Origin of the sequence: Variovorax sp. ZS18.2.2 (assembly GCF_024701975.1) — a bacterium.
GTDB lineage: Bacteria > Pseudomonadota > Gammaproteobacteria > Burkholderiales > Burkholderiaceae_C > Variovorax.
Genome location: NZ_JANLNM010000008.1, coordinates 165,739 through 223,409 on the forward strand (window position 1 = coordinate 165,739; position 57,671 = coordinate 223,409).

Consider the following 57,671-nt stretch of genomic DNA (forward strand, 5'->3'; position numbering starts at 1 on the left):
TTGAGCGCGCCATACGCCTTGCTCACGGCATGCAGTGCCAGCAGCGCCATGGCGTCAGAGCAGCCGCAGCGTGCCGCCGGTCGGAATGCCCTTGGCCGCGTCGTTGTTCACGATGGTGAGCTCGACCTTGTACTTCTTGCCCTTGCCCCACTGACCGAGCACGAGCGGCGTCTTGCTCACGTTCTTGAACGGCCCCTGCCCACCCCACTTCACCGGGCCGACCACCGAGTTGATCGACGTCGACGCGACCGCATCGCGCACGTCGCCGGCCTTCAGCGACTTCGCACGCGACAGCGCATTCGCCGCCACTTCGAACAGCGCATGCGCAAAGCCGATGGGCTGCGTCCACTGCTTCTTCGCACCGGCTTCATAAGCCTCTGCCAAGGCCTTCGCGCTCTGCTGCGTGAGGCTCGAGGTGAACGGATGCGACGGGCTCCACCACACCTCGGTCGAGAGGCCGTCGCCCAGGTCGCCGAGCGCTTCGATCGCGCCGGGGAACAGGAGCGCCTTGCCCAGCGTGATGACCTTGGGCTTGAAGCCCTGCTGCCGCGCCTGCGTGAGGAAGGTCTTGGCATCGGGCGGAATCACCACGCCGGTGACGATCTCCACGCCCTCCTTCTTGAACGCGGCGATCTGCGCGCTGAAGTCCTGCGTGCCGTTCTGGAAGCGGCCGGGGTCGGTGAGCGTGAAGCCCATCTGCGCGAGCGGCTTGGGAAAGCCCAGCTCCTTGTCGCCCCAGGCATTGCCGTCGCCGTCGTTCGGGAACAGGCCGCCGACCTTCTTGTTGGTGGCGAGCGTCTTCCAGCCGTTGGTGTAGTTGGCGATGACGTCTTCCAGCCCCCAGAACACGTGGTACGTCCAGTTGAAGCCCTTGGCCGGGTCGCCCTTGCGGCCGAAGAACCACGGCTGCCACGGCACCACGCTGGAGATGCACGGTACCTCATTGAGCTCGCAGGCATCGCTCACCGGGTTGGCGGTTTCGGGCGTGCCTGCCGTGAGCACCAGCGCGACCTTGTCTTTCAGGATCAGGTCGTTCGCCACTTCGCCCGCGCGGTTGGGGTTCGACTGGCTGTCCTTCAGCACGATCTGCACCGCGTACTTCTTTCCGCCGACGCTGATGCCGTTCTTGAACGCGGTCTTCATCTGCTCGATGACCCACTTGTCGGCCTCGCCGAAGGGCGCGAGCGGGCCGGTCTGCGGCGAGACGTAGCCGATCTTGAGCGTGTCGGCCGCGAACACCAGCGGTGCCGCGCCCGAGGCCACGAGCGCGGCGGTGGCCTGCGTGAATTGCCTGCGATTGAATGTCATGGTTGTCTCCGTCTTTTGTATGTATGTCTGTCGTTGCTGCGGGGCCGGGGATCAGCGCGCGAAGTGCGGCGGTATCTGCGCGTCGACGTTCACCCACACGCTTTTCACCTGCGTGTATTCGCGCATCGCATCGAACCCCATCTCGCGGCCGTAGCCGCTCTGGCCGACGCCGCCGAAGGGCGAGCCGGGGTTCACGCGCTTGTAGCTGTTGATCCACACCATGCCGGCGTGCAGGTCGCGCGCCACCTTGTGGGCGCGTTGCAGGTTGTTGGTCCAGAGACCACTGCCCAGGCCGTAGTCGGTGCCGTTGGCGATCTGCATCGCCTCTTCGTCGTTCTTGAAGGTGAGCACGGTGACGAAGGGGCCGAAGACTTCTTCCTGCGCGACACGGTCCTTGTATGACTTCGCGCGCATCACGGTGGGCTCGACGTAGCAGCCCTTCGCGAGATCGCCGCCGGGCGACCTGCCGCCCGCGAGCAGTTCGCCGCCCTCGCCTTGCGCGACTTCGACGTAACTCAGCACGCGCTCGCGGTGCTGTGCGCTCGTGAGCGGCCCCATCTCGGTGTTCTCGTCGAGCGGGTTGCCAAGGCGTATGGATTTCGCGAGCGGAATGAACTGCTCGAGAAACGCATCGGCGATCTTCTCGTGCAGCATCAGCCGCGAGCCCGCGATGCAGGCCTGCCCCTGGTTGTGGAAGATGGCCCACGCGCTGCCGTTGACGGCGGCCTGCAGGTTCGCATCCTCGAACACGATGTTGGGGCCCTTGCCGCCGAGTTCGAGCTGCACCTTCTTCAGGTTGCCCGCGCTGGCCTGCACGATGCGCCGGCCCGTCGCAGTGCTGCCGGTGAAGGCGATCTTGGCGATCTCCGGATGCTCGGCGATGTACTGGCCCGCGACGCTGCCCAGGCCCGGCAACATGTTGACCACGCCGGGCGGCAGGCCCGCCTCGGCCATCAGTTCGGCGATGCGGAGCGAACTGAGCGGCGTGATCTCGGCCGGCTTCATCACGATGCAGTTGCCGGCCGCGAGCGCGGGCGCCATCTTCCAGCTGGTGAACATCAGCGGAAAATTCCACGGCACCACCTGGCCGACGATGCCGACGGGTTCACGCAGCGTGTAGTTGAGAAAGCCTTCTTCGACCGGAATGGTCTCGCCCTGGAACTTGTCGGCCATGCCGCCGAAGTACCGGAAGCACGCCGCGGTGCGCGGCACATCGAGACGGCGCGAGTCGCGGATGGGGTGGCCGGTGTCCAGCGATTCGAGGCGGGCGAGTTCTTCGCCGTTGGCTTCGATGAGGTCGGCGAGCTTCAGCAGGATGCGGCCGCGGTCGGCGGCGGCCATGCGGCTCCATTTGGGGAACGCGCGCTTGGCGGCGGCCACGGCCTTGTCGACGTCGGCCTTGCCGGCCAACGCAACATCGACGATGGGCGTGTTGTCGTGCGGGTTGAGCGTGGCGAGGGTCTCGCCGGATTCGGCGTCGACGAAGCGGCCGTCGATGAAGAGTTGGTGGCGGATGGGCGAAGCAGGCATGGGCGTTCCTCTCCCTCCCCCGCTGGGGGAGGGTTGGGGTGGGGGCATCTTCAAAGAGGGCGCGGACTTGGAGAGCCCCCACCCCGGCCCTCCCCCGGAAGGGGAGGGAGTAAGACAGTTCAGAACTGCACGGGAATCTCGGGCGACTCGCCCTTCTGGATCTCGAAGACCAGGCTAGGCGACCCGTTCTCCCACACCAGCAGCATCGAGCGCTTCGGGCTGAAGCCCTGGTGGCGGCAGTACGCAGGCATCGCGGCCATGTCGCCGGCCTTCATGATCACGCGGGCCATCGGCCGGCCGGTGTTCTTGTCGCCGCAGTCCCAATGGATCTCGTCGGTCATCTGGAAGAACCACTCGACGCGGTCGTTGCCGTGAATGATCGGCAGGATGTGCTCCTCGGTCGTCGGGCACATGTAGCTGTGCTTCACCACCGAGGTGAAGCTCGGGTTCCACGTGACCTGCGAACGGCTCAAGAAACCGAAGAGATTGAAGGCGTGCACCTCGTTCTCGAAGCCGGGCTCGGGGTGCAGTTCGGGCTCGCCTTGCGGCACGTCGGCGAAGGCGCGGTTGATGGGCGCGCCGCGCGCGTCGCTACGCAGATCGAGGTCGCCCTTCAGGCCCACGCAGCGCTTGGCGAGCTCGCGCGCCCGGGTGATCTTGGCGGTGTTGTTGCCATTCTTGCGGCCGTAGGGCGAGCCGGTTTCCTGCGGCGCGGAGAAGGGATCGAAGCTCTCGTTGGTCCAGTCGTCGAGCATCGCTTCGAAGGTCGCCCGGATCTGCGCGGTCGGGAAGTTCTCGAGCAGGTCGATGCCCGCGTCCTTCATCGTGCCGTTGAAGCTGCCGGCGTAGAGGTCGACCGAGTCGTAGTGGTTGACGGTGCCGAACACGTCGTCGAAATTCACCCAGCCGTAGAAGAAGCCCCAGGCCACGTCGCGCATCAGCGCGCGCAGGTAGTTGCCGGCGTCCAGCGTGTGGCTCATGGGGCGGCCATCGCGGGTCTTCCAGCCGATGTGAACGAAATATTCGTCGCGGCGGAAGCTGAAGCTGCCGAGCGAAAAGTCCTTGTAGCCGAGCGTGGCGTCGGGCTGCGATGCGATCACGCGGGCGAGTTCTGCGGGGGCGTTCATGGTGCGGTTCCTCTCAATGCGATTGGCAGATGTCGGCCCACTTCTCGACCGAGAGTTCGCCCTTGCAGCTCTGCAAGACGATCACGCCCGGGTCGCCGGCGGTGCGGAACTGGTAGGCGGCGTTCTTCGGCAGCAAGCCCTGGTGGCCGCGCGAGAGCTTCATCCAGCCCATCTTCTTGCCCTGGGGTTCGCCCTTCACGAGCACGGCGCCGTTCTTCTCGGTGTCGGCGACGGCTTGGCTCGCGTCGAGCTGCACGAGGTGCACTTCGACATCGCCATCCATCACGAGCGCGAACTCGTCGTGCGCACAGGTGAACCAGGGCGAGGTGCCTTCGGCGCGCAGCGTCTCGAGCACGTAGATCTGGTTCTGGCCGAACACGACCTTCTCGTACGGTTTGCTGATGCTCGCGATCTCGAAGCAGTTGGAGAACGCGTAGTGGCGCACATCGTCGTCGATCGGCTCGACGTGACCTTTCTCGAAATGCTTGAGCGATCCGAAGCGGGTCTTGTAGGCGGTGGAAGCGGTGGCTGGCATGGCTTGTCTCCTTGGATGAGCGAACTCTAGGAGCCATGCGGCCGCGCCGGTAGGGAGCAGTTTGGAAGAGGATTATTCGGAGTCTCCGAACAATCGGCCGGGTTTACCCGGGATCGCTATCCGCCTCTATCCGCTCGACCGACTGAATTCGATGAGTTCCGCCGGGATCATTCCGCGCTCGATCAGCGTGGCATCCCAGGGCGGCACGCGGGTGAATCGCGTGGCGATGTGCTCGATGAACAGGCGCAGCTTCAGCGCATTGCGCGAGGTGCCCGCGTACACCGCGCTCAGCGAAAACGACGACAGCTGGTGCTCCGCCAGCACGACACGCAGCTCGCCGCTCGCTATCGCATCGCCCGCCACCAGCGTCGGCAGGCAGACGATGCCCGCGTGCTCCAGCGCGTATTCGCGCAGCAGGTGCACGCTGTTGGTCAGGAGCGCCGCGGCGAGGTAGATGGTGGTCTGCTCGCCCTTGTGATGAAAGGTCCAGCGGTCGCGCGTGGGGTAGCCCGAGTACAGGCCCAGCTTGTGACGATGCAGTTCGCGCGGCGTGGCCGGCGTGCCGTGCGCCTCGAGGTAAGCGGGCGTGGCGCACAGCAGTCGCCGCACCGGGAAGAGCGGGCGCGACACCAGTTCCTGCGAGGCCGCGGGGAAGATCTGCAACGCGCAATCGACGCCGGCCTTGACCGGATCGACCACCGCATCGCTCACGATCAGCTCCAGGCGGATGTCGGGGTAGGTGGTGTGGAACTCGTGCAGCAGCGAGGCGAAGCGGCCGAGCACCATGCCGGTCAGCGCATGGACGCGCAGCGTGCCCGAGGGCGTGCCGCGCGCGTCGCGCATCTGGTCGACGATGTCGTTCGCGCGGCCGACCAGCTCGGTGCAGTCGCGCAAAAACGCCTGGCCCATGTCGCTGAGCCGGACCACCCGCGTGCTGCGGTGGAACAGCGGCGCGCCGAGGAACTCCTCGAGCTGCTTCACACGGGTGGTGACCACCGAATTGGCCACCCGCAACTGGCGCGCGGCCTCCGCAAAACTCTGGGTCTGCGCGACGCGAACGAAAGTTTCAATGCTTTGGAGGCGGTCCACGGCGGCACTGTACTGCGCAGGCCTGCTTTTTGCGTCCGGGAACGGGGCGCCTCGCCCCCCATGGGGGTAAGCCCGGAGCCGGGCGTTGCAGGCAAGACGAAAGACCGTCATCGCTGTTTCGGAAGGTTACCCGCCCCACTTACAATCCCTGCCGCCACTCCGCAGCGTTTTCCACCCCTACGAGGTCTTGTCCGCAATGCCCAAGAGCCCCCGGCCTCGCGCCCGCTTTCCTTTCTCTCCCACCGTGCGCGCACTGTTGCTGGCCATTGCCACCTGCGGCGCGGCGCTCCCGGCCCTGGCCGCCATCGAGCATGAAGACGTCGACCGCCTCATGCAGGCCGGCAAGCTCGACGAGGCGATGACAAAGGCCGATGCATTCCTCAAGGACAAGCCGCGCGATCCGCAGATGCGCTTTCTGAAGGGCGTGATCCAGCTGGACACCGGCAAGCGCGCCGAGGCCATCGCCGCCTTCACCCAGCTCACGCTGGATGCGCCCGAACTGCCCGAGCCGTACAACAACCTCGCGGTGATCTACGCGAGCCAGAACCAGTTCGACAAGGCCCGCAGCGCCCTGGAAAGCGCCATTCGCACCAACCCCAGCTACGCCACCGCCCAGGAGAACCTGGGCGACGTGTACGCGCGGCTCGCGAGCCAGGCCTACAGCAAGGCGCTGCAGCTGGACCAGACCAACACCGCGGTGCAGCCCAAGCTGGCCGTGATCCGCACGCTCTTCACGCCAACGCCGCCGGGCGCCAAGCCCACGACGCTGGTGGCTGCTGCGGCGCCCGAAGCCGCGCGGCCCGCGCCGGCCCCGGCGGCAAAACCGCCTGCACCGGCTCCCGCTCCTGCCAAGGTGGCTGCTGCGCCCGCCCCGGCTGCAGCACCGGCCAAGGCGCCCGAAGCGGCGCCCGCGCCCGCACCGGCACCTGCTGCGGCTGCTGCCGCACCGGCCTCCGCTGCCGAAGTCGAATCCGCCGTTCGCGGCTGGGCTTCCGCCTGGGCCGGCCAGGACATGGACCGCTACTTCGCCGCCTACGGCTCGGACTTCACTCCCGGCGGCGGCCAGAGCCGCAAGGGTTGGGAAGAAGATCGCCGCGCCCGCATCGTCGGCAAGTCGAGCATCAGCGTGAACATCGAGAACCTCGTGATCAAGGTCGACGGACAGAACGCCACGGCGAAGTTCCGCCAGATCTACCGCGCGGACAATCTCAACATCTCGAGCCGGAAGACGCTGGACATGCAGCGCTCGGGCAATCAATGGCACATTCGCAAGGAAAGCGTCGGCGGCTAGTGACAGACATCGTCCGGCACGGCCGGCTTCAGAATCCTCCGTTCCCGCGCCGCGGGAACCTGCTCGCAGCGCTGATGACCGCATCGGCGCTGATGCTGGCGGCACCCGGTGCCGCCTTCGCATCGAACAAGACGGGCAGCGCAAAAACCAGCAGCAGCGCCAAGGCGAGCAGCAAGAGCGCCGGTAGCCGCGGCGCTGCGCACGCATCGTCCGGCAGCCGTGCTTCCGCCAGGGAAGCCCGGGGCAGCGCCGGCAAGTCCGTCCAGGCCAAGGGCAAGAAAGCCGCACTGGCAGAGACCCGGACCGCTTCCGCAGCCAGACCCGCCCGCAGGTCCGCGGCCGCCGCCTCCATCCAGGAAGCCAGCAGCGCCGAAGCCCGCCTGATCTCCGTCTACGAAATGTTCGGCCGCGGCCAGGCCCGCCCTGCGCTGGCCAAGGCCCGCGACCTGGTGCGGGACTATCCGAACTTCCAGCTCGCGCAGCTCGTCTACGGCGACCTGCTGGCGGCGCAAGTGCCGCCCACGAACGCCCTTCCGGACACGGCCGGCATCGCACGCCTGCGCGGCAACCCGGCCATGTCCGAGCTGCATGAGGAATCGCGCCGCCGCCTGCAGGCCCTGCGCGAGCGGCCGCCGGCCGGCACCGTGCCCTCGCAGTTCCTGTCGCTCTCGACCAAGAGCCGCTACGCCATTGCGGTCGATGCCTCGCGCTCGCGCCTGTACCTGCTGGAGAACTCCGACAAGGGGCTCAAGCTGGTGGCCGACTACTACATCTCGGTCGGCAAGTCGGGCACCGACAAGCTCACCGAGGGCGATGCCCGCACCCCGCTGGGCGTGTACTACATCACCAGCAGCCTCGACCCGAAGTCGCTGAAGGACTTCTACGGCGCGGGCGCCCTGCCCATCAACTACCCGAACCCGTACGACATGCGGCGCGGCCGGACCGGCGGCGGCATCTGGCTGCACGGCACCCCGCCCCAGCAGTTCGCCCGGGCGCCGCTCGCAAGCGACGGCTGCGTGGTCATGGCCAACCCCGACCTGAAGCAGTTGCTGCGCAAGGTGCAGATCGGCGCCACGCCGGTGGTCACGGCCCGCAGCCTGCAATGGATTTCGCCGCCGCAGGCCGAAAAAGAAGCCCAGACATTTACCAGCGCAATTACCGCCTGGAAAGATACGCGGGCGAGCGGAAATGAAGCGCAATTGAAGAAATTCTATTTGCCGGATTTCCAGCGCAGCAATAAGAAAACAACCGAAGGTATTTCGGTCCACGACGAAGTGGAATATGCGCAAGGCAAGCGTGTCCAGTTCAAGGACATGTCGTATCTGCACTGGCGCGACAGCGACGACACCATGGTCGCCACCTTCGGCGAAGTCTTCGAAGGCGAAAAGAGCGGGCGCACCCGCCGCCAGTACTGGCTGCGCCAAGGCAGCGAGTGGAAGCTCTTTCACGAAGAAATCCTGGGCTGAACCCCGCCCGAAGCCCTGTCGGTGACGGGGTCACCCCCTCCAATCTGTGATTTTTTGCGCAGCCGTAGCACCTATTTTGGGTGTTACATCTCGGCCTTCGCGACCCCGTGCTACGTAACACGTAACGCCTTTGTTCCCGTAACACCGCCCTCCCGCGCGTTCCCGGCACGTAACGCGCCCTCCCATCTTCATGGGAGTTTCGATGCGGTTTACAGAGGGAAAAATACGTCTCTAGATTGTTAACGAACCTGACCAGGAGCTCCTGGGACCGGGTGGCAGGAGGCTGGCCGCCATCCTGCTATGTACTTCCCCAATATCACACGAAGGACCTCATCTCCTCGGGTTTGTCATGTTGATACACGGAGTTACGCTGTATAACATCCGCATCGTCAGTCGTTGTTCAACTCTCCTCAAGGGGTAAATCATGCTTAGTTCTATTACTCGTTTTCTGCGCGATGAAGAAGGTGCTACCGCAATTGAATATGGAATTATTGCGGGGATGATGGCCGTTATTCTGGTCGTCGTATTCAGCCCTACAGGGACTCTGGGTGGCGCAATCAACGGTGTTTTCGCCAGAATTTCCACCGCACTTGGCGGTGCCGCCGAATAAGCGCTATTCGGTTTGAAAGCCAACGTCGCCCTGCTGCTCTGGCTACTTTTCGTCAGCGTCTATGACTTCCGACAACGCCGCGTCCCGAATTGGCTGGTGCTCGCCGGAGCCGTTGTGGCTCTCGCGGCACTCGCCCTCGGGATGCAGCCGTTCGGAATCGACTGGACCCAGGCGCTCCTGGGCGCAGGCGTGGGCTTCGGCGCACTGCTGCTTTTCTATGCATTCGGTCTCATGGGAGCAGGCGACGTGAAATTCGCAGGCGCTCTCGGACTCTGGGTCGGCCTCACCGCCCTGGCCCCCATCTGGATCGTCGCCAGCCTCCTGGCCGGCGCACACGGCGCGTTGTGGTACGTCCTGCAACGCTGGCCCCTTTCTCCGCGGCTCGCACTCATCCTGTCGGGCCCGACCTCCGCAGCCAACGGCAGCGCCACGCCGCGCCGGGCTCGCTTCATTCCCTATGCGGCCTATCTGGCCATGGCCACGGTGGCATGGATGGTCTGGGGGCGACAGAGTTAGCAGCTTCCTGCCTCTGTCACCGCAGGCCTTTCATCCTCTCTTTCTCATGATTGCTTGCCCTCATTTCTCAGTCCGCCGCACATGATCAATCTCACCAAAATCCTTGCCGCCATCCTGGTGCTCCTGGCCATCGCACTGGGCGGCTATGCCTGGATGCTGAGTCGCAAGGCGCCCGTACCGCCTCCTGCGGCAACCGGTGCTGCGGCGGCGCCCGCCAAGGCGCAGCAGACACTCGCCTATCCGGTCGTGGTCGCGGCCAAACCCCTTCCCGCGGGCCAGGCGATTCCCGCCGATGCCTTGCGCGTGGAACGGCTGACGATCAATCCGGCCGGTGCTTTCCAGGACGTGACCGTCGCCGCCGGCCGCGTCCCCGTGCTGGATCTCGCCGAGGGCACGCCGGTGATGGAAAACCAGCTGGTCTCGGGCCTCGCCCTGCGCATTGCCGAAGGCGAGCGCGCCGTCGCCGTCAAGGCCGACGAGGTGATGGGCGTGGGCAACAAGCTGCAGCCTGGCGATTACGTCGACGTCTTCCTCACGCTCAAGTCCGACGGCAAGGATGTGGACCGCAGCCAGGCCCGCCTGCTGCTGTCGCGCAAGCGCGTGCTGGCATTCGGCAACGCCTCGGTCGACGGCCTGCCGTCCAAGTCGGCGGACAAGGCCGCGCAGCAAGCCCAGCGCGCCGAGCCGGCCCGCACCGCGGTGCTCGCTGTGCCGGTCGATGAAGTGAACCGCCTGACCATCGGCGACGCCAGCGGCAGGCTGCTGCTGGCCCTGCGCAACCCGACTGACCTGTCGGAGCCGGACCCCAAACTCTTCGCCGAACTGCCGACGGCCCTGCAGCCCCCGCCGCCCAAGGCGGGCGAGCCGCGCCGCGCGCCGCTCGAAGGTCTGGACCGCGCCCAGGCCGGCCTGACCGCCGCCGACCTGGTCACCGGCGGCAAGGGCCCTGCCCTCCGGCCGCAAGTCACCGAAGTGCGAGTCCCCAGCGGCGCCCCGCGCGCCGCCGGCCCCGCCCGCACAGGCCTGCAGGTCGAGGTGATTCGCGGCGAGCGCAGCGAAACCGTGAACTACTGATTGCCGACACCCGTCATCCAGGAAAAACAAATGCACAACACGTCCAGCGAGCAGTCGACCAGCGCCACTCGCAGCCCCGGGGAAGTTTCATCGCGGCTGCTGCAGCCGTCCCTGATCGCCCTGTGCGCGATGGCACAAGCCGTCTGGCCGCTGGCATCCACCGCCGCCGACGCGCAGTCGGGGCGTCCGCAGCAACCGCAACAGCCGCAGCAATTGCAAGCGCCGCGCACACTGACTCTCGGTGCCGGGACGCAGCAGGAGCTGGTCATCGAGAAGGGTATAGACCGGATGGCGATTGGCGACGAGGCGGTGGCCGCCGTCACCATCACGCGCAAGACGCCCAGTTCGCCGGCCGCCCGGCTGATCGTGACCGGCAAGGCCGCCGGACGTACCACACTCATGGTCTGGGAAAAGGGCAACAGCGCCGCCACGACCTACACGCTCGAAGTGCGCCGCCGGTCCTCCACGCTCGCCGGCACGATGGACAGCATGGTTACGCACCAGCAGGCGCGCGACGCCGCGCTGGCCGGCACGGCCGACAAGGCCGAGCTGATCGACCGCTCCGCGGTGAACGTGCGAAGCAACACGGTCCAGGTCGAAGTGAAGGTGGTGGAGTTCAACCGCAGCGTGCTCAAACAGGCGGGGCTGAACATCTTCAGCACCCGTGCCAACTCGAACGGTTTCAGCTTCGGCGTCTTCACGCCCTCCTCGCTCAAGTCTGCGACCTTTGCGTCCAACGGAAGCATCACCACCGAGCAAAACAACCCGCTGGCAGAAGCATTCAACCTCCTGTTCAACTTCAGCAAGGCCGGTATCGGACTGAACGTCGGCTTTCTCGAAGGCAACGGCATGGCACGCGTTCTCGCCGAGCCGACGCTCGTCGCCATGTCCGGGCAAAGCGCGAGCTTCCTCTCCGGCGGCGAGCTGCCGGTGCCGGTTCCACAGGGCCTGGGCACCACCAGCATCGAATACAAGCCCTTCGGCATCGGCCTCACGCTGACGCCCACCGTGCTGTCGAACGATCGCATCGTGCTCAAGGTGGCACCCGAGGCCAGTGATCTCGACTACACGAACTCGCTGAGCATCAACGGCATCGCCGTGCCGGCCATCAGCACGCGGCGCGCGGACACCACGGTGGAGCTGGGCGATGGGGAGAGTTTCATCATCGGCGGCCTGGTGAGCCGCACCACCACGTCCAATGCCGACAAGGTGCCGCTGCTGGGCGACCTGCCGATCCTCGGCGCGTTCTTCAAGCAGAACAAGTACCAGATGAACGAGAAGGAACTCGTGATTCTCGTGACGCCGCACCTGGTCAAGCCCATTGCCCGCGGCACCGACCTGACGCCCTATCTGCCCGGCACCGCCGAGCAGCGCGACGGCGCCGTGTGGCGTTCGTATTTCCTCGGCGGCGCGGCCGATACAGCGGTTCCTGGCTTCTCCCGTTGACAACGACGATCCCATCCTCGCCGAGCAGCACCATGAACGCTCCACGTGACAGCATTCCGGAAGTGGGCGCAGAAACCTATCTGTTCGCATCGAGCAACGGCGGCCACATCACGTGGCTGACCGATGCGCTCTCCCGCCTGGGTTCCGTGGTGGTGCTTGAGCCGGGCACCAAATCGATCGACGAGCGCATCGCGCTGCTCGGTCCGGTGGCCGTGTTCATCGACTTTTCGATCGACCAAAGCGAGGTCGCCGGCCCGCTCCATCAGCGACTGAAACGCGACTGGCCCGCGTTGCCCGTGCTCGCCACCGGCGTGTCGGCCGAGCCTGCCGCCATGCTCGCCGCACTGCGCGCGGGCGTGGACGACTTCATCGACATCTCTGCCACTCCCGCAGATGCCGTAAGCACGCTGCGAACGCTGATCGAGCGGCGCAGTTCCCTGCAGGTGGGCACGCGCGGGCGCACCCTGGCGCTGCTGGGCGCCCGTGCGGGCCTGGGCGTCACCACGCTGGCCACCAGCCTCGCGCTGACGCTGAACGACCTGCTCGCGCAAGCACAAGCACAGACACAAGCGGCCGTGCGCGTCCCGGCACGCGCCGCACGCCACGGCGTGGCGTTGCTCGACCTGGGTCTCCCGGCGCGCGACGGCCTGCTCTATCTCGACACGCAAAGCGGCTTCAGCTTTGTCGACGGCGTGCGCAACCTGCGCCGGCTCGACCAGACCCTGCTGCACACGGCGCTGGCGCATCACAGCAGCGGCGTCGCGGTGCTGCCGCTGCCGGCGAGCCTGTCGCAGGTGCGCGAGATCTCGCATGCCGACTCGGTGGCGCTCATCAAGCGACTGACCGATTTCTTCGATTTCCAGATCGCCGACCTGGGCGGCTTCTCCACCATCGACTTCGTGGCGCAGACCGTGCGCGAAGCACAGCGCACCTGGGTGGTCTGCGACCAGAGCATCGGCGCCATCGTGTCCACCGCCAACCTCCTCAAGGACCTGCGCACGCGCGAGGTCGACATGACGCATCTCTCGCTGGTGGTCAACAAGTTCGACAGCCACGTGGACCTGACCGCCAAGGACATCTCCGAGCGCCTGGAGCTGCCGCTGCATCACGTGATTCCCGCGCGCAGCGCGCCCTTGCTATCGGCCGCGAGCCGCGGCGAGATGCTGGTGCGCACCGCGCGCAACGACCCCTATTCGCAGGCCGTCGCGGGACTGACCCGAGGCCTGCATCAGGAATTCATGTCTCCCACGGGCCAACCGCCGGCCAAAGATCCTCGCTGGAGTGCGTTGATTTCGCGCTTCCGCAAGAGCCCAAGTGAAGGTTGAGCCCATGTCCACCGATATCGAATTCGCCGACGACGACCAGACGTTCATCAACTCGCAGCAGTTCCAGGACATCAAGAGCTGGACGCACGACCATCTGTTGAACCGCATCGAAGAGTTGGGTGCGGAGTTCGGCCGCTGGTCGCGCGCCTCGATCCAGCAGTTCGTCGAGCTCGAGGTCGATAGCTTCGTGCGCCTGCGCCGCGTGCCGATCAACGACCGCGAGATGCAGCTCATCTCGGACGCGCTGACGAAAGAGCTTGCGGGCTTCGGGCCGCTGGAAGACCTGCTCAACGACCCGGCTGTCGAAGACATCCTGATCAACGGCTACCAGAACGTGTACGTGTCGCGCCACGGCATGCTGGAGCGCGAGACGGTGCGCTTCGCCGACGCAGAGCACGTGATGCGCATCGTGCGCCGCATCCTCGCGCCGCTGGGACGCCGGCTGGACGAGTCCAATCCCATGGTCGATGCGCGCTTGCCGGACGGCGGCCGCATCAACGTGATCATCGAGCCGCTGGCCATCGACGGACTTTCGGTCTCGATCCGAAAGTTCCGAAAGGAACCTCTCACGCCGGCCGACCTGGTGAAGCTCGGCACCTTCGATGCGGGCATGGCGCAGTTGCTCGAAATTGCGGTGCGTGCGCGCTGCAACATCCTCGTGAGCGGCGGCACCAGCTCGGGCAAGACCTCCCTGCTCAATGCGCTCGCCAGCTTCATCCCCGGGCGCGAGCGCGTCATCACCATCGAAGACACGGCCGAACTGTCGCTGGGCACCAGCCACGTGGTGCGGCTCGAAAGCCGCCCAGGCGGCTTCGACGGCACTGGCGTGGTGTCGATCCGCGACCTGCTGCGCAACAGCCTGCGCATGCGGCCCGACCGGATCATCGTGGGTGAGGTGCGCGGCGCCGAAGTGATCGAGATGATGCAAGCCATGAACACCGGCCACGAAGGCTCGATGGGCACCATCCATGCGAGTTCGCCGCGCGAATGTCTCTATCGCCTGGAAATGCTGGCGGGCTTCGCCGGCTACCAGGGCAGTGAGGTGAGCCTGCGCCGGCAAATTGCCAACGCCATCGATTTCATCGTGCAGATCGGACGGCTCTCAGGCGGGCAGCGGCGCATCATTTCGCTGAGCGAAGTCACCGGCGTCAACGACAACATCGTCGCGATGCAGGAGCTGTACCGCTACGAGCCGATCGTCTCGCCCGACGGCGAGGAGCGCGACCGCTGGGTGTCGCTGGGCATTGCGCCGCATTCGCCGAAGATCACGCGCTTTCGCCAATCGATGACGCGTGCAGCGCAGGGAGATACCCGTGCGTGAAGGCCTGCTCGTCATTGCGGTCATCGCGCTGCTGGCGGCAGCCGCGGGATTGCTGCTGTGGCAGTGGGCGAAGAAGCGGCAGGTGCGGCAGGCCGCAGAGCGGCACCTGCACCAGCAGATCCTTGCCAGCAGTTCTCCGGCCACGCCGGTACCGATGCCCGTGCGGGACATACCCGTCAGCGAATTACCGTCGGGCCTCACCACGGACCCCTGGCTGGAAACCGAGGCAACGTCGAAGGCCACGGTACACACCGGCGTGCTCGACAAGGTCTTGCCCGGCTGGCTCGTGGGTGTCGTCGAGCCGCGCGCCGTCGTGCTGGGCTTGGCCGGCATCGTGGTGCTCAGCGTGGTGGCCGGGGTCATCGGCGGCTGGATCACCGCCTTGGGCGTGGCGCTTCTGCTGCTGCTCGTCGCGACCTTCGTGCTCTGGCTCCAGTTGCAGAAATTCCGCCGCAAGCTGGTGAGCCAGCTGCCAGCCTACATTGACTCGATGGTCCGCCTGATCACCATCGGCAACTCCACGCAGGCCGCGTTTCAGCTGGCAATTTCCACCACGGAAGCGCCGCTGCGCGGACACCTGGAACGCTCGGCCGCACTGGTGCGTGCAGGCGTGGACCTGGACCGCGCGCTGCACCAGACAGCCACCAACGTGCGCGTCGACGAGCTGTTCTTGCTGGCCTCCATCCTGGGCCTGGGCGTGCGCTACGGCGGCCGTGCCGACCTGCTTCTGGAGCGCGTGGCCAACTTCATGCGCGACCGGGAACAGGCGGAGCATGAACTCGTCGCGATGTCCGCGGAGACGAGGCTCTCGGCCTGGATTCTCGGCCTGCTGCCGGTGGGCGTCGGGGCCTTCCTCATCATGACCAACCCGAGCTACTTCATCGGCATGTGGAACGACGGCACGGGCCGCACCCTCATCTTTTCCGCGCTGGGCCTGCAGTTGGCGGGTGCCGCGCTTCTCTACCGCCTGGCGAGGCTGGCATGACGTTCACGCCCAATCAACTGGCCATCTTCGCCCTGGTGCTGTTGGCAGTCGGCCTGATGGTCGGCGCCGGCGCTCTTCTTGCGGCTGAATTGCGGCGCACGCGCAGCGGTCAGGTCATCGGCCGCGCCATCCGCCAGGCCGGCACCCCGCCGCCGACGGCGGAGTCGCGGTCCGGCCCCGAGACCGTGCCCGATGCCGACGCGCTGGCGCACGCCGATGTCGAGCTGCCCTTCCACTGGCTCGATTCACGGCTGGGCCGGGCACTGGTGGCCGACGAAGACAGGAACCTCATCGACCAGTGCGGCCTGCCCTCCAAGCGCACGCAACTGGTCTTCCTGGTCACGCGCATCCTGCTCGCGCTGGTGCTTCCGTTCCTGGCCTATGTAGTCTGGGGCGAAGGGCAAGCGCAGCAGCGCACGGTGGTCCTCGTGCTGACGGCCTCCTTCGTGATCGGCTTCATGGTGCCCAAGTGGGTGCTCGGTCGCATCGCCGCCGGGCGGCGCGAACGGGCGGCGCAGGAACTGCCGCTTTTCATCGACCTGCTGCGGCTTTTGCAGGGCGTGGGTCTCAGTCTGGACCAGAGCCTGCAGATCATGGCCACCGACTTCCAGCATGTGCTGCGGGTGCTCGGCCACGAACTGACGCTGGCCAACAACCAGTACAGCCGCGGCCGCACGCGCGAGCATTCACTGCAACGCCTGGCGACCCTGCACAAGAACGAAAACCTGCGCGGCCTCGTGTCGCTGTTGGTGCAGGTCGACCGGCACGGCGGCGCGGTGCAGGAACCCTTGCGCATCTTCAGCGACCGGCTGCGCGAGCACCGGCGCTCGGAGATGAAGGAGCGCATCGGCAAGATCACCGTGAAGATGACCGGCGTCATGGTGACCACGCTACTGCCGGCACTGGTCATCGTGACCGCGGGGCCGGGGTTCATCGCGATATTCCGTTCACTGGGAGTCGTCGTCAAATGAAAACCCTCGCTATTTCCATGCGGTCCTGGCACGCCGGCCGCCTGCCAGCCTGCACCGCCGCGGCGCTCGCGGCCCTTGTCACCGTTGTGGCCCTCGCGATCGGCGGGTGCGGCACCGTCAAGGACCAGTACGCGGCCAGCGCCGATGCGCAGCAGCGCGCGGCCTTCGAATCGGCCGCCGACGCGAAGGCCGGCGCCGCCATCGACACCAAGGCCACCTACCTCCGGCTGGTCGAGCAGATGCAGAACGAAGGCCTGTGGTTCGCATCGCTGGCCCACATCGATGCGCTGGAGCAGCGTTGGGGCGTGTCGCCCGAATCCACGCGCGCTCGCGCCGATGCGTTGCGCCAGACCGGCCAGGCCGCCTTGAGCGAAGCTGCCTACAAGCGCTTGATGGGCACGCCGCTGGAGGGTGCGGGCCACCGCGGCTTGGGCCTCCTGGCGGGTGCGCGCGGCAGCTACCCCGAAGCCGTGCAACTGCTCAAGCAGGCCCAGCGCCAGAGCCCGACCGATGCCCTGCTGCTCAGCGACCTGGGTTATGCGAGCCTGCGCGCGGGAGAGATCGCCGATGCCCGGATGCCGCTGATGCAGGCGCTGCAACTGAGCCCCAACAACACCCAGGCCCAGGCCAACCTCGCGCTCTACCTCGAAGCCACCGATCAGAGCGAGCAGGCGAACAAACTGATGGAAGCCAACCGCATGCCTGCGGCCACCCGCGCCGCCGTGCGAGCGGCCGCGCAGCAACTGCGCACCGGCGCGCCGCTTGCGGCAACCGACGCGGTGCCCTTGGCCGTTCGCCCGCTGTCGAGCGGCACGACGCTGGAGCGAGACGACGTGGCGCCCCCGCCCCTGGCACTCAAGGCATCGCGCTGGGCCGGCATGGGCGGCGTGCGCACCGCCAGCCAGCTGAACCCATCCACCGCGGATTCCGCGGCGTCCCCCAACCCGACCGCACGAGGTACCCCATGAAAAAAGAACACGCCCCCCGCCTCGCCGCACTGTCGTCCGCCTTCGGCATGGGCATCGCGCTGATGGTTGGCGCGCCCGCAGTGCTGGCGCAACAGGCGCAGCCTGCGCCGAACGCCGCGAGTGCGCAGGTGCCTGCGGCCGTGCCCCCGCCAGCACAGGGCGCGATACAAGACACCGCGCCGGACACGGCCGAAATGGTCGAGGCCGAAGAGCTTGTGTATGAACCCTTGCAGGTGGGCGATGCCACGCAGGGTCTGCTTGCATGGCAGCGCAGTGGCGAGATTGCCTCGCCCACGCCGCGCCCCATTGCCGGCAATGTCGCGAACCGCAGCTACGAGCGGTACCTCAAGAGCTTCGAGTTTCCGATTCCGGAGCGCATGAGTTCGTCGGTGAAGTCGTCTTCGGGTTCGGGCACTACCGCCGCCAAGTAGCTGGACGCCTGAGCCGACCCGAACGCACATTGCCATGAAAGCGTCAGGCACCCACCCTGCAGCACGCCTCCAGCGCGGCACGTACGCGATCGAGTTTGCGTTTGTGTTCCTGATCTTCTTTGCGGTGCTCTACGGGATCATTTGTTACGGGCTGCTGTTCGCGTTCAGGCTTGGGGTACAGAACGCGGCGGAGGATGGGGCACGTGCGGCGCTGCGGTATCAGCCTACGCTTGCGGCCCGGGAAGCCCATGCGGAAGCCGTCGCGGAACAGGCCATTGGATGGCTGCCGACAGTAGTGACGCGCAATGTGGATGCCACTGTGTGCGGCGTGGTCAGCAACGTTTGCGGATCGCCGCCCTGCGGCCCGGCTTGGGACGACCGCTGCCAGATGGTGATTACCGTCACCGCGTCGAACATGCACGGCCTGTTGCCGCCCTTGCCCGATTTCGCGCTGCCGAACAGCATCGTCGGCAAGGCCAGCATGCTGCTGGACGGAAAGTCGCCATGAACGCCGGCCGCATGAAAAGCAGGGAGCGCGGAGTGGCTGCAATCGAGTTCGCACTCGTCTTTGTCTTGCTTTTCAGCGTTCTGTACGCGGTCGCGACATTCGGTGCCGTCTTCTATATGCAGCAGGCGGTCACCCGCGCGGCGGAAGAGGGCGCACGGGCCGCGGGTCTGGTCACCGCCCCCGCCAACAACGACCAGCGAGTGAAGGATGCCGTGTACGCCGCGTTGGCCAACTCGCTCGTGGTTCCTGCTGCATCGAATGCCAGTGTGGCGACCCGGCGCAGCTGGATCGAATCCAAGGTGGTGGTGACGGCAATGCCGGCGGGCGCCGGCGCCACGGCGAGCTATGTGGTGACCGTGAGTTATCCGTACAGCGAGAACCGCCTGCTGCCGACGATGCCGTTGCTGGACCTGAGCACTTGGGTACCCAACCAACTACGAAGCCGATCGACCATCGCACTTCGGTCCTGAAGGAGGGTTCATCGCCATGGACACAGCACACCAAAATTCGCTTCACCGCTCTGCCGGACAAGCACCCGGGGCGCGTCGGCGCGCACGCGGCTCCATCGTCGTCAACACGGTCATTGCGCTGAGTCTGGTCGTCATTACGCTTCTCGGAACTCAGATCGGTTACCTGATGCTGATGAAGCGGGAACTTCAGAAAACCGCGGATCTGGCGGCACTTTCCGGAGCTCAGTCTTTGCTACCGCTCAGTTGCGTCGACGCCAGGACCGCCGCAGTCGCGAATGCCGCGCAGAACATGCCACCGATGCTGCCGCCTCTCGCGGCGGCGGATGTCGAATGCGGGAACTGGGATCCCCAGACCCGAGAAGCGCCCCAGCATTTCGGAGCACCTAACGCGGGCCAGTTCTTCAACGCCGTGCGCGTGAGGCTTTCAAGAACACCAGCCTTGCTCATCCCGAATCTTTCGGGCGGTCAGTCTTTCACGATCACGGTCCAGGCGCTGGCCGCACAACGACAGCCGCTCGCCTCCCTGAGCATTCGCAGCACGCTGCTGACCATCGACACCAAACAGTCGGACTTGCTGAATGCCGTCTTCGGCGGCTTGCTGGGCGGTTCGCTCACCGTTCGGGCCGGCGGATGGCAAGGTCTGCTCAACACCAATATCCAGTTGCTCAGCTTCCTCGATCAGCTCAAGCTGGACCTCAACATCAGCGCAGTCAACTACGATCAGGTGCTCAACACCGAGGTGGACGCCGGTGTCCTGTTGCAGGCCATGATCACAGTCATGGAGCGCGGTGGAAACACAGCCAATATCGCGTTGTTGGCTTTGCGCGATGTACTGGTGAGCGTTCAAGCCTCACCGTTCACTCTCAAGCTCGGCGATCTGCTGGGCGTTGCCACCGGAACGGACGCGGCGGGCCTGAGCACCGACCTCCAGCTCTTCCAACTCGTACAGGGCATGATCCAAGTTGCGAACGGCAAGAACGGACTCGCGGCCACCGTGCCGATCACCGTTCCAGGTGTCGCAAGCGTCACGACCAAGCTCCAGGTCATCGAGCCGCCGCAGGTTTCGGCGGTCGGAAATCCTTCGCTGATCAACGCGAACCTGGGCGTCAGCGACCCCAACAAGATCTATGTGCGCACGGCGCAGATTCGGTTGTTGATGACAGTGGACCTCGGGGGCGTCGCGAACCTGCTGACAGACGTGCTTTCCGCGGTGACAGGGGCGATCTCGCCGCTCATCAGCTTTCTCGACAGTGTTGTGACCTTGAATCTGGGAACGATCGTGACCGATCTGGTCGGTCTGGTCGGCTGCGGCGGACTGCTCCCCGCCTGTCAACCACAGAAGGTCATCTACGCGGCAACGCTTCCATCTCCTATCGACATCGGTATTAGTTCGGGCAACGGTTCAGCGATCGTTACGGGCCATGCTTGCAATGCCACCGAGAGCAAGTCGCTGAACGTTCAGGCCAACACCAGCGTGGCCCGGCTCAACATCGGCAAGGTTTCGAACATCTTCTCGTCCTCGTTGCCTGCAACAGCCGAACCGGTAGGAATCGTCGAGATCGGGTACCGTGAAGCCAAGTTCGACAGCTGTCTCCTTCTCTCTCTGTTTTGCAGCGGCAAGAAGTGGAGAGCTGCGAACGGCAGCTTCGTGCCCGACATGAACAACGCCAAGAAGACAGTCATCTCGGGTCTGGGGCTTGTCGTCAATTCGGACATCGGAGGCAGCGTGAATGGCACTCCGCTGACCTACGTTGCGCCGGGCGCGGCGAACCTGCCCGAGATCGATGCGGCGCCTTACGATGGCGTCGGAGCGGATCCGTCGTTCAAGGCGATCAGTGCCACATCGATTGTCCAGAGCCTGGGATCTACCTTGGGCGGGATCCAGATCAAGCCGTATTCGAGCGATACGAGTGGCATCCTCGGAGGGCTGCTCAACGGCACCTTCACTCTGGTCAGCAACCTCCTGAACACCCTGCAAACGATCGTTACGAACGCGCTGGGTCCCTTGCTCGACCCTACGGTCAATGCACTTCTCGATTTGCTGGGCATCGATCTCGCGCAAGCGGAAGTCGGCGCCCGCATGTCCTGCAATCGAGGTGCCGAGCTGGTCTATTGAAATGCGCATTTTTCCTACATGAGTTCCCCCTCCAACTTCGACGAACTCGACCTCTTTGTCTGGGAAGGCAAAGCCGACATCCTCGACCGCATCGCGCGGTGCATGGCGAGCTTCGACGTGGAAGTCACCCGGGCCGACGGACTGCCCCCGCCCCAACAGGAACGCGGCGTGGCGATGCGTCCTTCCGTCGCAATCATCAGCGTCACCGTCATCGACACCGGCGGTCTCGCGCACGCTACGGAGTTTCTTCAAGGCATGCCGGTGATCTGGGTCGCCGCAGGTTCGCGCGAGCGCGATTCGCGGACCTATCCGCCCGAGTACCTGCACGTCCTGCCCTACGACTTCACCTGCGCCGAGCTGCGCACGCTGGTCGCGAAGCTGGTGCGGCAGTTGCGCGCGCGCGAAATTGCGCCGCAGCCGCCGGACGTGCTGGTGGCGCATTCCGAAGCGATGAAGGCGCTGCTCGCCGAAGTGGGCGCCTTTGCCGACTGCAACCACCCGGTGCTGGTGCGCGGCGAAACCGGCGTGGGCAAGGAGCGCATCGCGCAGCAGTTGCACCTCGGGCACGGGTCGTACAGCAAGGGCGCGTTCGTGGCGGTGAACTGCGGCGCGATTCCCGACGGTCTTTTCGAGTCGCTGTTCTTCGGCCATACCAAGGGCTCGTTCACCGGCGCCGTGCATGCGCACCGCGGCTATTTCGAGCAGGCCACGGGCGGCACGCTGTTCCTCGACGAAATCGGCGACCTGCCGCGCTACCAGCAGGTCAAGCTGCTGCGCGTGCTCGAAGACAACGCGGTCACGCGGCTCGGGGCCACGTCGCCGATCCGTGTCGATTTCCGGCTCGTGGCGGCGACCAACCGCAACCTGCGCGAGATGGTGGCGAGCGGCGAGTTTCGCGCCGACCTGTTCTATCGGCTCGCGGTGATCGAGCTGCATGTGCCGAGCCTCGAAGAGCGCGGCGAGGTCGACAAGATCGCGATCTTCAAGGCGCTGCTGGGCAACGTGCTCGGCGCCGAACTCGAGACGCTCGGCGAAACGCCGCACTGGCTCAGCGATGCGGTGGCCGAAACCTATTTCCCCGGCAATGTGCGGCAGCTGCGCAACCTCGCGGAGCGCGTGGGCGTGATCGCGCGGCAGCTGCGGGGCTGGGACCAGAACCTGATCCAGCGCGCCATCGCGTTGACGCGCGGCACGCCGGCGCCGGCGATCTCCGCCGACAGGAACGGCGGGGGCGGCAGTGGCAGTGGCGGCGGTGTCGCGCTCGACAGCAATGGCGACCGCAAGGGCTGGAACAGCGGCGAGCGCAACCGCATCATCGCGGCGCTCGAAATCAACGACTGGAAGCGCCAGGACACCGCGCAGCACCTGGGCATCAGCCGCAAGGTGCTGTGGGAAAAGATGCGCAAGTACCAGATCCTGGACGGCGAGCCAGGCATCCCAGAGGACGCCTGACCGAGACCCCGCCCTGTTGCCCTCAGCGGGGCATCAGGCGCGGCGTGCGGCGCAGCGGCGTGTTGGCGGCCGCGGCGCCCGGCGAGCGATCGACGACCGGCTCGTTCGGGCAGGCCGCATTGCTCGAGATGCACAGCGCCGACAGCAAACCATCCTCGGTGATCACGGACCGGTTCGGCGGACCGAAGATGCGATCGAGCCAGTTGTTGGTGCCATCGGGCTCGATGCGCAGTTCGCCGGTGGTGCGCGCCAGGCGCAGTTCGGAAATGCGCAGGTCGAAGACGCCGTCGACGTAGTCGAACAGCAGCGTGTAGTAGTCCAGCTGCGCGTCGAGCACCTTGGGCAGGGTCTCGCGGCCGAACTCCATCAGGCGGCGGCGGCCGCGGAAGGCCTGGCCCGAGGTGCTGACGGCTTCCATGAGCTGCTTCTCGCGCTCGCGTCCCGACATGGTGCGAGCCCATGACGCCGAGGTGAGTTCGAACAGGTTGTTCTTCACGCCTTCGAGCTTGGCTTCCTGGTTGGCGACTTCGGCGAGCGCGCTCCTCAAGCGCAGTTGCCGGTCGAAGCCGTTGCCGAAGTTCCAGTTGAGTTCGAAGGCCGCGCGCGTCGGGTCTTGCGGCGACACGCCGCGCGGGTCCTTGCTCTTCACGACCACGGCGTCGAGCGTCGGGTAGAGGGCGGACTCCTGCTGGTCGACCAGCGCCCTCGCGCGCTCGATGCGGCCCTGGGCTTCGGCGATCTCGGTGCTGCGGCTCTCGGCGCGGCGCAGCGCCTCGTCCTGCGAGCCGATGCGCCACTGCGGCGGCGCCGCAAGCACGGGCAGCGACTCGGTGTTGGGCGAGAACTTGAAGTAGTTGCGGAACTTCGCGAGCGCCTCGTCGCGCTGGGCTTCGAAATCGGATTCGCGCGCGGCCACCAGGGCGCGGCGCGAGGCGGCCATGTTGAGGTCGTTGTCGCCCGACACGCCGAGCGCGACGCGGCGGGCTTCCGCCTTCGAGAGATCCGCCACCACCTCGGTGGCGCGGTGCGCGATCTGCTTCTTCAGGTCGAAGCGCTGCACCTGGAGGTAGGCGGTGAGCGCGTCCAGCACCACCTTCTGCGAGGTGGTGATGACCGCTTCGTCGTCCGCCTTGTTGCCGGCCTCGGCAGCGCGCTGCGCGGCGTTCATGGCACCGCCGTCGATCAGGCTCACGCGCGCTTCGGCGGTGAGCACGGTGTAGCTCTGGGTCTTGGCGTTGTCCGCGCCGCTGTTGTAGTTGCCCGACGAGGTGCCGATCTTGAAGCGCGGGTAGCGTGCCTGCCTGGCGGCATCGACGCTGTAGCTGCTGGTGTTGGCCGCCGCCTGGGCCGACTGCACCTCGGGGTATTCCTGCGACAGCGTGATCAGCGCCTGCTTCACGCGCTGGGCGTAGCTCGCGGCGCCGATGGAAGGCGTCGAGAGGCGGCGCGAGAGCGAGAGCGATGGCGGCGGGCCGTCTCCTTCTTCCTGCGCGAAGGCCGTTGCCGGCGGAAGCGCGAAGCTCGCGCACAGTGCTGCGCACAGCACCCCGGTGCCCGTGCGGCGCCGGCTTGTCGAAGTGCGCTCCTTCATGGTTCGCGGAAGGCTTCGCGCCGCAACTTGAGCACTGGACGAAGGATGTACCAGATGAACGGATCGGTGCCGACGCGCAGGTCGACTTCGGACTCCATGCCGGCAGTGACGCGGTTCTCTTCGCGGCCCACGTGCGACTGCGACATGCTGATCAGCAGGCGGTAGTAAGGCGCGCCCTGCGAGATGGCCGCGTCGCGGTCGGCATCGGCGGCCACCAGCATCACCTTGCCTTCGACGGCGCCGTAGCGCAGGTAGTCGTAGGCGGTGATCTTCACGCGTGCCGACTGGCCGATCTCCACGAAGCCGCGGTCGTTCGGGTTGAGCCGGGCCTCGACCATGATCTCGTCCTTGTCGGGCACGACTTCGAGGATGGCTTCGCCTGGCTTCACCACCCAGCCCGGGCTGGAGTTGCGCAGGCCCTTGACGATGCCGTCCGACGGCGCCTTCACCACGGTGCGCGAACGCTGCGTGCGGGCGCGCGCCAGGTCTTCGCTCAGGCTGGCGAACTGGCGCTCGACGGTGGCCAGTTCGTCCGAGGCGCGGCGGCGGTAACGGCCTTCGGCCTCGGCCATCTTGGCCTGCGATTCGGTGATGGCGGCGTTGGCGGAAATCACGCCCTGGCGCGCCACCGCGAGTTCGCTGCGCACGCCTTCGGCCTGCCGGCGCTTTTCCAGCACCTCGACCTGGCCGACCAGCTTCTCGCTGAGCAGCTGCTCGGAGATCTCTTGCTCCTTCTGCATCAATTCGAGCCGGTCGCTCAGGCCCTTCACCTTGGCCTGTTGCTCCAGCTGCTTGCTGCGCGCCTGCTCCAGGCCCGACACCGCGCCGGCCATCACGCCGCGCTGTTCGAGCGAGCGCGCCTGGTAGGCGCCCAGTTCGCCTTCGAACACGCTTTCGTCGATGTCGGTGGCGAAAGACTGGCGGCTGAGCGGCTGGCCGCGGCTCTCGGCCATGAGACGGATGCGGGTGGCCTGCGTGGCCGCGTAGCGGGCGGTGAGTTCCTCGAAGTTCAGGCCGCTGCCGCCCAGGTCGATCTCGACCAGCGACTGGCCCTGCTTGACCGTTTCGCCCTCTTTCACCAGCACGGCGCTGACGATGCCGCCTTCCAGATGCTGGATGGACTTGACGCGGTCCGAGGGGATCACGCGGCCCGGCGCGACGACCACGGTTTCCATCGGAAAGCCGAGGCCGATCACGGCCAGCACGGCGATCGCGCCGCCGATGATCCACTGGCGCCGCCGCCCTTGCGGCGAGGTCTGCGCCGCGCGCTTCTGGTCTTCATCCTGAAGTATCTGCGGCAGGTCTGATTTCAAGTTCACGGTCCCCAATCACTGGTCATGAGTCAAGCGGGCAGCATCACGTCAATCACGCCATGGAGCGGGAGGCCGGAGCCCCCGCGTTGTCTTCGTCGCCCACCGCCACCAGCGGCTTCTTCACGCCGAAGAGCTTGGGCACCATGACCGCGGCGGTGCCCACTTCGACATCGCCCTGGCCGGTGACGTGGTAGACCGTCGTGGCCGCCGAGACGATGCGCAGCGAGTGCGTGACCACCACCACGGTGCGCACCTTGGCCACCGCGAGCAGCGTGGCGAGCAGGTTGCGCTCGCTCTGGAAATCCAGGTCGTTGCTGGGCTCGTCGAGCACCAGCACCGAGGGTTTGCGCAGGAAGCTCATGGCCAGTGCGAGCTTGCGGCGTTCGCCCACCGAGACGCCGGTGCCGCCTTCGCCGACCATGGTGCGGTAGCCGTCGGGCAGCCGCGAGATGAAATCGTGCGCGCCCGAGAGCTTGCAGGCCGAGACGATCTGCTCGTCGCTCTGGCCCGGCGCCGCGCGGCGCATGGTGTCGATCAGCGTGCCGCCGAACCAGTAGACCTCCTGCGAGAGGTAGCTGATCCAGCGGGAGAGCTCTTCGCGGCCGAACTGCGACAGGTCGTACTCGCCGATGCTGATGATGCCGCGCGTGGGCGCGTAGAGGCCCGAGATGAGCTTGACCATCGTCGACTTGCCCGCGCCGTTGCGCCCGACGATCACGTGCAACCCGCCCGGGCCGATGTCCAGGTCGACGCCCTCCAGCACCGGCTGCTGCGCGGTCTCGGTGAAGCTGAAGCTCACGTCCTTGAGCGTGATGCGGCCCAGCGGCTGCGGCAGCGTCATGCCCGTGGGCGGCTTCTCGACCTGCTCGCCCAGCACGATTTCCAGGCGCTTGGCGGCTTCCTTGGCGGTGGCCAGCGAGCGCCAGTTCGACACCAGCCCGGCCACCGGCTGCAGCGCCTTGAGCGCCAGCATGTTGGAGGCGACGAGGCCGCCCACCGTCATCCACTGTTCCATCACCGAGATGGCGCCCACGGTCACCACCACGACCGAGAAGACGGTGAGCAGCACCGTGGTGCCGTCGCGCGCAGTTTCGATCTGGCCGTTCTTGCTGAAGCTCTCAGTGAGCCAGGCGTTGTAGGTCTGGCGCCACATGTCGCTGATGGGGCCGTCGTTGGCCTGCGTCTTGAGCGTTTCGCGCGCGTTGCAGATCTCGGAGGTCATGCGGTCCAGGCCGCGTCCGCGCTGCACTTCCTCGACGCGGCCGGCGCGCACTTCGTCGGCCCACCACCAGGCCAGGAACGACATGATCGCGAGGAACGCGGCCACCACCGGCAGCACCGGAAGGGCGACGATGCCGATCACCACGAGCGCGAAGACGGCCATCGGCAGGTCGAAGATCGATTGCGCAAGGCCGCCGGTGACGGTGCCGCGCACCGAGCCCACGTCGCGAAAGTACTGCTGCCACACCGAAGCCGGCCGCGCTTCGAGCGCGCGCAGCGGACGCGCCAGCATCGATTGCAGCAACGCACCCGAAACACCGTGGTCGATGATCGCGCCCGCGTTGCGCAGCATGCGCGAGCGCCGCGTGCGCAACCAGAACTCGATGCACAAAAAGAAGAGGATGCCGCTCACCAGCGCCGCGAGCGTCGAGGTGCCGCTGCGCGAGAGCACGCGGTCATACACCTGCAAGAGAAAGATGGAGGGCAACAGCCCGAACAGGCTGATGGGCAGCGAACGCCATGCCGCGCTCTTCACGAGCGGGTAGGCCGCACGGAACGCCGTGTTCAGGGCCTTCGCATAGGGACTGGCACCGGGCTCGTCCGGCGTTTCGGCAACCAGTTGGCTGGGCAAGAGGAACTTGATCATGAGAAAGGGCCGATCCGTCGTGCAATGACGCCTGCGTCATTATCGACTGTTACCCAACTGTTACAAGGCAAAAATTCGCGCTTTGTGCACCTCAGCATCGAGGCACGCTTGCCTTTGTCGAGTCGACCTGTTGCTCATGTCCCGTCTCATGTTCCGCCTTGCGTTGCGATGACGTTTGCACCGCCGTGCAGCCGGCCTGCCGGTCCACCGTTGCCTCCCCTCGCACTGCGGGCAAACCCTCGGCCAGCACCAGCGCAATGTTGGCGCACAACAGCATGCACAGCACCCATGCGAACAGCAGCTGCAGCCAGCCCAGCCACCAGCGTCGCGGCGCCTCCACGTCGCGTTCATAGGGCATGTGAATCAATGCATTCCATCTCATGGCAGTGCTTTCAAAACCCGGGCGAGCCGGGACAGACCGACACCCGCAGAACTCTTGGCCAGCACCCAGTCGCCCGGTTGCAGCAGACCGCCCAGTGCAGTCGACAGATCCGACACGTCCACGAACCAGTGCGAACGGACCTTGGTACGGATGCTCGCGTGCAGCGCCCGCATGAGCGGACCGCACAGCAGCACCCGGTCGGGCTGCGACGCCAGCAACTCTTCCTCCAGGTCGAGGTGATGGCGTTGCGCCGCGGGACCCAGCTCCTGCATGTCGCCGAGGATGGCGACACGTCGTGCAGGTTCGCAGGGGGCTTGTGACAGCAATTCGAGTGCCGCCCGCATCGAGCTCGGGTTGGCGTCGTAGGTCTCGTCGATCAGCTTGAAGCTTCCGCCGCCGATGTGGATGGTGTGCAGCGCGCCGCGTCCGCCCGGCGGCTCGAAGTGCGCGAAGGGCTCGACCGCCGCGGCCAGCGGCAGGCGCAGCGCCTGCAGCGCGCCGAGCGCGGCGACGGCGCTCGCGCCCATGTGGCGACCCGGCGCGTTGAGCCGCAGCTGGAAGGGCTCGCCCGCCACCTGCGCCTGCACCTCGCCGTGGTCGAAGGCCAGGAGGCGCACGTCGGCGTCCTTGTGCTCGCCGTAGGTCACGATCTGCAGCTGGTGCGCCATCGCGGCTTCGGCGAAGGTCGCGAAGTCGGGCATGTCGCGGTTGAGCACCACGCTGTCGCCGGCGGCCATGCCCTGGAAGATCCGGGCGTCCATGCGCGCGGCGGCTTCCGAGGGACCGCGGTGCTTCTGCGATGCGGCCGAGAGCCCCGTCACCACCACCAGCGAAGGCCGCACCAGTTGCGACGACGCGGGCATGTGCGAGGTGCCCATCTCCAGCACCCAGTAAGCCGCATGCCGCGGCATGCAGGTGAGGTTCCAGGCGATGCCCGAGGGCAGGCTGATGTTGCCTTCGGGCTGTCCGACTTCGCCCCACACGGTGAGCGCGCCGGCCATCATGGCGGCCACGGTGCTGCTGCCGGTGCCGTTGCCCAGCACGCCGCAGACGCGGCCGGTGAATTCGGTGCGCGCATGCTCGCCCAGCTGCAGCACGGCCTGCAGCACGTTGGGCACCTTGAGCACCGGCACGCGCTTGTCCAGGTGCGGCTTGGGGTCGGTGCACAGCACGGCCGCGGCCGGCTGCAGCACGCCCTTGAGCGTGACGGCCGCGAGCGGCGTCTTCGAGGGGCGCGTCTGGTTCTCGAACACCACGCGGCCCTTGCGCATGAAGGAGCGCTGCGTCACGCCGCTGGCGCGCCAGCCGTCTTCGGGGCGCACCACCCATTCGCCGCTGGTCACGCGCGCCATCTCGCTCGCGGTCCAGGTGGCGCCGTCGTCCCGGGGGCTGCCGACCGCGCTGCTCACGCCCAGCGACACGCGGCGCTCGAGCAGGAAGCGGTGGTACGACGCGAAGCCCGATACGTACTGCTCGACGTCGTCGATGCGCACGCGGAACGCGTGGTGCCGGATGAAGAAGGAGCCGACGACGGTGGACGGCCGCCGGAAGTACATCGCCACCTCCGGCCAGAAGAAACCGTTGAGCAGGTAGTGGGCGCGGTAGTCGAGCGCGCGGTAGAACTTCTCGGTGTCCAGCTCGTCGAGCAGGTGCCGCATCGCGGGCATGCCTTCGAGCCGCTGGAGCATCTGCTGCGCGGCGAGCATGAGTCCGAGCAGCGTCGGGAAGGTGGTCTTGCGGTCGAGCACGAAGTCGAGGTAACCCGCGACGTTCTGCAGCCCGAAGCGGAAGTACTTCTCTTGCGGGCTCCAGTGCGTGAGCTCGTTGACGCAGCAGCTCAACCAGTGGTCGTGCGCCTGCCAGTGCTGGCTCGCGATGAAATGGTCGAAGGCCTTCTCGACCGCCGCCAGCCAGCGCGCATCGCGCGTGAGGCCATAGAGGCGCATGAGTCCGTAGGCGGCCTCGCCGTCGTAGTAGATGACGCGCGACGCCTGCTTCACCGCCAGGTCGGTGGCGTGCAGCACATGGTTGAAGCGGCCGGTGGCCGGGTCCTGCAGCGACACGATGCCCAGCGCCAGCTTTTCCAGAAGCGGCAGCCAGCGGCGCGTGTCCACCAGCTCGCAGTACTTCACCAGCGCGAGCACGCAGGCCGCGTTGCCGCCGAGCTTGATCTCGCCGCCGGTGTCGACAAGAAAGGCCACCTCGCTGCCGTCGGCGAGCTGGTAGTCGCGGATCAGCCAGTTGGTGAGGTGGTCGAGCGCGCGGTCGATGGCCGAGCGCAGGGTTTCGTCGCGCGTGACCTCCCATGCTTCGAGCATGGCGTGGATCGCGCTCGCATGGCGCATTGCGTCGTAGGTCGGGATGCGGCGGTCGAAGCACGGGAAGTAGCCGTACACGAAGAGCCCGTCGCTCTGCACCTGGCGCGCGAGGTAGGCCGAGCCGCTGCGCACGAGGTCCATCGCCGACTGCGGATTCAGCGCCGGCAACTGGCGGCGGCCCGCATCGAGCCCTGTGCCGATGAGCTTGTGCACCACGCCGTCGGGCTGGCAGAACACGCCCACGGTCGCGAGCAGATAGACCGGGTGGTCCGTCGGCATGTCCAGCGCGAGCGTGCGCTGGAAGCGCGCCTGGCCGTAGGCCTCGAAGTTGCGCGGGTTCATCACCGCATGCGCAATGGTCGAGTCGCCGGCGAGCATCGCGTTGGCGTTGAGCTCCTGCTCGGTGAAGGCGATCTCGAAGTCTTTATCGAAAGCCAGGCCGAGGCGGAAGTAGTTGCGCTTGACGGCGGTGAGCTGGGTCTTGAACTGCGCCCAGTCCATCGGGCTCGCGCCCTCGACCCAGTCGATGCGCAGCCACGGCGACACCACGCCGTGGTCGCGCACCCAGCCTTCGACGAGGTCGGCGCCTTCGCGCCATGCGGTCTCGAACTCGGCGGCCCGCGCATGCACGACGTGCGCGCGCTGCGAACCGTCGCTCACCGAGAAGAACAGCGTGAACGCGGGGTAAGGGGCAGGCAGCGCCGCGCACACCGACGCAAGGCGTTCGTGGCAAGCGTGGAGCTGGTCTGAAAAGGACATCATTCGGCCCCGATCGAGTGCGGGAGACCGGCTGCGTCCGTCATCTATCTGCTCTCGCTAGGACGACGGAATCGCTGACCGGAGACTGTTGCCTTCGACGTCATCGCTTGGGCTCCGGTTTCAGCGGTAGCTGAATTCGGCGCGGCGATTGAGCTGGTAGCCCTCCTCGGTGGTTTCCAGGGACGCGGGCTTTTCGATGCCCCAGCTGATGGCTTCGACACGCTCGGCCGGCACGCCGAGCTGCGTGAGCGCCCGTTGCACCGACTCCGAACGGCGCTGCCCCAGCGCGAGGTTGTATTCGCGGCCGCCACGCGAGTCGGTGTGGCCTTCGATGACCACGCGGCTCGTCGAGCGGTTCTTCAGGAAGCTCGCATGCGCTTCCACGATCCGCTGGTCCTGCGTGCGGATGTTGTATTTGTCGAAGTCGAAATACACGATCTTCGGCACGCCGGCCGGGCCGTTCTGCAACGGCGCGGGGGGCGCCGGCTCCACCTTGGCCACCGCGGCCGCGCCCTTGTTCGAGTAGTAGTAGGTCGCATCGTCGCGACCGCTCCTGGGCCCCGTACCGCAGGCGACGAGGCTGGCCCCGAGCGCAACGATGGCCAGTATCCGGAAATTCTTTTTCATATCGATCCTTTCGCGGGACAGGCCGGTGGCCGGCCTGTCCCTGTGCTGCAGTTCCCCTCTCTCCTTCGCTCTCTCTTTTGTCTGTCCATCAACCCAGCAGGCCGTGCAGGATGTTCGTCACCGGCGACACCGCGTGTTCGACCAGGCTGGTGATCGGGGTCACGATGTCGGTCACCAGCGGGGTGACTGCATGGTCGACCGTGTTCACCACGGTGGCCACTGTGTCGACCACCGGTGCCACCGCACCCGTTGCACCGGCCAGGATGTCGGCCACCGGCTCGACCACGCTGGTAGCGGCACCCGCCACCGTGGCGACGATCGGAGCGACCGTGTCCGTCAGGCTGCCTGCCAGTTCGGAGACCGGCTGCAGGATGTTGGCGACCGGACCGTCGCTGCCCAGGAGGCCGCCGAGCAATCCACCCACCAGACCGTCCTGACCCAGCAGGCTGCCGACGAGGCCGTCGTTGCCGAGCAGGTTGCCCACGAGACCGTCGTCGCCCAGGAGGCCGCCGACCAGGCCGTCGTTGCCGAGCAGGCCGCCGACGATGCCGTCGTCACCCAGGACGCCGCCGAGCAGGCCGCCGTCACCACCGAGGACACCGCCCAGGAGGCCGTCGTCACCCAGGATGCCGCCGAGCAAGCCGCCGTCACCGCCGAGGACACCGCCCAGCAGGCCGTCGTCACCCAGGATGCCGCCGAGCAGGCCGCCGTCACCGCCGAGGACACCGCCCAGCAGGCCGTCGTCACCCAGGATGCCGCCGAGCAAGCCGCCGTCACCGCCGAGGACACCGCCCAGCAGGCCGTCGTCACCCAGGATGCCGCCGAGCAAGCCACCGTCACCGCCGAGGACGCCGCCCAGCAGGCCGTCGTCACCCAGGATGCCGCCGAGCAAGCCGCCGTCGCCGCCGAGGACACCGCCCAGGAGGCCGTCGTCACCGAGGAGGCCGCCAAGGAGACCACCGTCGCCGCCGAGCAAACCGCCCAGCAGACCGTCGTCACCCAACAGACCGCCTACGAGGCCGTCGTCGCCCAGGATGCCGCCGAGCAAGCCGCCGTCACCACCGAGGACGCCGCCCAGCAGGCCGTCGTCACCGAGGAGGCCGCCAAGGAGACCACCGTCGCCGCCGAGCAAACCGCCCAGCAGACCGTCGTCACCCAACAGACCGCCTACGAGGCCGTCGTCGCCGAGGATGCCGCCAAGCAGGCCACCGTCGCCACCGAGCAGGCCGCCCAGCAGACCGTCATCACCCAGGACGCCGCCAAGGAGCCCGCCGTCACCGCCGAGCAAGCCGCCCAGCAGGCCGTCGTCACCCAGGACACCGCCGAGGAGACCGCCGTCGCCGCCGAGCAAACCGCCCAGCAGACCGTCGTCACCCAGCACACCGCCGAGGAGACCACCGTCGCCACCGAGCAGGCCACCCAGCAGACCGTCGTCACCCAGCACACCGCCGAGGAGACCACCGTCGCCACCGAGCAGGCCACCCAGCAGACCGTCGTCACCCAGGACACCGCCGAGCAGACCGCCGTCGCCGCCGAGCAGGCCGCCCAGCAGACCGTCGTCACCCAGGACACCGCCGAGCAGACCACCGTCGCCGCCGAGCAAACCGCCCAGCAAGCCGTCGTCACCCAGCAGGCCGCCTACGAGGCCGTCGTCGCCGAGGATGCCGCCGAGAAGACCACCGTCACCACCGAGCAGACCGCCCAGCAGACCGTCATCGCCCAGGACACCGCCAAGGAGACCACCGTCGCCGCCGAGCAAGCCGCCCAGCAAGCCGTCGTCACCCAGCAGGCCGCCTACGAGGCCGTCGTCGCCGAGGATGCCGCCGAGGAGGCCACCGTCACCGCCGAGCAGGCCACCCAGCAGACCGTCTTCACCCAGGACACCGCCGAGGAGACCGCCATCACCACCGAGCAGGCCACCCAGCAGACCGTCTTCACCCAGGACACCGCCGAGGAGACCGCCGTCACCGCCAAGCAGGCCACCCAGCAGACCGTCTTCACCCAGCACGCCGCCGAGGAGGCCGCCGTCGCCGCCAAGCAGGCCGCCCAGCAGACCGTCTTCACCCAGGACACCGCCGAGGAGACCGCCGTCGCCGCCAAGCAGGCCACCCAGCAGACCGTCGTCACCCAGGACGCCGCCGAGGAGACCACCGTCGCCACCGAGCAAGCCGCCCAGCAGACCGTCGTCACCCAGTACGCCGCCGAGGAGACCGCCGTCGCCACCGAGCAAGCCGCCCAGCAGGCCGTCGTCACCCAGTACGCCGCCGAGGAGACCGCCGTCGCCACCGAGCAAGCCGCCCAGCAGGCCGTCGTCACCCAGCACACCGCCGAGCAGACCGTCGCCGTTCAGCAGGTTCGCCACGCCGTCGGTGAGGAAGTCCACTTGCGTGTCCACCGCATTCAGCAGCGCCGCCGTCGTTCCCGCGCCGAGCAGCTGGTCGGTCAGCGGGCTCAGCAGGCCGCTCACGCCATCCGTCACCTGACCCACCACGCCGTCGACCGGGTCGAGGACGTTGGGGTTGTTCGGGGTGAACACGTCGCCGAAGATCGGGGCCAGCAGGCCGTCGACCACGTCGGTGACGTTGTCGGTGAGGCCGACCACCGGGGTCAGCAGGTCGCCCAGGCCCAGGTCGCCGAGCACGCCGTTGTTCAGACCGTTGGCGATGCCGCCCACGATGCTGTCGACCGGATCGAGCAGGGCCGGGCCGCCAGGCGTGCCGGGGTTGCCGCCGCCGATGCCGTCCAGGATGCCGCCGAGCAGACCGCCCAGGAGGCCGTCTTCACCGATCAGGCCACCCACGATGCCGTCTTCGCCGAGCAGGCCGCCAGCCAGGCCGTCCGGTCCGAGCAGACCGCCGACAAGGCCGTCGCTGCCGAGGAGGCCGCCAACCAGACCGTCGTCACCCAGCAGGCCACCGAGGAGGCCGTCGTCGCCGAGCAGGCCACCCACCAGGCCGTCGCTGCCGAGCAGGCCGCCGACGAGACCGTCTTCACCGAGCACACCGCCCAGCAGACCGTCTTCACCGAGCAGGCCGCCGACGATGCCGTCGTCACCCAGCAAACCACCGAGGAGCCCGTCGTCGCCGAGCAGACCGCCGACCAGACCGTCGCTGCCCAGCAGGCCGCCCAGGAGGCCGTCGCTGCCGAGGAGTCCGTCTTCACCGAGCAGGCCGCCCACGATGCCGTCGTCGCCGAGCAGGCCGCCCAGGAGACCGTCCTCACCGAGGAGGCCACCCAGCAAGCCGTCTTCGCCGCCGAGCACGCCGCCCAGCAGACCGTCTTCACCCAGGAGACCGCCGATCAGGCCGTCTTCACCGAGCAGGCCGCCCAGCAGGCCGTCGGAACCCAGCAGGCCACCGGCCAGACCGCCCTCGCCCAGCAGGTTGCCGAGCACGCCGTCTTCACCGAGGAGACCGCCGACGAGGCCGTCGTCGCCAAGCAGGCCGCCGAGGGCGCTGTCTTCGCCGATCAGGCTGCCCAGCAGGCCGTCGGCACCGAGCACACCACCGAGGACACCGCCAAGCGCGCCGTCTTCACCGAGCAGGCCGCCCAGGAGGCCGTCGTCGCCCAGCACATTGCCGAGCAGGCCACCCAGGGCGCTGCCGTCGCCGATCAGGCCACCGACGAGACCGTCTTCGCCCAGCAGGCCGCCGACCAGACCGTCTTCGCCGAGCAGGCCACCGATCAGGCCGTCCTCGCCCAGCACGCCGTCGAGCAGGCCGCCGACGATGCCGTCTTCGCCCAGCAGGCCGTCCAGGCCGAGGCCGGCGGTCAGGCCGCCGAGCGGGCCGTCACCGGCGAGCAGGTTGTGCAGGCCGTCGGTCACGTAGTCGATCTGGCCCAGGAGTTGATCAAAGATCGCGTCGGTCACACCGGCACCGAGCAGGCCGTCCACGATCGGGCTCAGCGTTTCGCCGAGCGGGTCGGTGATGCTGCCCACGAGGTTGTCGACCGGGTCGAACTCGTTGGGGTCGTTCGGCGTGAATTCGGAACCGAGTAGCGGAGCCAGCACGCTGTCCACCACATCGGTCACACCGTCGACCACCGAGGACACCGGTGTCAGGACGCCGCCCAGGCCGAGGGTGTCGTCGATGGCACCGATCACGCCGTGGACGAGGCCGTCGCCTGGATCGAGCAGGTGGTCTGCGTCTGCATCAGCATCTGCATCAGCGTCGGCGTCTGCATCGGCGTCAGCATCAGCATCAGCATCAGCATCAGCATCCGCATCCGCATCCGCATCCGCATCGGCATCGGCATCGGCATCGGCGTCGGCATCGGCATCGGCATCGGCATCGGCATCAGCGTCGGCGTCGGCGTCGGCATCGGCGTCGGCGTCGGCATCGGCGTCGGCATCGGCATCGGCATCGGCATCGGCATCAGCGTCGGCGTCGGCGTCGGCATCGGCGTCGGCGTCGGCATCGGCATCGGCGTCTGCATCGGCATCGGCATCGGCGTCTGCATCGGCGTCTGCATCGGCGTCTGCATCGGCATCGGCATCGGCATCGGCGTCTGCATCGGCATCGGCATCGGCATCGGCATCGGCATCGGCATCGGCATCGGCATCTGCATCAGCGTCAGCGTCAGCGTCAGCGTCAGCATCGGCGTCGGCATCAGCGTCTGCATCACCGTCAGCATCCGCATCGGCGTCCGCATCCGCGTCGGCATCCGCATCGCCGCCATCGCCCAGGCCAGGAACCAGGAACGGCACGCCGCTGCTGCCGCCATCGCTACCACCGCTCAGCGCAGCGCCCAGTGCCGCAGCACCCAATGCACCCAGCGCGAATTCGCCGAGGCCAATGCCGCTGCCGGCAGCAAGCTTCTTGGTCACGGCCAGCGCGGCTGCATCCGCATCGCTGTCGGGCGGAGTGACCTGCAGGTCACCGGAAGCCACATCCACATTCACTTGTTCGAGGCCGCCGGGCAGCTTGGTCGAGCCGATGGTCGCATCGGTGCCACCGGTGAAGACGCCAGCCAGCGGCGCCTTGTTGGAAGCCGAGCCGGGGAACAGCACGTTGGCATGCCCGTCTTGCGGAACGATCACGCGATCGCCCGCGATCAGGGTCTGGTTGCCATCCACCGGGATGCGGACACCGTCGCGCATCACGGCAGTGCCGGGCGTAGCATTGGACAATGTGCCGATGCTGGCAGGCCCGGAAGGGGCTGCGGAAGCCATCGAACTCATCGCGGCAGGGCTGCCTAGCGGAGTGACGGTGGCCTGGGCGAGAACCACAGGAGCTGCGCTGGTTGCAGCAAGTCCTTCGGTCGAATCGGTCGATGCTTGTGGAGCGTTCATGGCAGCCTCTGTGACAAAAGATGCATGTACAGGGGCAACTTGCGTGCCGCTTTTTGCAGGCCTTGCCAGCGAGGCTCCGTTAACGATTCAAGTCGTTGATTTACATGAGAAATTTTTTGAAAAACGTCGGCGCAACCGCACATCGAAACAGCGCGTAAGGAGGTCATTCCGCGATTCGTTACGTAACGATGTAACGCCCCGTACCCGGAACGCCGCGTGTGTTCCGGGTGCTGCGCAAGCCGGTTCGCGGTGGCCTTTGGAGCGACTTCCTCCACACGCTTTCTTCACTCTCTTCTTCTTGTCTATATATATGTTCAACCCCTCCCAGGAAGACGTGCGCCGCTTCTTCTGCGACGTGTACGCCAAGCACCGGCAGGGCCTTCCGATGGAAGCGCTCGAGACCATCGCCGCCGGCTGGATCGACGAACACCCCGAGTACCACGAGGACCTGGCCGATGCCGATGCCGCGGTGGCGCGCGTGTACGACGGATCGAACGGGCGCGAGAACCCGTTCCTTCATTTGTCGATGCATCTGTCGATCAGCGAGCAGTGCTCCATCGACCAGCCGCGCGGCATTCGCCAGGCCGTCGAGCTGCTGGCCGCGCGACGCGGCTCGCTGCTGCATGCGCATCACGAGGCGATGGATTGCCTCGGCCAGATGATGTGGGAGAGCCAGCGCGCAGGGCGCCCGCCCGATGGCGAGGGTTACGTGGCCTGTGTGCAGCGCCGAGCCACGAAAGACTGATCAGGGTTTCTGCCTACCTCGCGGCGGCAACGCACCTTGCTGCTTCGCGCCTTCGCGCAGCAACGCGGCCATCGCCATGCGCAATGACGACGCCTCGGCATCGCTGCGCAAGAGCAGGCCGACCGGCTCCTCCGTCCCCGCGGTGTCGATGCGCAAGCGCACGAGCCGGCCTTCTGCCAGTTCACCGCGCGCGGCGCCGAGCGGCGTGATCCAGACCGCATCGGACACCGCCACCAGCGCACACGCCACACCCACGTCGAGCGTCTGCAGCGCATGGGTCGGCAGCACCAGGCCGCGCGCCGACAGGAAGCTCTCGGTGTTGTGGCGCGGGATCGTGCCCTCGCCGTACACCACCAGCGGATAGTCGAGCACCGCCTGCACGGGCACCGGCTTGAGCGCGAGCGGATGCCCGGCGCGCACCGCGAACACCAGCGGCTCGGTGTACAGCAGCTCGAAGCTCAGGCCCCCCATCAGGCGCGGATCGCTCATGCGGCCCACCACCAGGTCGAGCTCGCCGGCGCGCAGCTCGTCGAGCAGTACCGCGTTGGCGGCGCTCTTCACGGCGATCTGCGCGGCGGGCCAGTGCGCCCGCAGCCGCACCAGCGCCGGCGGCAGCAGCGCCGGCGCCACGCTCGGCAGCGCGCCGATGCGCAGGCGCTCGATGCGGCCGCCGGCCGTCGGTGCCACCGCCTCGGCGCTGGCGTCGAGCGCTTCGAGCACACGCAGCGCATGCGCCAGCAGTTGCTCGCCGGCCGGCGTGAGCCCCTGCACCCCGCGGCGGCCGGCCTGGCTGCGGTCGACCAGGCGCGTGCCCACGATGGCTTCGAGCTCCGAGAGCGTCTTCGACACCGCTGGCTGGCTCAACGCGAGCCGCGACGCCGCGCGCGCCAGGTGACGCTCCTGCGCCACGGCGACGAAGGCGCGCAGGTGCCGCAGCTGCACGTTGCGCACGAAATCCTGGCGAAGGTCGGCGGAGTTGTTCAATGACTGTTGGTTATGAAAACTGGAGCAATCTTCAATTTACATCATCGGATGGTGCTTCTAAAGTCCTGGTTTCCCGATTCGTCCCACGACAGGAGACAACGCACATGTTGACCAAGACCAAGGGCGCCGACAGCCCGATCGCCACGCTCACCCCGCGCGACTGGGAAGCCCACCCCGCCTATATCTACCCGGGCTACAAGTCCACCGGGAAGCGCGGCCCGCAGAAGCCGCTGATTCCGCTGAGGGCCTCGCTGGGCGAGCTGCAGCAGCCCGTGTACGGCCACGACAGCATCGGCGAGTTCGACCACGACCTCACGCGCAACGCGCGCAAGAACGGCGAGCCGCTGGGCGAACGCATGATCCTCACCGGCCAGGTGCTCGACGAACGCCGCCGCCCGGTCGCCAACACGCTGGTCGAGCTGTGGCAGGCGAACGCCTCCGGACGCTACGTGCACAAGGTCGACCAGCACGATGCGCCGCTGGACCCCAACTTCCTCGGCGCGGGCCGGTGCCTCACCGACAGCGAAGGCCGCTACCGCTTCCTCACCATCAAGCCCGGCGCCTATCCTTGGGGCAACCACCCGAACGCCTGGCGCCCGCAGCACATCCACTTGTCGCTGTTCGGCCAGAGCTTCGCGAGCCGCCTGGTCACGCAGATGTACTTCCCCGGCGACCCGCTGATGCAGTACGACCCGATGATCACCGGCACCCCCGAGCGCTACCGCAACCGGCTGATTGCCGACTTCAGCCTCGACATCACCGAGGAGGGCTACGCGCTGGGCTACCAGTTCGACATGGTGCTGCGCGGCGCGGACGAGACCCCGTTCGAGAACCGCTGAAAGGAATTCCCATGTCATTGATGACCGCACAGGAAGCCGACTTCGGCCAGACCCCCTCCCAGACCGTGGGCCCCTACTTCGCCTACGGCCTCACCGCCACGCAGTACGGCTACGACTTCGACCAGCCCTTCGACGCCGTCGTGGCGCTCGACGGTGCCGCCGGCCAACGCATCCGCCTGGAAGGCCGGGTGATCGACGGCGACGGCAACCCGATCAACGACGCGCTGGTCGAGATCAGCCAGCCCGATGGCGAAGGCCGCTATCCGCAGACGCCGGATGAAGCGCGCGCGCTGGGCTTTCGCGCCTTCGGCCGCGTCGGCACCGGCACCGATGCGCAGAACCGCTTCGTGTTCCACACGGTCAAGCCCGGCGCACAAGCGCCCGGCGAAGCACCGCACATCAACGTGATCGTGCTGATGCGCGGGCTGCTGCTGCATGCGTTCACACGCGTGTATTTCAGCGACGAAGCCGCAGCCAACGCGAAGGACGCGGTGCTGCAGAGCGTGCCGGCCGAGCGCCGCCACACGCTCATCGCCGAGCGCGTGGAGCAAGGCGGCGCGGTGAGCTACCGCTTCGACATCCGCATGCAGGGCGCGGACGAGACGGCCTTCTTCGACGTCTGATCTCAGGGAAATCCCCAACAAAAAAGCCCGCGCGATGCGGGCTTTTTTGTTGCGAGAAAAGCGAAGCGCTTACTGCGCTGCGTGATGGATGCGCGACTCGGGCACCGTCTTCAGTTCGCCGGGCACCGAGCTGATGTAGCTGGCCAGCGTCTTGAGTTCGGCGTTGGTGAACTTCTTGGGTTCGACCTGGCCGGCCATCACCGCGTTCGAGCGGCCCAGGTGGCTGTTGTTCTTGACGCGGTACGACTTGAGCGCCACGAAGAGGTAGTCGGCGTGCTGGCCGGCCAGCTTGGGCACGGTGCCGTCGTTCGGGGTGTTGAAGTTGGCGCCGTGGCACTTGGTGCAGCTGTTGTCGGGACCGTTGCGGCCGACCAGCGCGGTGATGTTCTCGGGCATGGCCTTGGCGAGGGCGGCCGACGGTGCATCGCCTTCCTTCACGCCCAGCTGGCTGTAGTAGGCGGCCACGTCGGCGATGTCCTGCTCGGTGAGCGAATCGGCAATGGCGCGCATGGTGGGGTGCTTGCGGTCGCCGCCCTTGTACTGGGTGAGCGCGGCGGCGATGTAGGTGGCGCTCTGGCCCGCGATCATCGGCACCTTGTGGATTTCGGGGAAGCTGGCCTGGTAGCCGATGATGCCGTGGCAGCCCACGCACATCTGAACCTTCTTGGCCCCGTCCTGGGCCTTGCCAGTGACTTGTTGGGCTTGTGCCGAGAGCGTCACGCAAGCGACAGCAAGGGCAAACATCGTGGTCAACAGCTTGTTCATTTTGCGCGCACAATCTCGTGGAAATACAGTTTTTCGAATCAACATTCGATTATATGCAGGGGTCCCCCGGGAACCCGCAGAGGCCGCCCAAGAGGCTGTGCGATGCGAATCGAGTGTGTTCTTTTCTCCACCCCGCCTTTCCACTTCGCTTGCGTTCACTCATGAAATTCAAGGGCTCAGACAACTACGTCGCCACTCAGGACCTGATGCTGGCGGTCAACGCCGCCATCACGCTCAAGCGCCCGCTGCTCGTCAAGGGCGAGCCCGGCACGGGCAAGACCATGCTGGCCGAGGAAGTGGCGCAATCGCTGGGTCTGCCGCTGCTGCAGTGGCACATCAAGTCGACCACCAAGGCACAGCAGGGCCTCTATGAATACGATGCGGTGAGCCGCCTGCGCGACTCGCAACTCTCCGACGTGGACGGCGGCGAGCGCGTGAAGGACATCCAGAACTACATCGTCAAGGGCGTGCTGTGGCAGGCCTTCACGGCCGACGAGCCGGTGGCCCTCCTCATCGACGAAATCGACAAGGCCGACATCGAATTCCCGAACGACCTGCTGCGCGAAATCGACCGCATGGAGTTCTACTGCTACGAGACGCGCGAACTCATCCGCGCCAAGCACCGGCCGGTGGTGTTCATCACCTCCAACAACGAGAAGGAGCTGCCCGATGCGTTCCTTCGCCGCTGCTTCTTCCACTACATCAAGTTCCCCGACGCCGAGACGATGAAGCACATCGTCGCCGTGCACTTCCCCGGCTTGAAGCAAGAGCTGCTCACGGCCGCGATGAAGACCTTCTACGACGTGCGCAACCTGCCGGGCCTGAAGAAGAAGCCCTCGACCTCCGAGCTGCTTGATTGGCTCAAGCTCTTGGTCGCCGAAGACATCCCCCTCGAAGCCCTGCAGAGCAGGGACGACAAGGTGGCAGTGCCGCCGCTGGTGGGCGCGCTGCTCAAGAACGAGCAGGACGTGACCCTCTTCGAGAAGCTCGTCTTCATGCAGCGCAACAACCGATGAGCGAATCACCGCGGCCGCATTCCACGGGCCAACTGCTCAAGCTGGGCGTGGCCCAGGCGGTGCTGTTCGTCGCGGGTGCGCTGCTCGGCCGCTGGGTCGGGCTGCTGCTGGGCCTGGATGCCTTCGGTGCCGGCGGCTACGGCAACAAGGAGATCTTCGGCATCCTCTTGATCGGCCTGGGCGGCGGCGGCGGAGCGCAGATCGCACGCGCCTGGTATGTGCGCAAGTACGGCAATCCGAGAAGCTGAAAAACCGAACCTCAGGGGTGTTTGAAAGATGGCGTTCGTCGAACCTGTCACGCTGAAGGCCCGCGACCTGGCCCTGGTGCCGCTGTCGCTGGACCACGAAGAAGGCCTGCGCGCCGCGGCCGCCGACGGCGAGCTCTGGAAGCTGCGCGTCACCTCCGTGCCCGAGCCCGAGAACACCCGCGCCTACATCGAGACCGCGCTGAAGACGGCCGACCGCTTCGCCTTCGCCGTGACCGAAGCGGCCACCGGCACCGTGCTCGGCAGCACCAGCTACCACGACATCCTGCCGGGTGTGAAGCGCGTCGAGATCGGCTACACCTGGTACGCCGAGCGCTGCCAGCGAACCCACGTCAACACCACCTGCAAGCTCCTGATGCTCACGCATGCGTTCGACACGCTCGGCTGCAACGTGGTGGGCTGGCGCACCGACAACTTCAACTACGCCTCGCAGCGCGCCATCGAGCGGCTGGGCGCCAAGAAAGATGGCGTGATCCGTGGCCACGTGATGCGCCGCGACGGCACGATCCGCGACACCGTCATGTACAGCCTCCGCGCGGGCGAATGGCCCGAAGTGAAGGCGCAGTTGCTCTACCTGCTCGACAAGCCGCGCGACTGAATCACAAGGAGCGACCCCCATGCTCATCGATTTCTTCTACACATTGCGCTCCGCCAAGCTCCCGGTGTCCGTCAAGGAATACCTCACGCTGCTCGAAGCCCTGCAGGCCGACGTGGTGGGGCCCAACTCCGACGGCGCTTACGGCATCGACGACTTCTACTACCTCTCGCGCACCGCGCTCGTGAAGGACGAGAAGCACTACGACAAGTTCGACCGCGCCTTTGCCGCCTACTTCAAGGGCGTGGAGATGCTCACCGACTTCACCAAGGAAGTGCCGCTCGACTGGCTCAAGAAGACGCTGGAGCGCGAGTTCACCGCCGAAGAGAAAGCCAAGATCGAGAAGATGGGCTGGGACGAGCTCATGGACACGCTCAAGAAGCGCTTCGAGGAGCAGAAGGAGCGCCACGAGGGCGGCAGCAAGTGGATCGGCACCGGCGGCACCTCGCCCTTCGGTAACGGCGGCTACAACCCGCAAGGCATCCGCATCGGCGGCGCCGGCAAGAACAAGAGCGCCGTGAAAGTGTGGGACCAGCGTGCCTACAAGGATTACGACGACAGCCAGGAGCTGGGCACGCGCAACATCAAGGTGGCGCTGCGGCGCCTGCGCAAGTTCGCGCGCGAAGGCCACGAGGAAGAGCTGGACCTGGACAACACCATCCACTCGACCGCGGCCAATGCCGGCTACCTCGACATCAAGATGCGGCCCGAGCGCCACAACAACGTCAAGGTGCTGCTGCTGATGGACGTGGGCGGCACGATGGACGAGCACATCCAGCGCGTCGAAGAACTGTTCTCGGCCGTGAAGACCGAGTTCAAGCACCTGGAGTTCTATTACTTCCACAACTGCGTCTACGACTTCATGTGGAAGAACAACAAGCGCCGCTTCTCCGAGAAGTTCGCGACCTGGGACATCCTGCGCAAGTACAACAAGGACTACAAGCTCATCTTCGTCGGCGACGCGACCATGAGCCCCTACGAGATCCTGCAGCCCGGCGGCAGCGTCGAGTACAACAACGAAGAGGCCGGCGCCGAGTGGATCCAGCGCCTGACGCACACCTTCCCGAAGTTCGCGTGGATCAACCCCGAGCCCCAGGGCGTGTGGCAATACCGGCAGAGCATCGCGGTGATGCAGCAGCTCATGTCCAACCGCATGTACCCGCTCACGCTGCGCGGCCTGGAAGAGGCGATGCGCATGCTCTCCAAGTAGCGCACGAGCCGGACAAGACCACCTGTATCCGGAAGCTTCAGGAACCGGCAAATCTTGCTGTCAGAATCCGCCCATGGTCAGGGTGGTATCCGTTTCTTCGCCGGCGTGGTGGCCGGCTTTGCTTTTTTCAGGCGTCCTTCTTTTGCAAGGCTGCAGCTTGCTGCCGAAAAAAGAAAGCACCGAAGGCAAGCCCGTCGCGGGCCTGGTGCGCAGCGGCGATGCCGACAGCACAGCCACCAAGGACAGCAAGGACGAGAAGAAAGCCGACACGCGCGATGCCTTCACCGTCGACGTGCGCGGGCCTGAAGCGGTCCGCGACTACCTCACGCTCCATCTCGAAATCCAGCGCTACCGCGAGCTCGACGACCTCGGCGCGACAGAAATCTCCCGCCTCATGGTGGCCGCCGAAGCCAATGCGCGCGAACTGCTCGGCACCCTCGGCTACTTCACGCCCACGCTGACGCTCGAACTCAACGAGACGCCCGAAAGCACCAAGGCCCCGCGCGAGATCGTCATCACCGTCGCGCCCGGCGAGCCCACCAAGGTGAGCAACGTGCAGATCAGCTACGCCGGCGAGATTGCCGACGACGCCGCGGCCGAGGCGCAGCGCGACTCGATCCGCACCGGCTGGGCCCTGCGCGCGGGCCTGCCCTTCACCCAGCAGGCCTGGGACGACGCCAAGACCACCGCGCTGCGCAGCCTCACGGCCAAGCGCTTCCCCACCGGCAACATCGAGGTGAGCCGCGCCGAGGTCGATGCCGACCGCAGCGAGGCGCGCCTGAGCGTCACCTACCAGTCCGGCCCCGCCTACAAGTTCGGCCCACTCGTGCTGCGTGGCCTGCAGCGCTACGACCCCGACGGCGCACGCCGCATCGCACGCCTGCCCAGCGGCACCGACTACGACCAGCAGAAGCTGCTCGACGCGCAACAGCGCCTGGCCAGCAGCGGTTATTACGACTCGGTGTTCCTCACGCTCGACACCGAGAGCGGCAACACGCTGGCCGCCCCCGTCATCGCGCAGCTGCGCGAGGCACCGCTGCAAAAGGTGGTGCTGGGGGCCGGCTTCACCACCGACAACGGCCCGCGCCTGTCGATCGACCACATCCACAACCAGATTCCGCTGCTCGGCTGGCGCGCGGTCTCGCGGCTCTCGGTGGACAACGACATCAAGTCGCTGGGCACCGAGTGGAACGCGATCCCCGATGACAAGGGCTGGCGCTGGTTCTCCGGCGCCGAACTCAAGCGCGAGGAATCGGGCAGCTACATCGTCGACAGCGGGCGGCTGCGCGGCGGGCGCAACAAGTCCAGCGACCACATCGACCGCAGCTACTTCCTGCAGTACGACTACGCGCAGAACCGCGGCATCAACGCACCGCCCTCGGCCTCGGCGGTCACCGCCAACTGGGGCTGGACCGGGCGCTACTTCGACAACAACGCCGCCCCGACGCGCGGCTACGCGCTGGCGCTCGAACTCGCGGCCGGCTACACACTCACGGGGGAGCAGACGCCCTTCACCCGCACTTATGTGCGCGGGCTGGGCATCCTGCCGATCGGCTCGGCCGAGGACACCGAAACGCGCGCGCGCCGCAGCCGCCTGCAGCTGCGCGTCGAGGCCGGCGCAGTGTCGGCAAAAGACTCCGCGCAGATCCCGTCCACGCTGATGTTCCTGACCGGCGGCGACACCACGGTGCGCGGCTACAGCTACAAGCAGATCGGCACCGTGCGCGCCGACGGCCAGACGGTCGCAGGCCGCTACCTCGGCGTGGCGAGCGTCGAATGGCAACGGCCCTTCGTCAACAACAACAAGCTCACCGAATGGGAGAGTGTGGTGTTCGTCGATGCCGGCGCCGTGGCCGACAAGCCCGGCGATCTCAAGCCCAAGGTGGGCGTGGGCGTGGGTGCGCGCTGGCGCAGCCCGGTCGGGCCGGTGCAGGCTGATCTGGCCTACGGCGTGGACACGAAGAAATTCCGCCTGCACTTCCGCCTCGGCTTCACCTTCTGACCCTGCACGATGTCGAACGAAGAAGCCGTCTCCGCTCCCTTGCAACCCGCCGTCAAGCGCTCGCGCGCGCGCCGTGCGATGCGCGCGCTGGCATGGACATTCGCGGGCCTGTTCCTCGCCGTGCTGCTGCTCGGCGCGGGCGCGTGGTGGTGGTTGGGCTCGAACACCTCACTCGCCTTCGCACTCGCCCAGGCGGCGCAGCGCCTCCCCGCGGGCCAGACGCTCGAAAGCCGCGACGTGACCGGGTCGCTCCGCACCGGCGGGCACATCGGCTGGCTCAAGTACCAGAGCGAGAGCATCGCCGTCGAGGTGAACGACGCCACCATCGGCTGGCAGCTCGCGCCGCTCTTCCAGCGCAAGGTGCAGCTCGGCGAGGTGCATGCGAAGCAGGTGCTGATCGAGAAGCGCGGGCCCCCGAGCGAAGAGCCCACCCAACCGCTCGAACAGCTCGTGCTGCCGGTCGACGTGGATGTGCCCTTCCGCATCGACGAACTGCGCTGGGCCGGCCCCCCGGTGTTGGAAGCGAAGAACCTCACCGGCAGCTACGTCTACAAGTCCGCCGAGCACGCGCTCGAAGTGAAGGGCGTCGACATCGCCGACGGCCACTACAGCGCGCGCGTCAAGCTGCAAGGTCCCGCGCCGATGGCGATCGATGCGGCACTCGACGGCCGCGTGAAGGCGCCGCTCGCCGAGGACCACAACATCGACGTGATCGCGCAGGCGACGGTGAAGGGCACGCTCGCCGGCACCGCGGCGCGCCTGCAGGTCGCCGCCGAACTCAAGCCCGCCGAAGAGAACGCCGATGCGCCGATGGAGGCGAAGCTGCAGGCGCAGATCGCGCCCTGGCTGCCGCAACCGGTGATCGATGCCAAGGCCGACCTCAGCAATGTCGATGCGTCGAGCCTCTGGCCCGGCGCGCCCGAAACCCAGCTCACCGGCACTGTCTCGGTCGAACCCGATGCGGACGCGGGTGCGTCCGCGTGGAAAGCCTCGGCCGACATCCGCAATGCCCTGCCCGGCCCGTGGGATCAATCGAAGCTGCCGGTCGAACAGGTGCAAGGCCGCGTCGACTTCGACGGCACCAACTGGACCATCCCCGAAGCCACCGTGCGCGCCGGCGGCGGCCGCATCGATGCCGAAGGCCGCTGGAGCCCCGCGCCCGCGCCGTGGCAGATTCGCGCCACGGTGCGCAGCGTGCGGCCCGGCGCGCTGCACAGCGAACTCGCCGGTGCGCCCGTCAGCGGCCAGGTCACGGCGCAGCAGCGCGAAGACACCATCAGCTTCGATGCGTCGCTCAAGGCCGAAGGCGGCGCGGGCAGCAAGTCGCTGCCCGGCTTCGCGCTCGACCGCGCACTGGCGCAGGGCCAGTGGAAAGACCAGGTGCTCGACCTGCGCACGCTGCGCATCGAGGCCCAGCGCGCGAGCGTCGACGGCAAGCTGCAGGTGCGCGTGGCCGAGCAGGCCGCGAGCGGCAAGCTCAACCTCGTGCTGCCCGGCGGCGGCGCGCAGCTCGAAGGCCGCATCGCGCCGGACGCAGGCGCAGGCGACATCAAGGCGCGCATCGACGATGCCGACACCCTGCAGCGCTGGGTCGAAGGCCTGCCCAGTCTCTCGGGCGTGTTCGCGGGCACGACGGCCAAGGGCTCGGCGCGGCTCGATGCGAGCTGGCAAGGCGGCTGGCAGACCATCCAGCGCCGCATCGAGAACGCGAACGCACCCGCGCAGCGCGGCATCGCGGAGCCCACGCTCAAGGCCGCGCTCACCGTGCCCCGCCTCGACCTCAACTTGCCGGCCGCACAGCCGGGCGGCACCGCCACCGCGGTGCAGCTGCGCGAACTGCAGGCCGATCTTTCCGGCAGCCTGGCGCAAGCCGCGCTCACGCTGAGAGGCGAAGCCACCACCGGCACCCAGAAGATCACGCTCGACACCCGCGCCAGCGGCGGCATTGCCGGTGCCAACCAGTGGCGCGCGGCCCTCGCCAGCCTGCGCCTGCAGGCACAGGACAGCGCCCGCCCCGGCAACCCGTGGATCGTGGAGCTGAGCCGCGAAGTCACCGCCACCATCCGCGCCGGCGGCAACCCGGCCCGCCTCGATGTCGAAGCCTCCGCCGCTTCGGCCACGCTGCGCGGCCCCGTGCCCGGCACCGTGCGCATCGATTGGCAGCCGCTGCGCTTCAGCCAGAGCGGCGCAGCGCCGAACAAGGTGTTCCGCGTGCAGTCCAAGGGCCAGATGCAGGGCCTGCCGATGGCCTGGGCCGGCGCCTTCGGGGCGAGCTCAACGCTGAGCGAACTGGGCATCAGCGGCGACCTGATGTTCGACGGCGACTGGGACATCGACGCCGGCGACACGCTGCGCGCCAAGGCCCGCATCGCGCGCCAGAGCGGCGACATCCGCGTGCAGGCCGGCGAGGCCGCGCTGGTCACCCGCATCACGAGCACCGGGACCGGCACCGCGAGCGAACGCACGATGAATTCCGCCAGCACCGGCGCAGAGACGCCGAGCACGCCGGCCGGCCTGCGTCAGGCCGAACTGAAGCTCGACGCACAGGGCGACGCCGTCCGCGCCACGCTCGCATGGGACAGCGAACGCGCGGGCCAGATCAACGCGGACCTGAACACGCGCGTGCAGCAACGCGCAGGCGGTTGGCAGTGGGCTGCTGATGCACCACTCGGCGGCACCATCAAGGCCACGCTGCCGAACCTCGGCGTGTGGTCGATGCTCGCGCCGCCGGGCTGGCGCATCGCCGGCACGCTCGACGCCAACGCCACGCTCTCAGGCAACCGCACGGCGCCGCGCTGGAACGGCACGCTCGGCGCCGACAAGCTCGCGCTACGCGCACCGGTCGAAGGGCTGGACCTGAGCGACGGGCGCCTGCGCGCCAGCCTCACCGGCGAGCGCATCGAGATCACCGAATTCACCCTCAAGGGCGGCGCCGGCAGCTCGGCCCGCATCGGCGGCCAGAGCGGCAACCGCAGCACCGCGGCGAGCGAAGCGAACACCGACGGCGGCTCGCTCTCGGCGCGCGGCGACATGAGCTGGGGTGCCGCACCGGGCACCGCCACGCCGAGCATCCGCATGGCCCTGCAAGGCGATCTGCGCGCGCTGCGCGTGCTGGTGCGCACCGACCGGCAGGTCACGCTCTCGGGCGACCTGCAGGCGCGGCTGGACAACGGCCAGTTCACCGTGCGCGGCAAGCTCAAGACCGACCGCGCCGTGATCATCCTGCCCGACGAAACCGCGCCCAGCCTCGGTACCGACGTCGTCGTGCGCTCGGCCGCCAGGGACCGCGAGGCCGCCGAGGCCGCGCAGCGCGAATCGGCCCGCGTCGATGCACAGGCCGCCAAGCCGCAGACCGCGAAGCCGCCCGACATCGTCGTGAACTTCGACCTCGGCGACGACTTCGCGGTGCAGGGCCGCGGCATCACGACGCGGCTCGAAGGCGACCTCGAGATTCGCAGCACCAAGCTCAATGCGCCGCCGCGCATCGCCGGCGAGGTGAAGACCGTGAAGGGCCAGTACCGCGCCTACGGCCAGCAGCTCGACGTGGAAACCGGCGTGGCGCGTTTCAACGGCCCCTTCGACAACCCACAGCTGGACATCCTCGCGATCCGCCCGAACATCTCGCAGCGCGCGGGCGTGCAGATCTCGGGCAGCGCGCAGTCGCCCCGCGTGAAGCTCTATTCGGAGCCCGCGCTGTCCGATGCGGAAACGCTCTCCTGGGTGATCCTCGGGCGCGCCTCGGCCACCAGCGGCGGCGAGTCGGCACTGCTGCAGCAGGCCGCGCTCGCGGTGCTGGGCAAGATCGGCAAGAGTGGCAGCGGCGGCAGCCTCGCGGGGCGCTTCGGGCTCGATGAACTCGGCTTCAAGGGTCCGGGCAGCGGCGGCGACCTGCGCGAATCGGCGGTCACGCTGGGCAAGCGGCTGTCGAAGGATTTCTACGTGACCTACGAACGCAGCCTGGGCGGCACCTTCGGCACGCTCTTCATCTTCTACGACCTCACACAGCGCCTCACGCTGCGCGGACAGGCGGGCCAGACGAGCGGGCTCGACCTCATCTACACGGTGAAGTACGACTGATCCGTAAAGCACGCCGGACCGGTCCAAAAGCAAGGGACTTCGATCTTGACCGGGCCAAATGCGGAGTTAACAATTCATTGACGCCTTCACTGAGGAGCGACGATGAAAAATGATGGAGACAAGGGCGGCCACAGCCCGATTCCGGTATCGGACCGTCAGACGTACGACCCGCCGGCATCGCAACGGATCACGCGCGTGCGCAGCGCGCTGCACGTCGTGATCGCGGTCATCGCCCTCCTTGCGATCGGTACGTCGATTCCGCACTGGGGCGGCGACGAGTTTCCCGTGATGAGCCTGGTGATCTACGTGGCGGGCATGGTGTTCATCGCGATGCCGCTGTGCCTTTGCTACGAGGCGCTGCTCAAGTCGTACACCGAGCAGCAACAGATGAGGCGCAGCAGCCCCACCTGACTCGACGTAGCCTAGCCCGCGTCGCCGCCACCCGGCGGAAACTGCTCTTTCTTTTCAGCCAGCTCGACGGCCCCGCCCGGCAGCAGGTTCGCGCGATGGCTGCGCACCGCCGACGCCACGATCGGCATCAGGTGCGTCGCGCCACCCGCTTCGAGCGCGCGGATCAGCTGCACGCGCATGCTCGGCGCCCAGAACGATTTCAGGTGCGCCGCGATCGCGTTCGTCGACAGGGTCGCATTGTCGGGCGACTGGGCCTGGAAGAAGCTGCCGATCTGGTTGGCCATCTTGACCAGTTGCGCCGTCGGATCGTGGTCGTGCATGCACTGCCTTTGAAGAAATGAAACTGCCGGTCGCACGCGTCAGTGCGCGCGGCGTCCGGTCGATGTGGATGTGAGTTCCTGCCCGCCCGTCGCCACGCGCCCGGGGTGGCTGTAGACGGCCAGGTCGTCCTTGCGTGCAAAGCCGACCAGCGTGAGCCGCGCGCGTTCCGCCGTGGCCACCGCGAACGAGGTCGGCGCCGACACCGCCGCGAGCAACGGCACGCCCGCCATCGCGGTCTTCTGCACCATCTCGAAACTCGCGCGGCTGGTGACGGCGATGAAGCCAGCCGACGCATCGATGTCGTTGCTCGCGAGCGCACCGATGAGCTTGTCGAGCGCGTTGTGGCGGCCCACGTCTTCGCGCAGCCACATCACCTCGCCCGCCGCCGAACACCACGCCGCCGCATGCACCGCGCCGGTGGCCTGTTGCAGCGTCTGCAGCGACTGGAACTGCGACATCGCGCGGGCGATGGCCTGGCGCTCCAGCGCCACTGCGGCATCGCCGAGCACCGGCAGTTCGCGCGACACATGCGCCAGGCTCTCGGTACCGCACAGGCCGCAGCCGGTGCGGCCCGCGATCGTGCGGCGCCGCTGCTTCAAGCGCGTGAACGCGGCGCTCGACACCTGCAGCCGCACCGTGATGCCGAGATCCGAAGGTGCAATCTCCACCGAATAGAGCTCGTGCGCCGCATCGAGGATGCCTTCGCTCAGCGAGAAGCCGAGCGCGAAGTCTTCCAGGTCCAGCGGCGTCGCGAGCATCACCGCGTGCGAGATGCCGTTGAACTCCAGCGCCACAGGCACTTCCTCGGCCACCCAGTCCTGCACCGCGTAGGCCTCGCCGCCGCGCACGCCGTGCACCGGCAGCAGCAGCGCGCCTTCGCAGAAGGTGTCGGCGCCTTCGACGGCCGGCAGGGTGGCGATGTTCATGCCCGTTCCTTCCTGCTGCCTACTTGGCCGGAACCGTCTCGTTGCGCTTTTCCGGCAGCGCGCCAGCCGTCGCCAGGTCGATCTGCGTCTTGTTGAAGCGGCTGTACTCCTGCTGCCAGGTCGAGGGCTGCATCACCGGCATCACCTGCACCGCCGTCACCTTGTACTCGGGGCAGTTGGTGGCCCAGTCGGAGTTGTCGGTGGTGATCACGTTGGCGCCCGACTCGGGGAAGTGGAAGGTGGTGTAGACCACGCCCGGCTGCATGCGCTCGGACACCGTGGCGCGCAGCACCGTCTCGCCCGCGCGGCTCTGGATGCCGACCCAGTCGTCGTCCTTCACGCCGCGCTCCTCCGCATCGTGCGGATGGATCTCCAGCCGGTCTTCGCCGTGCCACAGGTTGTTGTCGGTGCGGCGCGTCTGCGCGCCCACGTTGTACTGCGACAGGATGCGCCCGGTGGTCAGGAGCAGCGGGAACTTGCGCGTGACCTTCTCGTCCGTCGCCACGTACTGCGTGACGATGAAGCGGCCCTTGCCGCGCACGAAGGTGTCGATGTGCATCGTTGGCGTGCCGTCGGGCGCGTCGTCGTTGCAGGGCCACTGGATGCTGCCGAGTTCGTCCAGGCGCTTGTAGCTCACGCCGTGGAAGGTCGGCGTCAGCGCGGCGATCTCGGCCATGATGTCTTCGGGGCTCTTGTAGTCCATCTGGTAGCCCAGCGCCTGTGCGAGCTTCACCGTGATTTCCCAGTCGGCCAGGCCCGCCTTCGGCGGCATCACCTTGCGAACGCGCGAGATGCGGCGCTCAGCATTGGTGAAGGTGCCGTCCTTCTCGAGGAACGAGGAGCCCGGCAGGAACACGTGCGCGTACTTGGCGGTTTCGTTGAGGAACATGTCCTGCACCACCACGCATTCCATCGCCATCATGGCCGCGGCCACGTGCTGCGTGTTGGGGTCCGACTGAACGATGTCCTCGCCCTCGCAATACAGGCCCTTGAAGCCGCCACCGATGGCGGAGTCGAACATGTTGGGAATGCGCAGGCCCGGCTCCGGATCGATGGTCACGCCCCAGGCCGCTTCGAACGACGCGCGCGTGGTGCTGTCCGACACATGGCGGTAGCCCGGCAGCTCGTGCGGGAACGAGCCCATGTCGCACGCGCCCTGCACATTGTTCTGGCCGCGCAGCGGGTTCACGCCCACGCCTTCGCGGCCCACGTTGCCGGTGGCCATCGCGAGGTTGGCGATGCCCATCACGGTCGTCGAGCCCTGGCTGTGCTCGGTCACGCCCAGGCCGTAGAAGATCGCGCCGTTGGCGGCGCTGGCGAACAAGCGGGCCGCGGCGCGCATCTCGGCGGCCGGCACGCCGGTGGCCTTCTCGGTGGCCTCGGGCGATTGCTCGGGCTGCGCGACGAAGTCTCTCCAGGCGGCGAACGAGGCGGTGTCGCAACGCTCGGCGATGAAGGCGTCGGCCGTGAGCCCTTCGGTCACGATGACGTGCGCGAGCGCGGTGACCACGGCCACGTTGGTGCCGGGCTTGAGCTGCAGGTGGTGCGAAGCCTTCACATGCGGCGACTTCACGATGTCGATGCGGCGCGGATCGACCACGATCAGCTTGGCGCCTTCGCGCAGCCGCTTCTTCATGCGCGAGGCGAACACCGGGTGACCATCGGTCGGGTTGGCGCCGATCACCATGATCACGTCGGCCTTCTCCACCGACTTGAAGGTCTGCGTGCCGGCCGATTCGCCCAGCGTCTGCTTCAGGCCGTAACCCGTGGGCGAGTGGCACACGCGGGCGCAGGTGTCGACGTTGTTGTTGCCGAAGGCCGCGCGCACCAGCTTCTGCACGAGGTAGGTTTCTTCATTCGTGCAGCGCGACGACGTGATGCCGCCGATGGAGTCCTTTCCGTACTTGGCCTGCAGGCGCTTGAATTCGCCCGCCGCGTAGTTGAGGGCGGTGTCCCAGCTCACTTCCTGCCACGGGTCGCTGATGTTCTTGCGGATCATCGGCTTGAGCATGCGGTCCTGGTGGGTCGCGTAGCCCCAGGCGAAGCGGCCCTTCACGCAGGAATGGCCTTCGTTGGCCTTGCCGTCTTTCCACGGCGTCATGCGCACGACCTCGTTGCCTTTCATCTCCGCCTTGAAGGCGCAGCCCACGCCGCAGTAGGCGCAGGTGGTGATGATGCTGTGCTCGGGCTGGCCGAGCCAGATGACCGACTTCTCCTGCAAGGTGGCCGTCGGGCAAGCCTCGACGCAGGCGCCGCAGCTCACGCACTCCGAATCCATGAACGCTTCGTCCTGGCCCGGCGACACGCGCGACTCGAAACCGCGGCCGCTGATGGTCAGTGCGAAGGTGCCCTGCGTTTCCTCGCAGGCGCGCACGCAGCGGTTGCAGACGATGCACTTCGAAGGGTCATAGGTGAAGTACGGGTTCGACTCGTCCTTCTGGTCCTTCAGGTGGTTCGCACCGTCGAAGCCGTAGCGCACGTTGCGCAGGCCCGTGACACCCGCCATGTCCTGCAGCTCGCAGTTGCCGTTGGCCGAGCAGGTGAGGCAATCGAGCGGGTGGTCGGAGATGTACAGCTCCATCACACCCTTGCGCAGGTCCTGCAGCTTGGGCGTCTGCGTGCGCACCTTCATGCCGGCTTCGGCCGGCGTGGTGCACGAGGCCGGGAAACCCTTGCGGCCCTCGATCTCGACCAGGCAGAGGCGGCACGAGCCGAAGGGCTCCAGGCTGTCGGTGGCGCAGAGCTTGGGCACGTTGATGCCGGCATCCACGGCCGCGCGCATCAGCGAGGTGCCCGCGGGCACGGTGACTTCGTTGCCGTCGATCTCCAGCGTCACTTCGCGCGTCGATTCGCGCTTGGGGGTGCCGTAGTCGATTTCTTTCAGATGGTCGAGCATGTTTTCTTGTCTCCTGCTGCTTGTGCTGTGCGGCGCGCGATGCGTTGCGTTCAAGCAGCCTTGCGATCGGGAACCACGAGACCGAAGTCCTGTGGGAAATGGTCGAGTGCGGACAGCACCGGGAACGGCGTCATGCCCCCCATGGCGCACAGCGAACCGTGGACCATGGTGTTGCACAGGTCGCGCAGCAGGATGACGTGCTCCACGCGCTTGTTGTCCGCGCGGATCTTGTCGATCACCTCCACGCCGCGGGTCGAGCCGATGCGGCACGGCGTGCACTTGCCACACGACTCGATGGCACAGAACTCCATCGCATAGCGCGCGAGCTTCGAAAGATCGGCCGTGTCGTCGTGCACCACGATGCCGCCATGGCCCACCGTGCCGCCCACGGCCGCATAGGCCTCGTAGTCAAGCGGCAGGTCCCATTGCGATTCGGGCAGGTACGCGCCGAGCGGCCCGCCCACCTGCACCGCCTTGATCGGCCTGCCCGAGGCGGAGCCGCCGCCATAGTCGTACAGCAGTTCACGCAGCGTGACGCCGAAGGCCTTCTCGACCAGCCCGCCGTGCTTGATGTTGCCGGCCAGCTGCATCGGCAGCGTGCCGCGCGAACGGCCGACGCCGAAGTCGCGGTAGTACTCGGCACCGCGCGCGAGGATCAGCGGCACGCTCGCGAGCGTGATCACGTTGTTGATGAGCGTCGGCTTCCCGAAGAGGCCGGTGATGGCCGGCAGCGGCGGCTTGGCGCGCACGATGCCGCGCTTGCCTTCCAGGCTTTCGAGCAGCGCGGTTTCTTCGCCGCACACATACGAGCCCGCGCCCTTGCGCACTTCGAGCCAGAAGGTCTGGCCCGAGCCGAGGATGTTCTCGCCCAGGAACCCGGCAGCCTCGGCCGCGCGGATCGCCTCGTTCATCGTCGCGATGGCGTGCGGGTATTCGGAGCGGATGTAGACATAGCCCTTGGTCGCGCCGGTGGCAACGCCCGCGATGGTCATGCCTTCGACCAGCATGAGCGGGTCGCCCTCCATCGTCATGCGGTCGGAGAAGGTGCCCGAGTCGCCTTCGTCGGCATTGCAGACGATGTACTTCTGCGCGGCCGGCGTGGCCATCACCGTCTTCCACTTGATGCCGGCCGGGAACGCTGCGCCGCCACGGCCGCGCAGGCCCGAGTCGAGCACCTGCTGCACCACTTCTTCGGGCTTGAGGCCCAGCGCGCGGCGCAGGCCCGCATAGCCTTCGTGCGCCTCGTAGTCGGCGACGGACACGGGATCGGTGATGCCCATGCGCGCGAAGGTCAGGCGCTCCTGCTTCTTCAGGTACGGAATCTCGTCGGTCAGGCCAAGCGACAGCGGATGCGTCTGCGCGCCTTCGGCGAAGCCGGCATCGAACAGGTCGGCCACGTCGTCGATGGTCACGGGGCCGTAGGCCACGCGCCCGGCAGGCGTGCTCACCTCGACCATTGGCTCCAGCCAGAACAGGCCGCGCGAGCCGTTCCGCACCATGCCGAAAGACACGCCGCGAATGGCAGCTTCCTGCGCGATACGTTCGGCCACACGCTCGGCGCCGACCGCCAGTGCTGCCGAATCGCGCGGCACATAAATGGTGAGGCCGCTCATGCGCAGTCTCCGTATTGCGCCACCAGCGCGTCGAACGAACGCGGCGTCATGCGCGCGTGCGGTTCTTCGTTGATCGTCATCGCGGGCGACGAGGCGCAGAGGCCCAGGCAGAAGGCCGGCTCCAGCGTGAAGTTGCCGTCCTTCGAATGGCCGTGCGCGCTGCAGCCCAGGCGCAGTTCGGCGTGGGCCAGCAGCGCATCGGCGCCCATCGCCTGGCAGGCCTCGGCCCGGCAGATCTGGATCACATGGCGCGCCGCAGGTGCGGAGCGGAAGTGGTGGTAATAGGTGATGACGCCGTGCACTTCGGCGCGCGAGAGGTTCACGCCCTCGGCGATCGTGGTCACGGTGTGCGCGGGGATGTAGCCCAGCGCGTCCTGCACGTCGTGAAGGATCGGGAGCAACGCCCCCGGTTCTTCCGCGCGCTCGATCAGCACCTGGCGCACCGCGGCCAGTTCATCGGATTCGCTCATCGTGGCGTGTCGGCCCACTTCGTTCATGCGGCGCTCCTTACCGGGTTTTTATTCATCGTGGTCTCGTTGTCCCGGCTTTTTCATCCTACGACCGAAGCACGCTCGCAGACACTGCCGATTGCCCTAGGAAAAACTGCGGTTTCCCGCTCTGGAGGGCACTGTCGGGGAATACGGTGGCAAAGACCTTGACTCAGGTCAATTTCCCGAGAATCAAGGCCTTCCGGCGGCGCTGCCGACAGCCAGCCTGGAAGCGGTGCTCACCACTTCGCGCAACCCCGCGAGCGCCGGATCGACGATGGCCGGATCGGCGCCCACGGCGTAGACCGCATACGCAGGGTAGAGAAACTCCGGCGTGTTCGGCACGCGGTGCAGCTGCCCCGATTCCAGGTGGCTGCGCACCACGTCGAGCCGGAAGTAGCCGGTGCCGCCAGCGGCGAGCAGATACTCGCGGCCCAGCGGCCCCAGGCCGGCTTTCACCGCGGCGTTGGACAGTTCGGGAAAGGCCAGGCCGTGCTGCGCCGCGAACTCCGGCCCCCAGTCGACATAGACATAGTCCGCCGGCCGCGGCATGCGAGGGTGTTTGGCGGTGGTGACCATGACGAGCTTCTCCTCGATCAGCAGCTCCACGCGCAGCCCGGGCCGCTGCTGCGGCGCATAGACGATGGCGACGTCGAGCACGCCCGCCGCCACCTTGTCGAGCAGGTCGTGCGGAAGGCCCACTTCGGTGCGGATCGCGAGCTGCGGCACGGTCCTGCGCAGCCACAGCAGCCATCGCAGCAGCAGTGGATCCCACAGGCTGATCTCGCAGCCGGCCGCGAGCACGGCCTGGCTGCCATCGGGCACCGCGACCTGGTGGCGCGCGCGCTCCCAGACCTGGACCAGCGTGGTGGCGTGCGGCAGGAACTGCTCACCGGCAGGCGTGAGCGCCGCGCCGGCCTTGTTGCGCACGAAGAGCTTGCGTCGCAGCAGCTCCTCGAGGGTTCGCACGCGTGCGCTCACCGAGGTCTGCGTCACATGCAGGCGCTCGGCGGCGCGCTGGAAGCTGCGCGTCTCGACGATCTCGAGAAAGGTCCGGGCCAGGTTGATGTCCATCGAGGCGCCCTCTTTGAATGCAATATGTTTGCATTCAATTGGCAATTAATCTCGTTTTACTTGTTCGGTGCGAGCATGGAAGATAGGGTTACTACCAACACACTCCAGGAGCTCCCCATGCCCATCCTTGG

At 67.1% G+C, this 57,671-nt stretch carries 48 protein-coding genes (2 of these 48 only partly in view); 27 read left to right on the plus strand and 21 right to left on the minus strand.

Features of this window, described 5'->3' with window-relative positions; all coding sequences use genetic code 11:
* From NU688_RS26305 to NU688_RS26330, 6 genes are all read right to left on the minus strand, one after another.
* Positions 1-50: the 5' portion of an ABC transporter ATP-binding protein gene (locus NU688_RS26305; RefSeq protein WP_257863813.1), read on the minus strand. 670 nt of this gene lie to the left of the window's left edge; the window shows 50 of its 720 coding nt (coding positions 1-50); the start codon lies at positions 48-50; the stop codon falls past the left edge of the window.
* Positions 51-54: 4 nt separating this feature from the next.
* A complete protein-coding gene (locus NU688_RS26310; protein ID WP_257863815.1) occupies positions 55-1,308 on the minus strand; it encodes an ABC transporter substrate-binding protein in 1,254 nt (417 codons plus the stop codon).
* A gap of 51 nt (positions 1,309-1,359) precedes the next feature.
* Positions 1,360-2,823, minus strand: coding sequence for an aldehyde dehydrogenase family protein (locus tag NU688_RS26315; RefSeq protein WP_257863995.1), 1,464 nt, complete (start codon positions 2,821-2,823; stop codon positions 1,360-1,362).
* A gap of 134 nt (positions 2,824-2,957) precedes the next feature.
* Positions 2,958-3,965 (minus strand): hydroxyquinol 1,2-dioxygenase, encoded by a 1,008-nt coding sequence (locus tag NU688_RS26320; RefSeq protein WP_257863817.1) that lies wholly within the window; start codon positions 3,963-3,965, stop codon positions 2,958-2,960.
* Positions 3,966-3,978: 13 nt separating this feature from the next.
* Entirely contained in the window at positions 3,979-4,500 is a 522-nt protein-coding gene (locus NU688_RS26325) for a hydroxyquinol 1,2-dioxygenase (protein WP_257863818.1), read from the minus strand.
* Positions 4,501-4,626: 126 nt separating this feature from the next.
* Positions 4,627-5,589 carry a LysR family transcriptional regulator gene (locus NU688_RS26330; protein WP_257863819.1) on the minus strand — a complete coding sequence of 321 codons (963 nt, stop codon included), beginning with the start codon at positions 5,587-5,589 and terminating at the stop codon, positions 4,627-4,629.
* Between the two features lie 196 nt (positions 5,590-5,785).
* On the opposite strand from NU688_RS26330, the gene NU688_RS26335 reads away from it, so the two are divergent.
* The 16 genes from NU688_RS26335 (at position 5,786) to NU688_RS26410 (ending at position 22,539) form a co-directional block, all read left to right on the plus strand.
* Positions 5,786-6,880, plus strand: a complete 1,095-nt coding sequence (locus NU688_RS26335; RefSeq protein WP_257863820.1) for a tetratricopeptide repeat protein — start codon at positions 5,786-5,788, stop codon at positions 6,878-6,880.
* Entirely contained in the window at positions 6,847-8,346 is a 1,500-nt protein-coding gene (locus NU688_RS26340) for a murein L,D-transpeptidase family protein (protein ID WP_374684688.1), read from the plus strand. Before NU688_RS26335 ends, NU688_RS26340 begins: the two co-directional genes overlap by 34 nt.
* Positions 8,347-8,770: 424 nt before the next feature.
* Complete coding sequence (locus NU688_RS26345) at positions 8,771-8,956, plus strand: Flp family type IVb pilin (protein WP_257863823.1); 186 nt, start codon at positions 8,771-8,773, stop codon at positions 8,954-8,956.
* A gap of 12 nt (positions 8,957-8,968) precedes the next feature.
* Positions 8,969-9,472, plus strand: a complete 504-nt coding sequence (locus tag NU688_RS26350) for a prepilin peptidase (protein ID WP_257863824.1) — start codon at positions 8,969-8,971, stop codon at positions 9,470-9,472.
* An 81-nt stretch (positions 9,473-9,553) separates the two neighbouring features.
* Positions 9,554-10,546, plus strand: a complete 993-nt coding sequence (gene cpaB / locus NU688_RS26355) for a Flp pilus assembly protein CpaB (protein ID WP_257863825.1) — start codon at positions 9,554-9,556, stop codon at positions 10,544-10,546.
* A 30-nt stretch (positions 10,547-10,576) separates the two neighbouring features.
* Complete coding sequence (locus NU688_RS26360) at positions 10,577-11,992, plus strand: type II and III secretion system protein family protein (RefSeq protein ID WP_257863826.1); 1,416 nt, start codon at positions 10,577-10,579, stop codon at positions 11,990-11,992.
* Positions 11,993-12,024: 32 nt separating this feature from the next.
* The gene (locus NU688_RS26365) at positions 12,025-13,317 is read left to right on the plus strand and encodes a histidine kinase (RefSeq protein WP_257863827.1); all 1,293 of its coding nucleotides are present in this window, start codon (positions 12,025-12,027) and stop codon (positions 13,315-13,317) included.
* 4 nt (positions 13,318-13,321) lie between these two features.
* On the plus strand, positions 13,322-14,638 hold the full coding sequence (locus NU688_RS26370; RefSeq protein WP_257863828.1) for a CpaF family protein: 1,317 nt from the start codon (positions 13,322-13,324) through the stop codon (positions 14,636-14,638).
* Positions 14,631-15,623, plus strand: coding sequence for a type II secretion system F family protein (locus tag NU688_RS26375; RefSeq protein ID WP_257863829.1), 993 nt, complete (start codon positions 14,631-14,633; stop codon positions 15,621-15,623). The genes NU688_RS26370 and NU688_RS26375 overlap by 8 nt, the downstream gene beginning before the upstream one ends.
* Entirely contained in the window at positions 15,620-16,594 is a 975-nt protein-coding gene (locus tag NU688_RS26380; protein WP_257863830.1) for a type II secretion system F family protein, read from the plus strand. The genes NU688_RS26375 and NU688_RS26380 overlap by 4 nt, the downstream gene beginning before the upstream one ends.
* Positions 16,595-16,611: 17 nt before the next feature.
* Entirely contained in the window at positions 16,612-17,562 is a 951-nt protein-coding gene (locus NU688_RS26385) for a hypothetical protein (protein ID WP_257863831.1), read from the plus strand.
* Positions 17,559-17,993 (plus strand): DUF3613 domain-containing protein, encoded by a 435-nt coding sequence (locus NU688_RS26390; protein WP_257863832.1) that lies wholly within the window; start codon positions 17,559-17,561, stop codon positions 17,991-17,993. Before NU688_RS26385 ends, NU688_RS26390 begins: the two co-directional genes overlap by 4 nt.
* Positions 17,994-18,027: 34 nt before the next feature.
* On the plus strand, positions 18,028-18,501 hold the full coding sequence (locus NU688_RS26395) for a TadE/TadG family type IV pilus assembly protein (protein WP_257863833.1): 474 nt from the start codon (positions 18,028-18,030) through the stop codon (positions 18,499-18,501).
* Positions 18,498-18,971, plus strand: a complete 474-nt coding sequence (locus NU688_RS26400; RefSeq protein ID WP_257863834.1) for a TadE/TadG family type IV pilus assembly protein — start codon at positions 18,498-18,500, stop codon at positions 18,969-18,971. The genes NU688_RS26395 and NU688_RS26400 overlap by 4 nt, the downstream gene beginning before the upstream one ends.
* Positions 18,972-18,987: 16 nt before the next feature.
* Positions 18,988-21,087 (plus strand): TadG family pilus assembly protein, encoded by a 2,100-nt coding sequence (locus NU688_RS26405; protein WP_257863835.1) that lies wholly within the window; start codon positions 18,988-18,990, stop codon positions 21,085-21,087.
* A gap of 18 nt (positions 21,088-21,105) precedes the next feature.
* Entirely contained in the window at positions 21,106-22,539 is a 1,434-nt protein-coding gene (locus NU688_RS26410; RefSeq protein WP_257863836.1) for a sigma 54-interacting transcriptional regulator, read from the plus strand.
* Between the two features lie 22 nt (positions 22,540-22,561).
* On the opposite strand, the gene NU688_RS26415 is transcribed toward NU688_RS26410, so the two are convergent.
* From NU688_RS26415 to NU688_RS26445, 7 genes are all read right to left on the minus strand, one after another.
* Positions 22,562-24,130, minus strand: a complete 1,569-nt coding sequence (locus tag NU688_RS26415; protein WP_257863837.1) for a TolC family protein — start codon at positions 24,128-24,130, stop codon at positions 22,562-22,564.
* On the minus strand, positions 24,127-25,449 hold the full coding sequence (locus NU688_RS26420; RefSeq protein ID WP_257863838.1) for an HlyD family type I secretion periplasmic adaptor subunit: 1,323 nt from the start codon (positions 25,447-25,449) through the stop codon (positions 24,127-24,129). Before NU688_RS26420 ends, NU688_RS26415 begins: the two co-directional genes overlap by 4 nt.
* 46 nt (positions 25,450-25,495) lie before the next feature.
* Entirely contained in the window at positions 25,496-27,310 is a 1,815-nt protein-coding gene (locus tag NU688_RS26425) for a peptidase domain-containing ABC transporter (protein WP_257863839.1), read from the minus strand.
* 91 nt (positions 27,311-27,401) lie between these two features.
* Complete coding sequence (locus tag NU688_RS26430; RefSeq protein WP_257863840.1) at positions 27,402-27,668, minus strand: hypothetical protein; 267 nt, start codon at positions 27,666-27,668, stop codon at positions 27,402-27,404.
* Between the two features lie 20 nt (positions 27,669-27,688).
* Positions 27,689-30,772, minus strand: a complete 3,084-nt coding sequence (locus NU688_RS26435; protein WP_257863841.1) for a UDP-N-acetylmuramoyl-tripeptide--D-alanyl-D-alanine ligase — start codon at positions 30,770-30,772, stop codon at positions 27,689-27,691.
* Positions 30,773-30,889: 117 nt separating this feature from the next.
* Positions 30,890-31,396 (minus strand): OmpA family protein, encoded by a 507-nt coding sequence (locus tag NU688_RS26440; RefSeq protein WP_257863842.1) that lies wholly within the window; start codon positions 31,394-31,396, stop codon positions 30,890-30,892.
* 88 nt (positions 31,397-31,484) lie between these two features.
* Positions 31,485-36,497, minus strand: a complete 5,013-nt coding sequence (locus NU688_RS26445) for a hypothetical protein (RefSeq protein WP_374684695.1) — start codon at positions 36,495-36,497, stop codon at positions 31,485-31,487.
* A 502-nt stretch (positions 36,498-36,999) separates the two neighbouring features.
* Between NU688_RS26445 and NU688_RS26450 the strand changes: the two genes are divergently transcribed.
* Positions 37,000-37,434: a DUF1841 family protein gene (locus NU688_RS26450; protein ID WP_007838777.1), complete on the plus strand. Its 435-nt coding sequence runs from the start codon at positions 37,000-37,002 to the stop codon at positions 37,432-37,434.
* Here NU688_RS26450 and NU688_RS26455 read toward each other — a convergent pair whose 3' ends face one another.
* Positions 37,435-38,418, minus strand: coding sequence for a LysR substrate-binding domain-containing protein (locus NU688_RS26455; protein ID WP_257863844.1), 984 nt, complete (start codon positions 38,416-38,418; stop codon positions 37,435-37,437).
* Between the two features lie 104 nt (positions 38,419-38,522).
* Here NU688_RS26455 and pcaH point away from each other — a divergent pair, with 104 nt between their 5' ends.
* Positions 38,523-39,257: a protocatechuate 3,4-dioxygenase subunit beta gene (gene pcaH, locus NU688_RS26460; RefSeq protein WP_257863845.1), complete on the plus strand. Its 735-nt coding sequence runs from the start codon at positions 38,523-38,525 to the stop codon at positions 39,255-39,257.
* A gap of 11 nt (positions 39,258-39,268) precedes the next feature.
* Positions 39,269-39,880 (plus strand): protocatechuate 3,4-dioxygenase subunit alpha, encoded by a 612-nt coding sequence (gene pcaG / locus NU688_RS26465; protein WP_257863846.1) that lies wholly within the window; start codon positions 39,269-39,271, stop codon positions 39,878-39,880.
* Positions 39,881-39,949: 69 nt separating this feature from the next.
* On the opposite strand, the gene NU688_RS26470 is transcribed toward pcaG, so the two are convergent.
* Entirely contained in the window at positions 39,950-40,645 is a 696-nt protein-coding gene (locus tag NU688_RS26470) for a cytochrome c (RefSeq protein WP_257863847.1), read from the minus strand.
* 161 nt (positions 40,646-40,806) lie between these two features.
* On the opposite strand from NU688_RS26470, the gene NU688_RS26475 reads away from it, so the two are divergent.
* The 7 genes from NU688_RS26475 (at position 40,807) to NU688_RS26505 (ending at position 50,222) form a co-directional block, all read left to right on the plus strand.
* Positions 40,807-41,661: a MoxR family ATPase gene (locus tag NU688_RS26475; protein WP_257863848.1), complete on the plus strand. Its 855-nt coding sequence runs from the start codon at positions 40,807-40,809 to the stop codon at positions 41,659-41,661.
* On the plus strand, positions 41,658-41,909 hold the full coding sequence (locus NU688_RS26480) for a hypothetical protein (protein ID WP_257863849.1): 252 nt from the start codon (positions 41,658-41,660) through the stop codon (positions 41,907-41,909). The genes NU688_RS26475 and NU688_RS26480 overlap by 4 nt, the downstream gene beginning before the upstream one ends.
* 28 nt (positions 41,910-41,937) lie before the next feature.
* On the plus strand, positions 41,938-42,525 hold the full coding sequence (locus NU688_RS26485) for a GNAT family N-acetyltransferase (protein WP_257863850.1): 588 nt from the start codon (positions 41,938-41,940) through the stop codon (positions 42,523-42,525).
* A gap of 19 nt (positions 42,526-42,544) precedes the next feature.
* The gene (locus NU688_RS26490; protein ID WP_257863851.1) at positions 42,545-43,732 is read left to right on the plus strand and encodes a VWA domain-containing protein; all 1,188 of its coding nucleotides are present in this window, start codon (positions 42,545-42,547) and stop codon (positions 43,730-43,732) included.
* Between the two features lie 73 nt (positions 43,733-43,805).
* Positions 43,806-45,734 (plus strand): autotransporter assembly complex family protein, encoded by a 1,929-nt coding sequence (locus NU688_RS26495; protein WP_257863852.1) that lies wholly within the window; start codon positions 43,806-43,808, stop codon positions 45,732-45,734.
* Positions 45,735-45,743: 9 nt separating this feature from the next.
* Complete coding sequence (locus NU688_RS26500) at positions 45,744-49,811, plus strand: translocation/assembly module TamB domain-containing protein (protein ID WP_257863853.1); 4,068 nt, start codon at positions 45,744-45,746, stop codon at positions 49,809-49,811.
* Between the two features lie 102 nt (positions 49,812-49,913).
* Positions 49,914-50,222, plus strand: a complete 309-nt coding sequence (locus tag NU688_RS26505) for a hypothetical protein (protein WP_257863854.1) — start codon at positions 49,914-49,916, stop codon at positions 50,220-50,222.
* Positions 50,223-50,233: 11 nt separating this feature from the next.
* Here the strand turns inward: NU688_RS26505 and NU688_RS26510 are convergent, their stop codons facing one another.
* The 6 genes from NU688_RS26510 to NU688_RS26535 form a co-directional block, all read right to left on the minus strand.
* Positions 50,234-50,542, minus strand: a complete 309-nt coding sequence (locus NU688_RS26510) for a formate dehydrogenase subunit delta (RefSeq protein WP_257863855.1) — start codon at positions 50,540-50,542, stop codon at positions 50,234-50,236.
* Positions 50,543-50,581: 39 nt separating this feature from the next.
* Entirely contained in the window at positions 50,582-51,469 is an 888-nt protein-coding gene (gene fdhD / locus NU688_RS26515; RefSeq protein ID WP_257863856.1) for a formate dehydrogenase accessory sulfurtransferase FdhD, read from the minus strand.
* 19 nt (positions 51,470-51,488) lie between these two features.
* Entirely contained in the window at positions 51,489-54,365 is a 2,877-nt protein-coding gene (gene fdhF / locus NU688_RS26520) for a formate dehydrogenase subunit alpha (protein WP_257863857.1), read from the minus strand.
* 50 nt (positions 54,366-54,415) lie between these two features.
* Positions 54,416-55,978: an NADH-quinone oxidoreductase subunit NuoF gene (locus tag NU688_RS26525; RefSeq protein ID WP_257863858.1), complete on the minus strand. Its 1,563-nt coding sequence runs from the start codon at positions 55,976-55,978 to the stop codon at positions 54,416-54,418.
* A complete protein-coding gene (locus tag NU688_RS26530) occupies positions 55,975-56,475 on the minus strand; it encodes a formate dehydrogenase subunit gamma (RefSeq protein ID WP_257863859.1) in 501 nt (166 codons plus the stop codon). The genes NU688_RS26525 and NU688_RS26530 overlap by 4 nt, the downstream gene beginning before the upstream one ends.
* Before the next feature lie 183 nt (positions 56,476-56,658).
* Positions 56,659-57,540, minus strand: coding sequence for a LysR family transcriptional regulator (locus tag NU688_RS26535; RefSeq protein WP_257863860.1), 882 nt, complete (start codon positions 57,538-57,540; stop codon positions 56,659-56,661).
* Positions 57,541-57,657: 117 nt separating this feature from the next.
* Here NU688_RS26535 and NU688_RS26540 point away from each other — a divergent pair, with 117 nt between their 5' ends.
* On the plus strand, positions 57,658-57,671 hold the start of the coding sequence (locus tag NU688_RS26540; protein ID WP_257863861.1) for a hypothetical protein. Its footprint extends 223 nt past the window's final position; the window shows 14 of its 237 coding nt (coding positions 1-14); it begins with the start codon at positions 57,658-57,660; its stop codon lies off the right edge, out of view.

Coding starts and splice junctions, on each gene's coding strand:
- NU688_RS26310 (WP_257863815.1), bottom strand. CDS start 1,308: ATGACATTCAATCGCAGGCAATTCACGCAGGCCACCGCCGCGCTCGTG.
- NU688_RS26320 (WP_257863817.1), bottom strand. CDS start 3,965: ATGAACGCCCCCGCAGAACTCGCCCGCGTGATCGCATCGCAGCCCGAC.
- NU688_RS26325 (WP_257863818.1), bottom strand. CDS start 4,500: ATGCCAGCCACCGCTTCCACCGCCTACAAGACCCGCTTCGGATCGCTC.
- NU688_RS26335 (WP_257863820.1), top strand. CDS start 5,786: ATGCCCAAGAGCCCCCGGCCTCGCGCCCGCTTTCCTTTCTCTCCCACC.
- NU688_RS26340 (WP_374684688.1), top strand. CDS start 6,847: ATGGCACATTCGCAAGGAAAGCGTCGGCGGCTAGTGACAGACATCGTC.
- NU688_RS26345 (WP_257863823.1), top strand. CDS start 8,771: ATGCTTAGTTCTATTACTCGTTTTCTGCGCGATGAAGAAGGTGCTACC.
- cpaB (WP_257863825.1), top strand. CDS start 9,554: ATGATCAATCTCACCAAAATCCTTGCCGCCATCCTGGTGCTCCTGGCC.
- NU688_RS26360 (WP_257863826.1), top strand. CDS start 10,577: ATGCACAACACGTCCAGCGAGCAGTCGACCAGCGCCACTCGCAGCCCC.
- NU688_RS26365 (WP_257863827.1), top strand. CDS start 12,025: ATGAACGCTCCACGTGACAGCATTCCGGAAGTGGGCGCAGAAACCTAT.
- NU688_RS26370 (WP_257863828.1), top strand. CDS start 13,322: ATGTCCACCGATATCGAATTCGCCGACGACGACCAGACGTTCATCAAC.
- NU688_RS26380 (WP_257863830.1), top strand. CDS start 15,620: ATGACGTTCACGCCCAATCAACTGGCCATCTTCGCCCTGGTGCTGTTG.
- NU688_RS26385 (WP_257863831.1), top strand. CDS start 16,612: ATGCGGTCCTGGCACGCCGGCCGCCTGCCAGCCTGCACCGCCGCGGCG.
- NU688_RS26390 (WP_257863832.1), top strand. CDS start 17,559: ATGAAAAAAGAACACGCCCCCCGCCTCGCCGCACTGTCGTCCGCCTTC.
- NU688_RS26395 (WP_257863833.1), top strand. CDS start 18,028: ATGAAAGCGTCAGGCACCCACCCTGCAGCACGCCTCCAGCGCGGCACG.
- NU688_RS26400 (WP_257863834.1), top strand. CDS start 18,498: ATGAACGCCGGCCGCATGAAAAGCAGGGAGCGCGGAGTGGCTGCAATC.
- NU688_RS26405 (WP_257863835.1), top strand. CDS start 18,988: ATGGACACAGCACACCAAAATTCGCTTCACCGCTCTGCCGGACAAGCA.
- NU688_RS26410 (WP_257863836.1), top strand. CDS start 21,106: ATGAGTTCCCCCTCCAACTTCGACGAACTCGACCTCTTTGTCTGGGAA.
- NU688_RS26415 (WP_257863837.1), bottom strand. CDS start 24,130: ATGAAGGAGCGCACTTCGACAAGCCGGCGCCGCACGGGCACCGGGGTG.
- NU688_RS26425 (WP_257863839.1), bottom strand. CDS start 27,310: ATGATCAAGTTCCTCTTGCCCAGCCAACTGGTTGCCGAAACGCCGGAC.
- NU688_RS26430 (WP_257863840.1), bottom strand. CDS start 27,668: ATGCCCTATGAACGCGACGTGGAGGCGCCGCGACGCTGGTGGCTGGGC.
- NU688_RS26435 (WP_257863841.1), bottom strand. CDS start 30,772: ATGATGTCCTTTTCAGACCAGCTCCACGCTTGCCACGAACGCCTTGCG.
- NU688_RS26440 (WP_257863842.1), bottom strand. CDS start 31,396: ATGAAAAAGAATTTCCGGATACTGGCCATCGTTGCGCTCGGGGCCAGC.
- NU688_RS26445 (WP_374684695.1), bottom strand. CDS start 36,497: ATGCGCGACGGTGTCCGCATCCCGGTGGATGGCAACCAGACCCTGATC.
- NU688_RS26450 (WP_007838777.1), top strand. CDS start 37,000: ATGTTCAACCCCTCCCAGGAAGACGTGCGCCGCTTCTTCTGCGACGTG.
- pcaH (WP_257863845.1), top strand. CDS start 38,523: ATGTTGACCAAGACCAAGGGCGCCGACAGCCCGATCGCCACGCTCACC.
- pcaG (WP_257863846.1), top strand. CDS start 39,269: ATGTCATTGATGACCGCACAGGAAGCCGACTTCGGCCAGACCCCCTCC.
- NU688_RS26470 (WP_257863847.1), bottom strand. CDS start 40,645: ATGAACAAGCTGTTGACCACGATGTTTGCCCTTGCTGTCGCTTGCGTG.
- NU688_RS26475 (WP_257863848.1), top strand. CDS start 40,807: ATGAAATTCAAGGGCTCAGACAACTACGTCGCCACTCAGGACCTGATG.
- NU688_RS26480 (WP_257863849.1), top strand. CDS start 41,658: ATGAGCGAATCACCGCGGCCGCATTCCACGGGCCAACTGCTCAAGCTG.
- NU688_RS26485 (WP_257863850.1), top strand. CDS start 41,938: ATGGCGTTCGTCGAACCTGTCACGCTGAAGGCCCGCGACCTGGCCCTG.
- NU688_RS26490 (WP_257863851.1), top strand. CDS start 42,545: ATGCTCATCGATTTCTTCTACACATTGCGCTCCGCCAAGCTCCCGGTG.
- NU688_RS26495 (WP_257863852.1), top strand. CDS start 43,806: ATGGTCAGGGTGGTATCCGTTTCTTCGCCGGCGTGGTGGCCGGCTTTG.
- NU688_RS26500 (WP_257863853.1), top strand. CDS start 45,744: ATGTCGAACGAAGAAGCCGTCTCCGCTCCCTTGCAACCCGCCGTCAAG.
- NU688_RS26505 (WP_257863854.1), top strand. CDS start 49,914: ATGAAAAATGATGGAGACAAGGGCGGCCACAGCCCGATTCCGGTATCG.
- NU688_RS26510 (WP_257863855.1), bottom strand. CDS start 50,542: ATGCACGACCACGATCCGACGGCGCAACTGGTCAAGATGGCCAACCAG.
- fdhD (WP_257863856.1), bottom strand. CDS start 51,469: ATGAACATCGCCACCCTGCCGGCCGTCGAAGGCGCCGACACCTTCTGC.
- fdhF (WP_257863857.1), bottom strand. CDS start 54,365: ATGCTCGACCATCTGAAAGAAATCGACTACGGCACCCCCAAGCGCGAA.
- NU688_RS26525 (WP_257863858.1), bottom strand. CDS start 55,978: ATGAGCGGCCTCACCATTTATGTGCCGCGCGATTCGGCAGCACTGGCG.
- NU688_RS26530 (WP_257863859.1), bottom strand. CDS start 56,475: ATGAACGAAGTGGGCCGACACGCCACGATGAGCGAATCCGATGAACTG.
- NU688_RS26535 (WP_257863860.1), bottom strand. CDS start 57,540: ATGGACATCAACCTGGCCCGGACCTTTCTCGAGATCGTCGAGACGCGC.